The following is a 57,671-nucleotide window of genomic DNA, read 5'->3' as shown; positions in this document are numbered from 1 at the left end:
AATACAACGCACAGCAAGGAAGGGCCACGGCTACAGTCAGTAAGGACGCCAAAGGTGCCGTTACCGGAAAGTGCGACTGTGAGGGCAAGACCCAAACCGACACGCTAAAGCTCTACACCCGCACGGAGGTGCCGGTGCCTTACCCTGTGCGTGACCCCAAATACGAGAATAGCAGGGATGCCGCAGAAGTAGGGCCTGTCTGGTGGATGCTACGCAACATCATCACTCCGTTTTGCCTCTTAGCCCTGGGAATAGTGGGCCTGTTTCTGATAGTGATTCTCCTAAAGCACCTACTACAAAATCTCTTTAGTCCTGCCAGGAAAACAGCAAGTGAGCAATAAGAAATACGCATAGCCGGAGGAAGCGCCATAGCCGCTGTGATTTTCGATGTGTACGAGCTGAAAACAGGCAACGTGCGCGCCCAAACAGATTTCCATATCCTTAGATGGCAGTAATCATCGCCATAACCAGAAAGTTTATTCACCCTTAAAATTCATAGACCAATGCTTGACCCTATTTCATTAGGCGTAGGAGCCGCAGGAGTAATCGGCTTCAATATGCTCACAGACAAAAAGAAACCTGCTGCCAGACGCAGGAAGAAAGCCACTTCTAAAAAGAAGAGAGCTGCCCCAAAAAGAAGGAAGGCCGCTGCCCCAAAAAGGAAAGCAGCCCCTAAAAAGCGCAGCACTGCAAAAAAGAGGACTGCAAAAAAAAGAACTGCAAGTGCTAAGAAGCGCAAGTAGCAAAAACCGTAGCAGCTGCCTTACCAGGGAGCTGCTACTGCTTTAGTACAGCAGGCAGATGAGAAAGAAACCAACCGAACCGAGGAAAACGGCAGCTAAAAAGAGAACAGCCCTCTCCTTCTGGTACCATTACAACAAACCAGCCAGCCAGAAAGCCAGGAAGCCGAAAATATCGGTTCACTATGACAAGAAATGCCACATAGTTGATTCGATCGTGTGCAACGTGCCGACAGCAGGGCACCAGCGCAATACGCAGCCGCATTTCGTGGTGAAGGGCAAAGGGATAATGACTATCAAAAAAGGTATCGCTTACATCAACTAAACCGATATGGGACGCTGTGAGAACTGCAACAAGATCTTAATAAACGAAGTGGAAGAAGCCGTGGGGCTTTGCGCACGATGCGAGCGAAAACAACCTGTAGCACCTAAAGACCTGGTTGAGTTTGAGCATACTTCCGCTGCCAACACGAACCAGGAAAATGAAGCATAGGGAATTTGTAAAGGCGATTGTTCAGCGCCTAACCGAAGGCGTTAAGGATAATAAAACCTCTGTAGAGAAGCTTGCCGCTGGCTACGGGATAACAGACAAGACACTGGTAAAGGAATTCACCGAACTGGCCATTGTCCTTCGTGCCCGAGAGCTGGCACATGCCCCAGGGCGCAGCACAGAGGAACGGTTCGAAAGCATTGTGCAGCTCTACAACAACCAGGTAAACCTCTCCTTCCGGACAAACAAGAGTATGCTCATGCAGCAGTACTCCACGCCAGCGCCTATTGGCTATCTGGCAGGTGTCTACGTTGGGGCAGACAAGCCGGAAAACAGCCTCTTCGAGCCGAGCGCAGGTAATGGGCTTCTCACGATTGCGGCAAACCCGCAACGGTGCAGCGTCAATGAGCTTGACAAGGAGAGGCGCATGAACCTGGAGACGCAAGGGTACCGCGCTGTGACAGGAGAGGATGCCACACAGCCTTTCCGCTTCCTGCAGAAGCAGTTTGACTGCATCGTCACCAATCCCCCGTTCGGCAACACGGATGAAGTGGTGTTCGGTGGCTACAGGCTCAAATCTTTAGAGCAGGTAATGGCCGTTCGTGCCCTGGACTGCATGAAGGATTCCGGACGTGCCGCTATCATCATCGGTGGGCACTCTTCCTGGGATGCCAAAGGCCGTTTGCAGGCTGGGAAGAACCGCCTTTTCTTCAATTACCTCTACCGCCACTATTATGTGGACGATGTGATTAACATCGACAGCAAGCGCCTTTACACCCGCCAAGGCACAGGCTTTGCCGTTCGCCTTATTCTTATCCGAGGCAGGAAGCAGACACCCGAGGGTGTTTCTCCGCTCAAAACAGAGCTTGACACATTAGTGCGGACTTACGGTGAGCTGTACGAGCGTGTGATGCAGTATTTGCCTCAGCCAACTACAAACCACTCTAAAAGACTTCAAATGCTACGCCTTAAAGCCAAAGCCGCTAAAGTAAAACTACAACTCCTGGACTTGGATAGCCTGGGAATGCCCTATACCCCTACCTCCAACGCCTGCATCGTGCTGGATACGCATGTGCCCGATATGATGGCGCACGAAACGTTCTCTTCCCTTGCAAAGATAAAAGAGGCCGTGGGCGGCAGCATTGATGCCTTTGTGCAGCACCGTTTAGGCTATGCCAGCAACATCGAGATGTGCAAGGCACTGGCAGCAGAGCAGATTGATGCCGTGGCGATGGCTATCTACAATATTGAAGCGCGGGGCCAGGGAATGATCATTGGCGACCAGACCGGTATAGGCAAGGGCAGGCAGGCCGCTGCCATTATCCGCTATGCCGTAAAGCAGGGCAGAAAGCCGGTGTTTATCACTGAAAAGCCTAACCTGTTCTCTGACCTGTACCGCGACTTGGTGGCCATTGGCTCCGCTGACCTGGTGCCCTTCATTGTCAACAGCCGCGACAAGAAGACCAAAATCAAAGATGACCGTGGCAAGGTGGTGTATGAGGCATTGCCTGAAAAGCAGCTGAAAGACGCTATAAAAAGCAACAGCATACCCGCAGGTTTTGACTATGCCTGTGCAACATACTCACAGTTCAACTCACCCGAAAAGTCTCCTGCTAAGCCCTCCTGGTTACGTAAGGTTGCAGCCGGTAACATCATCATCATGGATGAATCGCACAACGCCTCCGGAGAATCGAACACAGGTAACTTCCTTCAGGATATCGTGGCCAGCGCTGCCGGTGTGCTCTTCCTTTCCGCAACCTACGCAAAGCGCTCCGACAACCTGCCGTTGTATGCGATGAAAACCGCCATGTCTGATGCCAACCTATCGAAAGAGGGACTGGTGGAGGCCATTCAAAAAGGTGGTGTGGCGCTGCAGGAGATTCTTTCTTCACAGCTCGTGCAGGAAGGCCAGATGATACGCAGGGAGCGCAGTTTTGAGGGTATCGAGGTAAACTACATCACACTGGATAAAACAGCCGGTGACCCATCCCTTGACAAGGAGCTGGAGCATAAAGCCGTGGCCGATAACCTGACCGAGATAATGCGCGAGATTATCGGGTTCCAGGAAAAGCATGTGGAGCCGAGCATTGAGGAGATGGATAAGGTTGCCGCTGCTGAATCAAAGGAGATTAAGAAACGCGGGGGCACCTCTGCCGCGGGCGTTGACAATTCCCCCTACTTCTCTAAAATCTTTCAGGTAATCAATCAGATGCTGTTCAGCATAAAGGCCGATACCGTGGCCGAACGTGCCATACAGCGCTTGGGGGAAGGTAAGAAGCCTGTTATCGCTTTTGCCTCCACAATGGGCAGCTTCATTGAGCAAATGGAGGATGAGAACGGCATGACGGTGGGCAACGGCTCTATGATAGACATAGACTTTGCCACGGTGCTGCAGCGAGGCCTTGACGGTGTGATGCGCTATACTGTAACCGACCACGATGGCAGCAAGGAGAAAAAGCAGCTTGAGGTGTATGACCTTTCTCCGGAGGCGCAGGAAAAGTACTTCCAGATTTCAGAGCGTATCAAACATGCCACTTCCGGTATTACAATCAGCCCGATTGACGCAGTGAAGCAGCGCATTGAGGCCGCTGGTTATTCCGTGGCAGAGGTGACAGGCCGCAAGTACGAGGTGCAGCTAAACCATAAGACCGGAAAAGGCTTGGTGATGTTACGCGAGAAAGTAGCCACGAACGATGCCTTTAGAGCTTTCAATGACAATGAGGTAGACGTGCTGATGATTAACCAGTCCGGTTCCACCGGTGCCTCAGCCCATGCGGTGCCTACGAAAGTGGTGCCGGTAGACAAGGTAAAGCAGCGTGTGATGCTGATACTGCAGGCAGAGCTTGACATTAACACAGAGGTGCAGAAAAGAGGCCGCATTAACCGCACAGGCCAGCTAAAGCACATACCTCCCATCTATGACTACGTTATCAGCGCCATTCCAGCGGAGAAGCGCTTGATGATGATGCTACAGAAGAAATTGAAGTCCCTGGATGCCAACACTTCCTCTAACCAGAAGCAAAGCGAGGCTGTGCTAAGTGTTCCGGACTTTTTGAACAAGTACGGTGATACCGTGGTGCAAAAGTACCTTCTGGAAAACCTTGACCTGAATGAGAAGTTGGGCGACCCGCTGGGCGTTGGCAAGGAAGAGGATGCCAAAAAGCAGGACACCCGCGGCAACGCCATTTCCTTAGCACACAAGGTTTCCGGACGTGTGGCAGTGCTTTCCACTGCCGAGCAGCAGCAGTTTTACGAGGATATAACCGAAGCCTACGATGATTATATCGAGGAACTCAAGCGCAAGGATGAGTATGATTTGGAGGTAGAGGCGATGGACTTGGAGGCAGAGACTATCAACAGCCAGATAGCCAAAATAGGCAAGGGTGGCAGTTCTGTGTTCTCCGAAAACACGATGCTGGAGACGATACGGGCCAAAGTGCTCAAAAAGCCGATGTCTAAAGCCGAGGTGCACAACCTGGTGCAAGAATCGTTGGGCGGCAAAACAGCGGCACAGCAATTGGAGGAACTGCTGGCTGAGTGCAAGGCCTTCATGCAGGATGCCGCAAACACTGAAGTCCTGGAGGCAAGGGCAAAATATGACGAGCTGGAAGCCAAGACTCACCTTGACAAGAAGATTGCCAAGCTTCCAGCAGCAGAGCAGCTGGAGACCATACAGGAGCGCAGAAGGCTTATACAGGAGACAAGGCAGGCAGCAGAGCAAAAGATAAAGACCGCTGCCAACAACCGCTTTGGCTATCTGAACGGCATCTTTAAGTTCTTCACCATTGGCAGGGGCATCTATTATCATATCGGGCGTGAGACACTGGCAAAGGGCATCTTCCTGGGCTATAAGATTGACCGCAAAAAGAAGAACCCTTTTGCACCGAGCAACGTCCGGTTGCGCTTTGCCGTGGCGCACAGCACAAAGTACCTAGAGATACCTGCAAGCCAGAACGAGCCGATAAGCGCCATAAGAGGATCCTCTTACAATATTTCCACATGGGAGCGGGATAACATGCTGAGCGCTTGGGATGATGCCACTCGTGAAAGCACCCAGGATACCAAGATTCGCTACGTCATTACGGGTAACTTATTGCAGGCCTTTGATATGTTCCAGGGCAAGCTGGTGAGCTACACCCTGAAAGGCGGTGGTGACAGGAAAGGCATTCTGATGCCGGAGCATTGGGTGCCGCAGGAATCCAACAAGAGCGTCACGGTGCCGATCAGCCAGGCCATAGGGCAAATCAAGTCTATGACCGTGGGAAGGAGCCTTGTGACAGCGAAAGGCGTTTCCATCTTGCGCCAGTCCAACCACTACAAGATAATGGTGGCCGGCACGAAGAAATCAGGAGGCTGGTTCTTCCTTGACCCATACGTTAGCGGCCTGATGAACTTCAACCTGTTTGAGAAGATGGCTGATAAGATGGTGGCCGAAATGGAGATAGAACGCATTGACGAGCTGGTGGAGTGGCTACAGAAAAAGCAGTCTGATAGCGTGAGCCTGACGGAATCAGACTTTAGCCGGTTGTTCAAGGCCAAAATAGAGGAACGCAAGCCGGTACAGGAATGGCCGAAACTGCATGTTCCGGAAATAAGGCAGGAGCCGAAAAAAGACAAGTTTAAACTTCTGAAACTGAAGGCCAGAGCCGTGAAAGCTAAGCTATTATTACTCAGCCTAGATACTGCTAAAAAAGCCGCTTAAACCACTTTAGACACCAATTTTATCAAATCACCCGATGAAAAAGATAACAACATCAAATTACCTGGAGGTAGTAAAGAACCTGGATTTTAGAACAATGCCGGAGGCTATCAGCGAATCACACCAGATTGTACTGGAGGCGATGGAAGACGAGTGGATGGCTTATAACGAAGTGCCCGAAATTCGAGATATGGTAGACACCTATTTTGAGAAGTTGATAACATTCCTTCCTGTAGAGAAATCGGCAGATAACAGGATTTTAGTAGTGAAGCCTAAATTCGAAAGCAGAGAGACAAGCCTAAGCAGGAAAAAAGGCAAGCAGGAGCGCTCCGCTTACTCTAAGCTGCACACTTACATCCGAAACGCTGCCAGCGAGAGCCAGCTAAATAAACTGCATAAGCAGGTGGATGAGGCTTATGGCGATGAGGACATTAGCCAGGTAGAGAAAGAGGAACTGCTTAAAATGATGGATAGCAAAAGCCGTGACCTTACGCCAGCTGTCACCTTCACGAAAAAGAAGCTTGTTCCTACCGAAAACGGTTATGAGTATGTAAACGAAGAACCGAAGCAGGAAAAGCCTATCATTTCTTCTTTGGAGGAAGGCTATAAGCTGATAGCCGATGCCTCACACCCTATTTCGCTTAACACACTGGAAAATGCCATTGAGCAGAGCCATAAAGCAGGAGCCTACGGCATCATACAGAAAAGAAAGCTGATGCAAGTCCTGCAGGAAAGAAAAGAAGAGTTGTTTCCGGAGAAGTACCCGAAGAAAAAGAGCTTAGATGAATGGCTGCAGGAAGCGCTCAATGCACAGTCACAAGATGAGCTGGATGCTTTGCAGGCAAAGTGGGCCGCTGACAAAGACCTGGGAAGCAGGGAAAAGGGGATGCTAGAGAGCTACGTGCCTGGTATCTCCAGCCGTTTAGCCGAAGCTGCCAAAAGAAAAGTAGCCTCTGCCAAGCCAAAGGATAGCTACGACTCACTCCAGAGTAAGCCTATCAAGCAGCTGACCTACGGTGACTTTAAAGTACTGATGGAAGGAGCACCAGGCAAAAAGGAACTCGTGAAATACTATGAACAGGCAAAAACAGCACACAAAGAGCGCAGGCTTGATGCCATGTACATGAAAGGGCTGGAGGACTTGTACAAAGAATTGCTGCCCAAAGTAGAGAAGAAGACAGCCAGGAAAGCCAAAGCGAAGGCAGAGCCGAAGCCCAAAAAGTTTAAATCCATCAAGCAGGTGGCCTATCACGACCACTTCACCGATGAGGAGAAAGTGATCAAGCGGTTTGTGGCGATGGACGGAAAGGTAAAAACCGAAAAGCAGGTAAAAGCCTTGCTGGACACGGTAAACAAGCTGGTGGTAGAGCGCAAAATCAGAAAGAACAGCCACAATGCTGCTGTTATCGGTATAGCACAGGACAGACTGAAAGCCATTCTGAAGAACATGGCAGCCGAGGAAGTAACTGAATTACAGTTGGACTTTGCTTCTGACACCCTAAACATGCTGAAGAAGTTTGCAAAGCAGAGCAAAGTATACAGCACCGTTTTGCTTCTAAAGCGCTTCATTCCGATGATGGGTACCTCTCCGGATAAAGCAAAGGCCAAAAAGCTCCTGCAGGACATTACCAGAGGCTTGAAAACAGGCGCCATTCAGAAGAGCGATACCTACTACAAGCAACTCTCTGATGCCGTGGATGACTTGATGGACTATCTGCACAATGGGTTCAAGTACATTCCGCTGGACACTCCGAGTCTATCGGGCCTGGGTAGCCTTCCGGAGTTTGCAGGCCTGGGATGCCCTGATACAGACGGTAACCCGTGCGGATGCGCCAAACCTGCCTTAGCTAGAGTAGCTGCAACTAAAAAAAAAGCCCAACTAAAAGCCGCTCCGGAAAGAAAAGTAAAGCTGCCAGGTAGTCTGGCCGGAATCTTTACGCAGATAGACCAGCCTGGTGTAGACACAAAGAAAAACACATTCCGTTTGCAAGGAGACATTGGCAAGTTCCTGGGCAACATCGAGCGGAAAGAATATGCCATTGCCCTTCGCGGTGATAAGGGTGCCGGTAAGACAAGCTTTCTGTATCAGCTGATGGATGCTTTTGCCGAGCAAGGCTTCAACGTGGCCTCTTTCACACTGGAGATAGACAAGCAGTCGGACTTGGTACAGCGGATGACGCAGAAGTTTATCAAGCCAAAGAACCGCAGCCGCATTCAGGCGGCCTCCATCGCTCCGGACGGAATCGCCACCATCCGCGAGGCTGCAAAGTTCTTCGACGTGGTGGCCATCGACAGCTTTAGCAAACTCAATGCAAACCAGATGGAGTTCGATAAGCTGCGCAAGGATTTCCCTAACACATTCTTCTTAGTGATCTTCCAAAGCACAACTGCAGGAACAGCTAGAGGCGGGGCAGCTGCCGAGTATGATGCTGGTGTGGTGATTCAAGTTGACGAGCCAGGTGTGGCACTCTGTGAAAAGAACCGATATGCAGATGCTGACAGTATGGGCCTTAAGTATTTGGTGCATGAACAACACTTACAGATAGAAAATGCATGATAGCAGCTTTTTAAGCTATTATTGCAATCTGATTAAAACACTGCGATATACTAAAACAAATAACATACTAGCTCTTAAAATGGGAAATAATACGCTTTTAGCTTTAGAAGCAGTGGGCCTGGGCTTAATTGTAATTATCGTGGTTCTATAGATACGCTACACCATTATAGCTTCTAAATCTTGTGCTCCTCTCAGGGGTGATTAATTCCATGCGGTTTCCTACTAATGTAAAACAGCTGATTCAATAAATTGGAGGTGGACTTATGGATAACTCTGTCGAGTTACCCACAAGTCCACCTCTGTGGTAATAGCATTAACTTGAGATAGGTTCAAGAGGTAAACTGTAGCGCATCTTTTGAACCTTCACAGTATACCAATCTACTCTTTCTGTAGAGAAGTTAATTATCTGAATTGATAACTTTGATAACACTAGCAACAGGGTTTGTATATTTACCAGTATCTCCACTATCAAATTCTATAGAAACTATGATTTCTCTTCCCACAGATACTATACTAGCAACGGTTCCCATTCCTTTCTTAAAATGTTTAACTCGATCACTAACCTTAACAACTTGTCCTACACTATCAACAGCATTGAACGTAATACTGATATCATTTGCAGCGTTTGTTACTACTTTGGGCGCCGCAAATGATACGTTTTTTGTTTCCAATGATGACAGTCTTGAACTGAGGGCATTAATTGATTTTAATATCAAGTCTGTTTCAGCGGAAATTTCTACTTTATCTGGAAGTTTAGCTTTGGTGATACCGAGCAGTTCAATGACAGAATTGATATCATCACCTTTGCTCTTAAAAGTCTCTTTAAGGTTTTCAGAAATATCTTCAACTGCCTTATTAACTTCATCAATTCTTAATGAGCTATTATATGGTATGTCCCTAAAGCCTTGTATATCGAATATCCTTTCTGTAACCTCATCCTTTATAAAACTTACTGGCATATCGAAAGCTTGCCTTACACCTAGCTCATAAAGAACATTTGGGTTTCTGGAGCTGAGATCACAAATAGCCATATCAGAGTTCAGGAGTCGCTGCAGAATATCTATTACTATCACATTTGTCTTCTTGATATCGTCCGCTCTAACAGGTGTAAAGCCTGCCTTTGTACAAGCTGGCTTAATAATGTACTCATACACTCTTTTGAAATGTCCTGGTTCATAACCTTCAGCATCAGAAATAGGCATAATGACAAAGCATGTTTTTCCTTTTGGTTGCTCTTCCTCAGCACCTTCGCTCTTAGTGTTGTTTTTCGACATTTAGCCTGTAATTATTAGTAGCAGAATAATCAATATCAGAAAAATTAATTAAAGCATTTGACAACTAAGTGTCATTTTTGCCGTTATTTGTATATATCTAAATAAAACACGATATTTGCAATATGTTTCATCCTTCCATTAGGAGGAAAGAGATCGGAAGACGCTAAGCCCAGATGCTTAGCGTCTTCTGCTTTTATGCAATTTCATTCAACCTTCTTTTATATTTATTCATCATCTTCCTGTAGCTATTTGGCTCTAAGCAGTAAGCAGTTAGAACATAATAAGCTTCTTTCTTGCGTAGTGGCTCCAACACTACAACATACCTTTCGTCGCGGTTTACTACATAAGTCCGCACCCCATCTTTATCAAGTGCGCTAAAGACTAAAACATCAGCTCTAGATGTTTCTTCTATATGCACCTTGACCCAGTGCAGCCGCTTAGACCTCTCAGCTTCATATTCTCTCCGCTTCGTTGCGTGATCTACAACAACAGTTGTAAAGTGTCTTAATAAACGCTGCAATTTATCCTCTTCTCCGGGAGTTGGCTCAACCTTACGGCTCCGGAAGAAAAGTCCTGGCTCCGATGCAAAGTCCCTACTAAAGACTCTGGCCAAAGACTCAGTTCGTGCTCTGTTATTCAGATGATCGATTTCGAGCAAAGCGTTATATACCTTCAATAAATTCGTCGCCATTCCTACACTACTTCAACTCAATAAAGAAAAGATTAAACTTACTTGCTGATTTTGTGGTGTTACAGTCTAGGGAGTGATTTGAATGTTTTTTTATACGTTCTATGATATCTACTTTGGCGGTGACTGCAGGCTCTTCGTTCAAGTTATAATTAAGAGCCCCTGTAAAGAAATCAGCTAACTGCATAAAAATACTCTCATGGGACCTTATGTTCTGCAAAGTCCGAATAGAGCTATAGGAATATTGGAGTACTTCGCGTAGCTTTTTTATTTTCCACTTACTCAACGTATCTTTTATGTCAAGGAAAATGTTATACGTTGAGCTCATATCAAGCATATGATATATAAGCTGGTAGTACATTTTGTAATAAAATGTATCGAAGTCTTGTTCAAAAGTTTGGTTACTTACCCTGTTCTTATCAATGATTATGGCTCTAAATCTCAAATCAGAACTAAAGAAATAGTCTGTTAACTCTTGATAAAAGACAGACTTAGAATGTGAAACTTTTGACCATTTGAGTTCTGAGTAGAAGTTGTGTTTCTTCTTTAAGTTATCTATCGCCTCCTTGTGTATCTGGATTTGATTGTATGGAACATTTATGTAACCTAAGAGCATGTACTGCTTATGGTCATTCTCTAGGTGGCAACTCTCGTCGCAGTAAAGATTATAAGTTCTATTAGACATTTCTTGAACCTTTCTTCGCTAAACTGGGTGGGACAACTTTCTAAAATTAGTTACAAAATAGCTACTCCCCAAACCTTGGAAACTGCCGGTACACCTCAACCTTCCTGATCTGGCCCAGCCTTACCATGTAGTTGTAGGTCTGGTCTAAAGAAGTATGGCCATTCTGCTCTTTTATGGCTATTAAGTCTTTTGTTGCCTGGTACAACTGGATGTTGCCTGTATGTTTGTAGCCGTACATGCTGTACTCCTGATCTGTAAGCCCTAGCTCTTCCAGTACCTTGCGGTGGCGCTCCCAAAAATACTCCTTCCCTACCGGCTTGAGCCCCGGCTCTTGGTACCTGGTGAACACGTAGTAGTCTGGCGGGTAACTGCGCAAACCATGCTCCTGTATCAGCTCTTCCAGTGCCGGCGGTATGCTGGCGTGTCTACCTTCATCTACTTTAGATCGGTCAGCTGCAATGTAAATGGTGTCTTCAAGTATGTCTTTTACCTGCATCAACCGCAGCTCACGTCCAGGCCTTGCAGCAGTATAGTAGATGAAGCTCACAAACAGAAATAACTGCTTATCTCCTTTCATAAGAATAAGCTTCTTTATCTCTCTCAGCTGATCAGTGGTATAGGGTACATGCTGTGTTGAGACCGTTTTCTTTTTGCGCTTAATCTTCTGAATAGGGTTATGCTTTTTTTTGATAGTGCCATCCTCTACCAAGGCATTGTAAATCCTGTTCAGATTAGTGTGGTAGTTGTTATAGGTTTTGTTACTTACCCCCACTTCTTCTACTCCATTGCGATCTACTTTGCGCTCCAACTTGAGGTAGTTAAAGAAAGCTTTAGCCGCATCTTGATTGAAGTCAATCAATCTAATCCCAGCTATAGCATTATATTCCAGCCATTCCGTAAGCACGTTGTTCAGGTTTCGATATCCCCTAATGGTATTTGGACTGAGAGAAGTTCTATTCTCTTCAATGTAGTTTGTAATTGCCTCTGTGAGCTTCAGGTTGTCTCTATCTACAGTTGGCTCAAAAGTTATCTCAGGAAGGGGCTTATCCTTCGCTATAACGTAACCCTCTTTCAAAAGCTCATTCACAGCTTCAATAACCTCTGATGCTCTAGCCTTACGTTCTCGGACAGTCTTAAATTGATTGATGTTGTAATCGCGAATTATGCGTACTTTCTTGTTCTTGATCTCACTCCATACCCAAAAACTAACACTCCACCTGGCGTCCAGATTAGGCTTGCCATTTTCGGTTTGGGGGATAATGAGTTTAGCTAAATTATATGGCGCTTTTGTAGCAGATTTTGCCATGTTTAGTGTCGCGAATAGTGTCGCAACGTAACGTGTAGACATAAAAAAAGCCCTCAAACGGGTGTTTATGGGCTTTTTCTTCGTACCAGGAGCGGGAATCGAACCCGCACGGCCTTGCGGCCACAAGATTTTAAGTCTTGCGTGTCTACCAATTCCACCATCCCGGCAACCTTCAGGAGCGGTTCCTGAAGTGTAGACTTTAAAAAGCAAAGACGTTGCTATATGACAACGTCTTTGCTTTTTATTTTTGCTGAGCGGGAGACGGGATTCGAACCCGCGGCCTCGACCTTGGCAAGGTCGCGCTCTACCAACTGAGCTACTCCCGCTTTTGTTATTCCTAAACCGCCGTAGTGATTTAGTGATGCAAAGATATAGACAAAATCTCACTTGTCAATAGCCACCGCATTTTTTTTCTACTCTTTTTGCCCTTTCAGCTGATTTTCAGGAAGAAAAATTTCTACTTATTCCAGCTCTTACTCCTTCCTTCACCTGATAACCTATTCTACCAAGGAGTAGCAGATGCACACAAGGCGAAGATTTATTTTTTTATCAGCATAAAGCCTGAGCAACGAATAGAGGCACCTGTTCTAAGAATTCACCACCTTATCCTGCAGGAGCCCTTTTAGCTCGTTTAGCTTTAGCAGCGCCTCCACCGGGGTAATGGTGTTAATGTCCAGCGCCTCCATCAGCTCCTTTGCCCGTACCAGGTTCGGGTCGTTGAGTTCGAACATGCTGAGCTGGAAGTTGTTTTTCGGAGCCGTCTTCATTTTCTGCTGCGGAGAATGCTCCGATACTTTCTCTTTTTCGAGGTGGTGCATAATTTCATCGGCGCGCAACACCACATTATTCGGCATCCCCGCCATCTGGGCCACATGTATCCCGAAGCTGTGTTCGCTGCCGCCTTCTACCAGCTTGCGCATAAACAGGATCTTACCTCCTGCCTCTTTCACTGACACATTGTAATTCTTTACGCGCGGCAGGTCCTCCGCCAACTGGTTCAGCTCGTGGTAGTGCGTGGCGAAAAGCGTTTTGGCTCTGCACTTTGGGTGGTTGTGCAGGTGCTCCACAATAGCCCAAGCAATGGAAATACCGTCGTATGTGCTGGTGCCACGGCCAATCTCATCCATCAGCACCAGGCTGCGGTCAGAGAGGTTATTCAGAATACTGGCCGTCTCTGTCATCTCCACCATAAAGGTAGACTCACCCTTCGACAGGTTATCCGAAGCGCCTACACGGGTGAAAATTTTATCGATGATGCCTAATGTTGCCGCCTCTGCTGGTACAAAGGAGCCGATTTGCGCCATCAGCACAATGAGAGCCGTCTGGCGCAGCAGGGCACTCTTGCCGGCCATATTCGGCCCTGTGATGATGATGATCTGCTGCTCTTCATTGTCCAGGTAGATGTCGTTGGGCACGTAGGCCTCCCCCAGCGGCAGCTGCTTCTCTATCACAGGGTGGCGGCCCTTCTTTATGTCCAGAACATGGCTGTCGCTCACATCCGGCTTCACGTAATTGCTGCTCAGGGCAATGCCGGCGAAGGAGCTGAGGCAGTCGATAACACCGATAACTTTTGCGTTTTGCTGTACCTGCGCCACATAATCCAGGGCGTGCAGCACCAGGTCGTTGAACAGGCCGAACTCAATGGTAAAAATACGCTCTTCAGCATTCAGTATCTTCTCTTCGTATGTCTTCAGCTCTTCTGTGATATAGCGCTCAGCGTTCACAAGTGTCTGCTTGCGTATCCAGGAGGCAGGCACTTTGTCTTTATGCGCATTGCTTACTTCAAGGTAATACCCGAACACCTTGTTATAGGCGATTTTAAGGGAGCTGATACCTGTATTCTTGATTTCGCGCTGCTGCAACTGCGCCAGGTAATCTTTACCTGAGAAAGCAATGGCCCGCAGCTCGTCCAGTTCTGCATTTACGCCATCGTTCATCATGTTGCCCTGGTTTGTGAGCATCGGCGGCTCTGGCTTCAGCACATTCCGGATCTCTTCCCGCAGTCCATCACAAGGGGCCAGCTGTGCCGCCAGCCGCTGCAGGGCAGGTATATCACTTAGCGCCAATGCTTTTTGAATAGGTAAGATTACTTCCAGCGCCTTTGCCAGCTGCACCAGCTCCCGTGGGTTCACGCGCCGCACCGCTACTTTGGAGATCAGTCGCTCCAGGTCGTTTATCTGCTTGAGGTGCTGCGTGAGTTCATGCAGCAGTTCGCTGCGCTTTGTCAGGGCCTCCACGGTGTCGAGGCGGCGGCGTATTTGGGCTACGTCTTTCAGCGGCAGTACCACCCACTTCTTCAGCAGGCGTGCGCCCATTGGCGTCATAGTTTGGTCCAGCACCTGTATCAGCGGCACGCCTTCCTGGTGCTGTGTAAAAAGCAACTCGAGGTTGCGCACTGTAAATCGGTCCAGCCATACATATTTATCCTCCTCCAGGCGCGAGATAGTGGCGATGTGGCTGATTTCGTTGTGCTGTGTTTCAGATAGATAGTGCAAAATGGCACCTGCCGCGATGATACCTTCCGCCATACCTTCAATTCCGAAGCCTTTGAGGGTAGCGGTTTTAAAATGACGTGTCAGCGACTCATAAGAGGTGTCATAGTTAAACACCCACGGCTCCAGCGCATAGTAGCGAAAGTCCGGGCCGTAGCGGTCTATGAAAATTTCTTTTTCGCGCTTGCAGAACAGCACTTCGGCCGGAGCCAGGCTCTGCAGCAGCTTGCCGATATAGTTCTTGTCGCCCTGCGCGGTGATAAATTCCCCTGTTGACACATCCAGGAAAGAGATGCCTGTTTCTGTTTTCCCGAAGTGTATTGCAGCTAGGTAATTATTGCTGCGCCTCTCCAGCACCTGGTCGTTAAAAGAAACACCCGGCGTTACGAGTTCCGTCACGCCCCGCTTCACAATACCTTTCACCGATTTCGGGTCTTCCAGCTGGTCGCAGATGGCCACGCGCTCCCCCGCCCGCACCAGTTTGGGCAGGTAAGTATCGAGGGAGTGGTGCGGAAAACCGGCCAGCGCTGTTTCAGAGGCAGAGCCATTGCCCCGCTTGGTCAGCACAATATCCAGAATCTTGCTGGCCTTGATGGCGTCTTCGCCAAAGGTTTCATAAAAGTCTCCTACCCTGAACAGCAGCAGCGCCCCCGGGTGCTTCGCCTTGATGGCGTTGTACTGCTTCATGAGCGGGGTTACTGTGCCTTTGCCTTCTCCTTTCATACTATGCTTTACTAATTATGAATGCTGAATTATGAATCAGAAGTGGAACTTACCCACCCCTGCCCCTCCAGAGAGGGTAATTTTGCTGTTTCGGGGCTGCAATCCGTTGCTGCGTTGCCACTGCTTCTGGTGGCGGATTGCAAATCCGGAAGAGCTACCTATTGTACCTGTTAATTGTCGATGTAGCCACTTGGCTTTTTACATACTAATCAACAACTAACCACCAGCAATCAGTTTGATTTCTGCCTTATCTGCCGGACCTTTGTGGCATCACAGCCCGCTGCTACTGACTCAAAAGTCCTTTGTCTTGCGTCCTGTGTCTTACATCCTGAAAAAATGCGTAAACTTTCGATGGACGAACTCAACCGGGACTCGGTTGAGGACTTCAAAAATAAGAAAAAAATACCGTTAGTCTTGGTGCTCGACAATGTGCGCAGCCTGAATAACGTAGGTTCTGTTTTTCGCACCGCTGATGCCTTTATGGCGCAGAAAATTTACCTCTGCGGCATAACAGGAACACCACCGCACCGCGATATCGAGAAAACCGCTTTGGGCGCCACCGAGTCTGTGGAATGGGAGCACGTGCCTGACACCTTAGAGCTGGTAAAAAAATTACAGGCTGATGGTTTTAAAATCTGTTCTGTAGAGCAGGCAGAGAACAGCACCATGTTAAATAACTTCCAGCCAGTGTGGGGGCAAAAGTATGCTTTTGTGCTGGGAAACGAGGTATTTGGGGTAGAGCAGGACGTGGTAAGCTTGTCAGATGTGGTACTGGAGATACCACAGTATGGCACCAAGCACTCCCTCAACATTTCGGTTGCAACAGGCGTGGTGGTATGGGATTTTCTAAGTAAAACACTGGCCCAGGAAGTGTAGCCAGAATCATCCATATGACAAATTCAGAAGCACGGGCGCGGTCCGTGCTTTTTTGTTTTTCAGGAGAACTGACAACAGCTGACATAGCCTGAAAGGATGAAGCCTACTGTCGTTGTGATACGAACGACGTACAAAAAATAGCCCGCTCTTTAAACCTTTACCCTGCTGAACTGTCAGACTTATGACAGGAGGCACTTTTCTTTATCATTCTGATAAAGAAAAGGGAGGATTAACATATGCCGCAGTAACATGTGCCGTGTCCTTATTCTTGTTAGTTACTTGAATCAGCTTACCATTACCGTCTCACGACGCACGACCTACTATAACTATGAAAACTTACTATTCCCGCTTATCCATTTTTCTTTTCTTCTTACTCTCCCCGCTGGCCCTGCTGGCACAGGACGGAACAGCGCTGGGTCGCGTAACCGGCACTGTGGTGCAAGGCCCCCAGAAAACGCCTTTAGGCTTTGCCAACGTCGTACTCCTCACTCCCCACGACTCTAGCCTCGTAACCGGTGCCACAACCGACATCAGCGGTAAGTTTGTGTTGGAGCGCGTTCCTTTTGGCAGCTACACCCTCAGAGTTTCCATTGTAGGATATCCCACAAAATTTGTATCCAATGTTGCTGTTAGCCAGGATAACCCTACAGTTGCACTAAACAATGTTGCCATGGGGGCTGCTAATACAAGGCTGAGTGAGGTAGAGATAACCGCAGAAAGGGAACTGGTAGAGTATGACCTGGACAAAAGAGTAGTAAATGTAAGCCAGGATATTTCAGCAGAGAGCGGAACAGTGGCAGATGTGCTGCAAAACGTGCCTTCCGTTACTGTGGACATAGATGGCAATGTGAGCCTGCGCGGGAGCTCGAACGTAACGATTCTGGTAGACGGAAAACGCACTTCGCTGGCAAACCTGAGCATGGACCAGATTCCAGCTAACCTGATTGAGAGCATTGAAATTGTTACGAATCCTTCTTCCAAGTATGACCCTGAGGGGACATCCGGTGTTATCAACCTCATCCTGAAAGAAGACAAAAACCTGGGCCTGAATGGTACTGCCACGGTAAACGTGGGAACCTTCGAAAACTATAATACTTCCATCAACCTGAACTATGGCCTTGGCAAGTTATCGCTCAACGGCGGCTATGACTTCCGGCACAGAACCAGGCCCGGCGTCAGCTCCACCTTCACAACCTACTACGGAGATAGCCTAGACTATACTTACCTGGACCAGGTGCGGGAACGGCAGAGCCTAGACATCAACCATAACTTCCGGCTTGGAGCAGACTACCAGCTTAGCCCAAAGCACGCTATCTCAGCCTCGGCTTTCTACAGAACAGATTACGAGGAAGACACCGGAGATTTGCTGTACCGTTTCCTGGGCGAAGACCGTGGCCTGATTGGCACCCGTACCCGCCAGACCGAGGAAGGCGAAGAGGGCTACAACATGGACCTGAACCTGGGATATCGCCAGACATTTGAAAGGGAGGGGCAGGAACTGACGGCAGACCTGGTGTATACGAACAATGCAGATGACGAGGAAAGTGAATGGGTGGACCAGAACATGGAAGTGCTTACAAGGCAGTACACCCTGACAAATGATAAGAACAGGCGCTTTACGGCACAGGCAGATTATGTGCACCCTTTCTCGGAGAACAGCAACCTGGAAGCAGGCTTCCGCAGCTCTTTGCAGCGCCTGGACGAGGACGCCAGTTTCTACGACTACAACTATGAAGTGGGCCAGTTCCTGTTTAACGACACCATCAGCAACCGTTTTGTATACGATGAGCACGTGCACTCTCTGTATGCCAACTACAGCAACAAGTTCAGAAGCATCAGCTACCAGTTTGGCTTAAGGGCTGAACAGACCCTGACCACCGCCGACCAGCGCACACAGGACATGGTGTATGAGAACGATTACTTCAGCCTGTTCCCGAGCCTGTTTGTAACCCACGACATCAACGACGACAACAAGGTGCAGTTCAGCTACAGCCGCCGCATTAACAGGCCCAGAAGCCGTTTCCTGAACCCGTTTGTAGACAGAAGCGACCGCTTTGATGTGGACTTCGGTAACCCGCAACTTAACCCGGAGTTCATTAATTCGCTGGAGCTGGGCTACCTGAAGTACTGGGGTAGCTCCTCTTTTAACGTGAGCACCTTTTATCGCCACACCACCGACCAGATACAGCGGCTCCGCAGGCCGGCCGTTGTAACAGAGGACGGCGAAACGTTTACCCGCCTCGAAACCACTTTTATTAACCTTGCCAGCGGCGCATCCTACGGCGTAGAGTTTGCCGGTACGCATACCGTTGGTAACTGGTGGCGCCTGAACGGCAGCCTGTCTGGCTTCAGAACCGACCTGAACGATAGCCAGGGCGACACCGAACTTAGCAACAGCCAGTTCAGCTGGAACACAAGAGTAAACTCTACCATGACAGTCTGGAAAGACCTGGACATACAGGCAAATGCCTTCTACCGCGCACCAATGGCAACCATACAGGGGCGCAGGGAGCAGCTTTTCAGTGCGGATTTAGGCTTACGGAAAGATGTACTGGATAAAAGAGGAACTGTAATGCTCCGGGTGTCAGATATTTTTAACACACGCCAGTGGAACTTTGTCTCTTTCGAAGAGGGTGTCTTCCGTTCGGAGAGCAACAACAGGCGCCAGAGCCGCATTATTTACGTAGGCTTCACCTACCGCATTAACAGCGACGCAAAGCGGGAACGTGGCAACGACGACAGAGAAGATGGCGGAGACGGCGATTTTGAATTTTAAGTCTCTCTGCTGAAGGACGTGTGTGGCTGCAGTTTAAAGGGCATTCTCTCTGCTTCCCTGTTTACTGCGTACTCCTGCCGCACTGGAAAGAGCTTCTTATACTGACTTCATAGCTTAACTACGCAAACAGCCGGCGCCTATGCTCCGGCTGTTTGCGTAGCTGCCAGTCCTTCTTTACCACCCCCTCATTGTAACGCGCCAGGAACTGCTGGGGCAAGTCCTAACTTTGATTGCGTCTTCTTCCGTATCTAAAGATAAAAGCAAACTACATGAACAACACCCAAACCGCTCGCCTACCCATCATCGACATGCACTGCGACCTGCTGGTATACCTGACTGATGTACCGGGCTCGGCACCAGATAAAGTGGAAGAGATTGGCTGCGCGCTCCCCTCCCTCTCAGAAGGAAACCTAAAACTGCAGGTGATGGCAATTTATTCTGCCGCAGAACCAGGCAGCACCCACTATGCCGGTCTGCAGCGCGATATGTTTAAGCAATTAGCAGAGGAAGATGGCAATTGCCTGACAGCTGTGACGGATGTAGAAAGTCTGCAGGAGGCAATGCAAAGCGAAAGCAGCGTGGGCATGGTAGCAGCCATCGAAAACGCTGCAGGCTTCTGCGAAGCGGTAGAGCCCCTGGAGGACGGATTCAAAAAGCTGGAGAGGATTATCACCGACTGCGGCCGCATCCTGTATATCAGCTTAACGCACCACACCGCAAACCGCTTCGGGGGCGGCAACATGACACAGAGCGGCATAACACGCGACGGCAAAATGCTACTGGACTACCTGCACGGCCGCCGCATTGCCGTAGATTTCTCCCACACCAGCGATGCCCTCGCCCACGACATCCTTACCCATATTGACAGCGAGCGTTTAGACATTCCGGTTATAGCCAGCCATTCTAACTTCAGGCCTGTGTGGGAACACAACCGGAACCTGCCCGATGAACTGACACAGGAGATTATTCACCGGAAAGGGCTGATTGGAATAAACTTTCTACGGTCTTTCCTGAACACGGAAGAGCCGGAGGCACTCCTGCACCACATCCAGTATGGATTGAGCAAAGGGGCACAGGACGCTATCTGCTTCGGGGCTGACTATTTTTACACAGCTGATAACCCCGATGTAAGCTGTGTTCCGTTCTACTACAAAGAACACGAGCAGGCGGGCACCAGCTACAACTACATCCTGAACCGTCTGAAAGAAGAGGTAGCGCAGGAGCAGCTTGAAAAGCTCGCTTTTCTGAACGCGAAACGTTTTATTGAGCGCATCTGGTCTTAGCCCAGGTGGATTATTCAGTGACTGCCTCTGCGGGAACAGGGAAAAAGCGGCAACATAAACAGGCTCTTATTCCAATATCCGTATTACCCTTCAGGAGAGGCAGGAGCAGTGCGGTCATCACCATCAGCAACAGGCTTGACGCAATATTTCCGGCGGCATAATAAATTTACCCTTAAAAAGCAGCGATTCACAAAATTCCTGACCAAATAAGTTTTTCACAGGTACAACATGGCTATGTTAGCAGCCCGCAAGGCAAATACAACTATAAATCAATGATTTATACCACAAAATCCCGAGCTGCAATTGTATCATTTATATGGTACTTCTACATGAACAGTCTGGTTTGGCAGCTTTATACCTGCCTTGCTTAAGAACTTGGCAGAAAATAATATATAGAATGTTTACCATACGACGTTAAACTTCGTATACAAGTTAACAGTAACTGTACTATACCCTAAAGGCACCTAACTACAACTCTAAAACGGAAGGCCCATGGATGCTCAGGAATACTCTCCGCAATACGTACAGATAAATGAGCTGTACATCGATACAGTGGTGATAGACGAAACAGAGTTTATTACGCTCTGGTGTTTCACTGTGCTCGATGATGAGTATAAGTTTGTGTACCTGGGCTGCGACTTCTGCCAGTTTAACCAAATCCTGATTGCTGCCGGGGAAAAGGGAAAGGAGATTGCCCTGCACATGGCCAACGTGCTCAACCAGCCGTACGATGCCCCTACCCTCATCCCTATAAAAGAACAGTTTGATGAATACCTCGAGCTGACAGGCCATGACATTGTGGTGTATGAGCCAGTAGCGGTAGAAGATGATTTTGAGGACTTTGATGAGGAGGACGAAGACCTGCCTATTGAGCAACTGTTCGGCGGCAAACCAAACAAAACACAGCAGAAATACCTCATCTACCAGCTCGATAAGCTGTACCCTTCTAAGGTGTTCGAGCCTGAGAGAATTGTTTCGGAAGAACTGGTAGATTGCTTTGAGGACGACTCACTGGAACTTGCACAACTGTACTATGACTACATGAATGCCGCAGAGAACGGATATTCAGAAAGTGAGGCACGCCAGGTAGCAGGACTGGACAAAGAACTTTTCTTCCGCATGGCCCGCAAAGCTGCCGACCTCTGGAAGTAATACCCCTGAAATAAAGCGTTAAATAAGCTTACCCTTTTCCTACAACTACACCCACACAATTTCTACCTGCTTCACGCTCTCAGCCTGAACTTTTTACTTATTCATCGACCTCCAACCTCTCCTGATCAACATTTCATTCTTCGTTCAAGCTGTCTGAAAACTTACGAATTCCAAGTTATCCAGAAATCTTTTGGCAGGTAAAACACATAAGTTTAAAAAGCAAACAGTGTGGTAGCTAACAATCAGGTAGCTGTTATACTATAAAGAAACCTTATACTTGCTCGGAGGAAAAGTGATTCCAGTTTCCTGAGAGGCTGCCGGGGGCAGGTTCAGCTACGCAGTGCCGAACGGGAAAACGCGCCCCCGCGGGAGTGGAGCGCACGTAGCAAACAATAGAAAAGGCCAACCATGAGCCATTGTCTAAGCCGCCACCACGCCAGCTTAGACAATAACAATCTCTTTTCTGGATCTTACTTCTTTACCAATAATGCCAAAATCAAAAGGAAGTAAAAGCAAAATGAACTTTGCCCTACCTTTCTTATCTTTATCTTTTCAGAACAAACCATATCAACTTCTTTATGAATAAACGATTGCTTTTCGTGCTGTCGGTTGCCTTGCTGGGCGGTACAACGATGGCGCAAAAACAACCCATGACCACCGATGATGGTCTGAATATCACTGCACTGGGCGGTGCCGTTATTTCTCCGGACGGAAAATCAGTTATCTATAGCAAGTCTGAGCTCAACTGGGAAAAGAACAAGCGGGAAAGGACGTATCACCATGTGTCCTCCAAGGGCGGCGAGAGCTACCAGTACTTGGGAGAAGACGGCGGAACAGACCTTACCTACTCCCCTAACGGCAACTACATTGTTCTGAAGCGAAAGGTGGAGGACCACGAGCAGTTGTTCCTGATGCCTACTGCCGGCGGCGAGGCCGTGCAGCTGACAAAGCACGAGAGCAACGTTGGCAAGTTTGTGTGGAGCAAGGATAGCAAAAAGATCTTCTTTGTGTCTTCCGTGCCCCGCAGCAAGGAGGAGCAGAAACTCTACAAGGCTGGTAACGACGTGCTGTTTGTAGATGAGGGCCCGAATGGCCAGACGGAGGGTGCCTGGGAGCACCTGTGGGTGTTTGACCTCGACACTAAGAAGGCAAACAAGCTGACAAAGAACGAACTGCTGATTGGCGACTTTGATGTGGCTCCTGATGGCAGGCGCCTTGTATATACAGGCCGTACTGAGAACCGCCGCAACCAGCGCAACCTCTCCGAAATTTACCTGCTGCAGCTTTCCGGCGACACGGCAACGGTGCAGCTCACGGATAACAAAGCACCGGAAGGAGATTTGAGTTGGGCACCTGATGGCAAGAGCTTCGCCTACATGGCCGCTGACGACAAGGAATGGGAGTTGCGCAATGACAAAATCTGGGTGATGGACCCGAACACGAAGCAGCATCGTATGGTATCTGCTAAATTCGAGGGAAACATCCACAACTATTTTTGGGCGCCAGATGCCAAATCTATTCTTTTTACGGGCCTGCAGCGCACCAACACAAACCTGTACCGCCTCAATCTAGCGAAAGGCGATGTTAAGAATCTGAGCAACCGCACTGGTACCTGGCATATATTAAGCACTACGCCAGACCGCAAGAAAGCCGTGCTAAGCTTCAGCGACTATAAAACGCCCCTTGATGTATATGTATCAGCAGTAGACAAATTTAACCCGACGAAGCTAACCAACCTGAACCCGCGTATCACCGACTCGCTGCAGCTGGCTACGGCCGAAGTAATACGGTGGAAGAGCAAAGATGGCATGGAGGTGGAGGGCATTATGTACCTGCCAACTAACTATCAGAAGGGAAAGCAGCACCCTTTCCTGCTGCATATACATGGCGGCCCGGCAGGTGTGTTTACAAACACCTTTAGTCCTGCGCACCATGTGTGGGCAAATTTGGGCTATGTGCAGCTGGCACCAAACGTACGCGGCAGCAGCGGCTATACCGATGATTTGCTCCGTGGCAACATGGGCGACATTGGCGGCGGTGACTACGAAGACCTGATGAGCGGTGTGGACAAACTCGTGGCTGACGGCCTGGTAGACAAAGAGAAGATGGCCGTGCGCGGCTGGAGCTATGGCGGTATCCTGGGTGGCACCACTATCACCAAAACCAATCGCTTCAAAGCGGCTTCCCTGGGTGCCATGGTATCTGACTGGGCATCGGAGTATGGCATTGGCTTTAACCATGACGTGCGCCTGTGGTACATCAAGGGTACACCTTGGGAGAATCCGGAAGGCTATCGCCAAAAGTCTGTGCTGACGCATGCAAAGAACATCCAGACACCAACGCTTATCCTGCACGGCTTAAGCGACGTGACAGATACTGAGGCACAGAGCATGATGCTGTTCACAGCGCTGAAGGACATGAACAAGACGGTGCGTTACATTCAGTTCCCGCGAGAGCCGCACGGTTTCCGTGAGCCACGTCACCAGCGCATCCGCGACATCGAGGAGATCAAGTGGATTCAGAAACACACGCTGGGCATAGACTGGAAGGCACCGGAGCGGAAAGAAGACGTAAAGAAGGCTGAAGAGAAAGCACAAGCTTCCACAAAGTAGTCTGTTTCTTATGTATAAGAAGTGGAGGTGCGGGCTTGCCGTTGGCACCAGTGAAATTGAATCAATCCGTACCAACTAAAACAGGGAGGTGAAGCCAGTTGGCTTCACCTCCCTGTTTTAGTTTTAACTTCTACTATAGTTATTCTACTGGCATCGCTGCAGAGTCGGGCTGTGCCAGTTTGTCCAGTTCCTCCCGCATGTGCGCCCGCATATCCATAAGCAGGTCACGCACCTTCTGGTCATCGGCTCTGCGAAGCGCTTCTTCATAGCGGTCTAGCTGTGTGCGGTGTGAGCTGGCAATAAAATCGCGGTAGCGGGTGTCGAACGCCTCCCCCTCCAGCAGCTGAAACTCCTGCACCAAACCCCTGTCGGCACTTCCGAGGCTGTCTGGTAGTTGAACGCCGTCGTTACCATCCATCAACCGTTGCATCCGCTTCAGGGCACCGCCGTGGAAATCTGCAGCACGCTGGCCAAAGGCCCTGATATTTTCGGTAGAGCCCTTTTCTATTGCAAGGCGGCTGATCTCTGCCTGCAGCATGTTGCTGCTGGCCGCATAGTCCCAGAAAGCGGGGTCATACATAATGCTGCGGTTAACAGTAATGGTTTTTGCTTCCGGGTTAGAAGAAGGCCCGTCGCAGGCCAACATCAGTAGAAACAATGCACCAAACAGGTTTGTGAGTAGCTTATCATAAAACATAAATTGTATCTCGTATTATAGGGTTTGTTACCTATACTACGCAGTATACAAGTTTGGTTTAGGTCTTTTAAAACTTCCTCTAAAAATACAGACCAACCTCACATGGCTGCTATACCAATTTCTCTTTTTCAGAAGGTATAGGCCTTCCGGACTACCGTTAAATTACTCTCTCTGCCTTGCTCTGCCACAACGTGGGCAAGCTTCGGTTGCTTCACCAGTTCTTCGGGTAAACCGATGCTCTGGTCGTAGAGGTACATGGTGATCGGAATGCCTGCCTTCAACTGTAGCTCCAACTCCACCGCCTTGCTGGTAGGCAAACCGTGCAGACGCGTAAAGTACACAGGGCCTTGTTCCGCATCAATTGGCTGTAGTTTCAGGTCTTCTCCTGCCAGCGAAGCCCCCACCAAGGCATCAGCTGTTTGTGGCTGCAGTACCAGTTCGAGGTGAGCTGCATCGCGCGGCGAAGAAAGGCGCAGGCGCAGCAACCGCTTATCTCCTGTTACAGAATCCTGCAGCACCTCTGCCACAGGGGCAGGCACTTTGACAGCCTCTGCGCTACTTTTCAGGTATTCGATACCGGCATGGGGATATATTTCTTTTAGCGGTCCGGTGGTGGTGCCCCCCTGGAAGAACTGCTGGTTCCAGTCATCGGTTACCTGGAAAGCCGAAGCCCAATAGGCCTTGCCGGCATCTGCATCCAGAAAATAGCTCACGTGGCTGTGCAGGGGCCGTCCGGCAACAGGTTTTTCATAATCGATGGCGCGGGCCACCTCTATGCCACCTGCCAGCAACAGGAACAGCGGCAAGAGCGGTATGCCGCGCCAGCTGAAGCTCCGCTCAATTATTCGGAGCAGCGGCAGCAGCAGCCCCAGCAATAACACAAAGAGTGCTACCATACCCATCGGCAGTTGCAACGAAAAAGCAGCGAACACCACCTGCACAATGGGCATCATGATAAAGATGGCAGGCACAGAGGCTATAAGCAGAATCAGCGCAAACCGGAAGCTCACTCTCTCCACCTTATGCAACCCTGCCAGGAAGATAGTCAGCACCCCGATTAGGATGAACAGCACCGGGAAGAGAATCAGGTACATGGCGTTTGGCATGAGCAGGTAAAGGGCTGTTGCCAGCACAAACTGGAACACCAGCATCCCCATCACCAGCGAAAAGAGGCGTAGCCATCGTAAAACAGACCAACTCAGCAACAGGAAGAGGCCAAGGGCAAGCAGCAGGTAAGCCATCAGGAACATATCTGCTCCATAAAGCCCATTGAAGGGGTGCGAGAGGGGCAGCAGTTGCAGCACAAGCTTGTTTATCGGGATGAACAGCCCTACCACTACAGCCACCAGCAGCAAGCTCGCCATAAAGCCGGCCGCTACCTGGCCCACTGTAACAGCTTTCTTTTGCACGCCAACCAGTATTGTAACCACCAGCAGCAGCGTGGCAAGTGCAATCCAGAGCAAATTCAGGTTGGCATTGTAACTGATCACCCAGCCATCAATAAAATTGAAAAATACGGAGTCAGGAGCCTTCGTAGCCGTGAGGGGAATATGGCCAAAGTGCTGCATGAGCGCCAGCAGATTGCTTCCGTGGTGCTGCAGGCTGCGCTGGCTCAGGTTTTCAGGAGAGTCTGTGGCTTTGTGGTAGTGTACAAATCCACCAATAAAAGCTGAGTTCAGCCCGGTGTAGCCCGCATCTTTGAAGATGGTGAAATCTGTATTGTTGGGCATTCGGCTGTAGATCTCATAAGCCAGGGAACTAGTATAGGGGTAAGGTGCCGCCTGGATGAACTGCTTCGCCACCCAACCATTCTCCGAACTCATTTCAAAGGTCAGGCTGGGGCCATCATTGCCTCGTGCCTCCAGGTTTAGCACCAGTGCCACCTCCTGGGCCCAAGGATGTTTCATAAAGGCCTTTGCGCCGTATAAGCCATACTCCTCCCCGTCCGTCAGGAGCACAATCACATCATGGTCCAACGACTCTGCCTGCTTCAGGGCCCGGATTGTTTCCATTATAGCCGCCACGCCCGCGCCATCATCGCCGGCGCCTCGTGCGTTTGGTTGGGAGTCATAGTGAGCTACTAATAGAATCGCGTTATCGCTTGCACCGCTGCCTTCTAGCCTACCAATAAGATTATATACATGCCCTACGTAAGACGCCGGGCCGGCTTCGTTCACTGCCGTTGCTTCCTGCACCTGCGGGTTCAGCCCCAGTTGCTGCATTTCCTTTAGCAGGTAAGTCCTGACGGCGGCATGTGCCGCTGTGCCCATGGCATGCGGTTCCTGCGCTATCTGGTGCACGTAAGCCATTGCCCGCTCCGCCGAAAACTCCTCTGCAGGAGCACTAGCCGGCTTTGGTTTGGGCGGCATCAGCAGGTAAATACTTAACAGCGCAAAGCCTGTGAGCGACAGCAGCAGGAAGATAGCAATGGCATGGTTGCGGTACCGCATGAGGTGTTCGTTTAGAGAAGATATAACAGCTACCTAATATAGAAATTAATTCTCAAATGTGTGGCAGCAGCATTTGTATCCCTATAAAGCAAAGCGGCACCGCCTGTTTATAGACGGTGCCGCTTTGGGTTACTTTCAGAACATCCTGTTAAACAATTTCATGCTTCTCAGGGTCATGCACTTCGCTCTGCCGGAGTTGCACAGGCTCTGTCTTCTTGCGTAGTTTCATGTTCAGCATTTCCACCATCAGCGAGAAGAACATGGCGAAATAGATGTAGCCCTTCGGTATGTGCTGGTGCAGCGATTCCACTATCAGCATAAAGCCGATCAAAATCAGGAACGAGAGCGCCAGCATTTTCACTGTTGGGTGCTTGTTCACGAAATCACTCACGTACTTGGCAAAAACCAGCATAATACCCATCGCCACAACAACGGCAATGATCATAATGATTACTTCCTGCGCCAAACCTACGGCCGTCAGAATGGAGTCGAAGGAGAAAACAATATCGATCAGTATAATCTGAATCAGCACCTGCGACATAGAGGAGTATACCTTGCTGCCGCCCTTTGCCTCCTCTTCCTCACCTTCCAGCTTGTTGTGGATTTCGGTGGTACTTTTAGCCAGCAGGAACAATCCTCCCGCAAAAAGAATGATATCGCGCCAGGAAACCGGGAAGTCTGCCTCGGTGAAAGGAAGGTTGATCGAGAACAAAGGCGCACTGGCACCCACTATCCAGGAGATGAACAACAACAGAATAACCCGGAACACCAGGGCCAAGGACAAGCCTATCGTACGGCCTTTGCCTTGTTGCTCCGGTGGCAGCCTCCCCACAATAATTGAAATAAAAACAATGTTATCAATACCAAGCACCACCTCCATAAAGGTCAGTGTGAGCAAGCTTATCCAGGTGTCCGGATTAGCGAAGATTTCCATATAGGTGATTATTAATTGTTAATACTTAATTGTTGATTTTTACTCTCCTAAACTACAGTTGATATGTGCGGCCACTATAAAAGGAATTAGCCCTAATCTCTTATTATCAATACAGCCATTCAACATTCAACAATGAAGTTAAGACTTCATGTTGATGAACTGCAAGGGCATGCCTATTTCTTCGCTGTTACCGCGCATCACGGCTATTACGTCCTGCAGGTCGTCTATCTTCTTGCCTGTTACGCGGATTTGCTCATCCATGATGGCGGCCGACACTTTTAATTTGCTGTCTTTTATCAGCTTCATTATTTTTTTGGACGTCTCCTTGTCGATGCCTGCCTTCACTTTGATATCCTTCTTCACCATTGCCCCCGACTGGTACGCCTCTTTTGAAAAATCAAGTGCGGTAGCGTCTAGCCCCTGTTTCACCATTTTGCTTAGCAGTACATCTTCTGTGTGTTGCACACGCATGTCGTTTTCCATCGCGATGTGTACTTCATTTGCCTTTTTATCGTACTCGATGCTGCCCTTGGTATCGCGGAAATCGTAGCGGTTCATAATTTCCTTACGGGCGGTGTTAATGGCGTTGTCCATTGTCTGTGGATCTACCTTGCTCACGATATCGAAAGATGCCATAGTTTTTAATTGTTTCCTTGTTCCTAAAATTAGATTTAGACGCTATAAAGCCAACAAAGTTATTTTATTTTTGAGGATCAGAAGAAAGAAGTTTATTGTTCATTGCTGATTGTTTCTTGTTGAATGGTTATTTTATCGGAAGTCGGACCGTAGCTATAAGGGTGAGGCTTCTTTCAAAATTAAATCATCCGACCTCACATGACAATAGCAATCAACATCAATCCATTAACAATCAAGATATGGAAGTGATAGAACCCGCCACACCAGAAGAGTTCCAGAAGTACTACCGCCTGCGCTATGAAACACTGCGCCAGCCCTGGGGGCAGCCGGAGGGCAGTGAACGCGCAGATGATGACGACACCGCCATACATGCCATGCTAATAGACGACGACAAGGAAGCAGTGGGTGTTTGCCGCCTGCACATGAACACACCACTGGAAGCGCAACTGCGCTTTATGGGCATCAGGAAAGACAAGCAGGGGCAGCAGCTTGGCAACCTGTTAATGGAGTACCTGGAAGCCCGCGCAAAAGCGCTGGGAGCCATGACTATTACGCTTCAGGCCCGTGAGAATGCCGTTAACTTTTATCGCCGGAACGGGTATGAGGTAGTGGAAGAAACGTACGTCCTGTTTGGCACCATACAGCACTACCGCATGACCAAGCAGCTCTAACACAGCAAAACACGATGAAGAAACAAACGAAAATCTGGCTTAGCGCTGGTGCGCTGGTGGCTGCAACTGCCGCGGTCAGCAAGTACAGCAGCAAAAACGCGCCGCTCGAAACAGTACCTGACGTAGACCTAGACCGCTACCAGGGCCGCTGGTACGAAATAGCACGGTTTCCGAAGCGCTTCGAGAAAGGCTGCCACTGCGTGTTTGCCGAGTACACGAAACACCCGAAAGGCCATGTAGAGGTATACAACTACTGCCGCGAGGGCGGCCCGACAGGCAAGGAAGACACTGCCAAAGGAAAGGCTTTTCCGGTGGAAGGCAGCAACAACAGCAAGCTGAAAGTACAGTTCTTCTGGCCCTTTCGGGGCGACTACTGGATTCTGGAACTGGACCCGGATTACCAGCACGCACTGGTCGGTTCCCCTGACCGTGAAAGCCTCTGGGTTCTCTCCCGCACTCCCCAACTAGATGAGCCTGCCTATAACCGCCTGGTGCAGGCGGCACGGCAGAAAGGCTTCCCTGTAGAGAAACTGATGCTGACAGATCAGAGCTGTTATGGATAAGGTGTTTTGATGACGCGGCCACTCAGGAATAATAAAGCGGGCTATTCCGCAGCAGGTTTGTAGTCCAGGGGCAGCATGTCTCCGAGCTTTTCCCAGCCCCAGTAGCCTTCGAAAAACACGTTCAGCGGCTCTATAATGTTGCCGTTGCTTTCCAGGTGCACTTCATCGCTCTCCAGGTATATCACGGATGTCTGGTAAGACGGCTTTCGCTCACTGAACATGCTCTGTTGCCACACATATTCCTCTTCCTCCTTTTCGCCGATATATACTACCTGGAAGAAACCTTCAAATGCCAGCTTGGCGCCTCCTGCATGCTGCTGCAGGTAGTCGCTGTAAGGCACCGGGTTTATGTCCAGCGATTCAATCATTTTCGGCAGCCTCGCCCTTGACAGGATGTCTGAGATAGAGTCATCGCCTCCTGTCTGCATTGCTCCGCCACTGGCTCGGAGGGCTGCGCGAGCGGCGGCAATCTGCTCTTCGGTAGGGCGGTCCGGGTTGGGAGTACGGTACAGGCGGCGCAGGTTAAAGCCTTCTTCCTCGAGGCGCTTCTGCTGCACTGCCCGCACAAAGTGCAGCACAGATCCATTGTACGCCCGAAGCCTGTTACGTTCCCACCGTTTCCGCTTCCCTTTGCTTCCCTGCATCAGTTCATACCGCGGGTAGCCTAGGTATATGGTATAGCCTTCGCGCCCATAAAACCTGAAATCTGTTAGCAGGTACTCCATTTTATACCCCAGCGCCTCGTTGCGGATTTGCAGTGGCTCGTCTGCCTGTACCTCCAGCAGGCCAGCCTCACTGTCGAACGTGATCGTCAGTATTTCCGGGTTCAGCAGTTTGCTCTGCCTTCCGAATTCACTTAGCCCTAAGAACTTCTCTTTGAACACTGCTAAGTTATCGTACCACTGTTTGTCGTGCATGCCTTTTACCACCACCTCCTGCAGCGCATTCTCTTTGGGCCGTAGTTTAAACACGATGGATTTAGGGAGTGCTGCCGTGTTCACCGGGTAAATAATTGGCTCATAGCCCAGGTAAGACACTATCAGCTCATAATGGCCGTCCGGCAGCTTCAGAGAAAACGCACCTGCCTCGTTGGTGGAGGTGCCAATAGTAGTGGTATTCACATAAACCGATACAAACTCAAGCGGCTTTTCCGTCAGCTCGTCCACTACACGCCCCTGCACCACATGTTGCTGGCCCAGTGCAGACAGGGAGAAGATCAGGAGCAGGACAAGGAGAGACAGTGACTTGTACATAGGTCCCAATATAAGGCAGCCTATTGCTAATTTTCTTTCTGCGTCAGCCACTTTAACTCAATTTTAATAAAGTGGATTACTGGCCGCCACGAATTAATCTCTGTGCTTTAAACCAGCCGGAGCACTGTTTGCGAAAAGATGTACCCGGATGTTCAACGCCAAGAACGATATCAGCCGTAAGAAAACGAGATTATGAGAATTCAAGAAGAAACGGGGAAGAGATGAGTTATAAGTACAGCATTTATTATCCAGCCGCCTACAATGAACAGGAGGAGAAAGAGTGGCCGCTGATCCTCTTTCTGCATGGCGCGGGCGAACGGGGTGATGACCTGGAGAAAGTAAAGCTGCAGGGCCTGCCGAAGTACCTGACAGGCAAAAAAGACTTTCCGTTTGTGGTAGCTTACCCGCAGTGTCCCCGCCTGTCTTACTGGCAGGTGCCCCTGTTAAATGAGTGGCTGAAAGAGGTACTGAAGAAGGTGAAGGCAGACAAAAACCGCATTTACCTGACGGGCATCAGCATGGGCGGTTATGGCACCTGGCACTGGGCGGCAGCACGACCGGAGATGTTTGCCGCCATACTGCCTGTTTGTGGAGGCGGTGTGACCAGGAGCGCACGCCAGCTTGCCAACATGCCTATCTGGGCTTTCCATGGAGCCAAAGACGACATTGTGCCGGTAGAGGAAACGCTTGATATGGTACATGCTCTGGAAGCAGTGGGAGGCCATGTAAAGGTTACCATTTACCCGCATCTAAAGCACGACTCCTGGACCGAAACTTATAACAACCCGGAGATTTACGACTGGCTCCTGCAGCACAAAAAAGAGGATGAGCAGCAATAGGTAGTACTCCCTATGCGCCGCGCTTCTGCTGCATTCGCTTCACAACGTTGCGGAGAATCGTGCGCGGCATCAGGCGCGTAGAAAGTACGGTGAGTTTGTTATGGATGCCGGGTATCACCACCACCTTGCCGGCCATCATACCCTTGTATCCTGCCTTGGCCACGCTTCGGGCGTCGGCAACAAACTGCTTTGTAAAGAGGCCGGAGCCATGCAGATTCGCCGCTTCTTTGAAGTTTGTTTCAGTGGGCCCGGGGCAAAGTACCGTCACCGTTACGTTTTCATCTTCCAGTTCAGAAGCCAGCGCTTCCGAAAAGGACTGCACATACGCCTTGCTGGCATAGTATACCGCCATGTACGGACCAGCCGGGGGAAACGCAGCTGTAGAAGACACATTCATGATTTTGCCGTGTTGCCCCTTTGGCAGCTGCTCCAGGAAGAGCTTGCAGAGATGCGTCAGCGACACCATGTTCAGCTGCATCATATCAAGTTCCCGCTGCAGATCAGACTCCCTGAAAGCGCCGTAGTAGCCGAAGCCGGCGTTGTTTACCAGTACATCTACCATGGTGTCCTCCAGTTTCAACTGCGCCATCACTTTTGCCGGGGCATCGTGCTTACTCAGGTCTGCCGCAATCACTTTGGTGTTTACCTTGTATTTGCTTGTAAACTCACGCGCCATACTTTGCAGTTTACCCCCGGAGCGGGCTACCAGCGCCAGGTTGTGACCGTGTTGCGCGAACAGTTCTGCCAGTTCATAGCCAATGCCTGCGGAGGCTCCCGTAATTAAAGCTGTGTAGGTGGAGTGTGTTCGAGGTGCTGCCATTCGTATTGTTTTGAATGTTGATAGGTGATGTTATTTGTTGTCTTCGCGCATTTCCTGCCGGCGCATCGGCATCTGGTCAATCAGGCCAAAGACTTTTTCCAGTTCAACAGCGGCCTTGTTGCGCTGCTTCTGTGTGCCGTCTTTCCCGACTAAAATGACAGAGAAATCTTCCTGCGGCACCTCAAAGCGGCTACGCAAAGCTTTTCCATACTGCCCCTTCTGCCGGGTACCGTTCACGTATACTGCATCCTCCCCAATTAGCTCTATCACCACCATGTCACGGTCAGCAAGACCTGCCTCACCGGCATGTATTATTTCTTTCTGACGGAGGTAAGCCGGATTCTCTGCAGAAGGTGTGAAGATCAGCAGTGGGCGCTTCTTCCATTTAAATTGCTCCAGGATATTTCCGGAAGGTTTATTTTGTGCATCTGCCCGCAGGCCGAAGAGCATGAAGCCAGCCAGGAACAGAGAAAACAATATCTTTTTCATCTTCTAACATACGAGTGCCACCTGCGGGTTGGTTTACACCGTACGGCCAAGCTATTACTACCTGCCAGGCCGTTCTCTTATTCCGCCTTTAGGTAGCTGTGTACATTATTAGCCCAAAACGTTGTTCCGTTGCCAAAAATCCATTAACTCGCTCTGTATAAAAAACTTAAATCAGATAACAATGTCAGACGAAGAATTAGAGCAGCTGCGTTACCCCATCGGCAAATTCAATGTTTCTGCGCCTCTCTCAGCAGATCAGATAGAGCAAGCCATTCTATCTATTGCCAGGCTGCCTGCCAGGTTACAGGAAGCGGTGGCCGACATGACACCGGAACAGTTAGACACACCCTACCGGGAAGGCGGCTGGACAGTACGGCAGGTTATTCATCACCTCCCCGACAGCCACATGAATGGCTACATACGTCAGAAACTGGCCTTAACGGAAAAGGCTCCCTCCATCCGGACATATAATGAAGGAGAATGGGCCGAACTGCCGGATAGCTTACAGGGGGCGCCGGAAATTTCTATAGCGCTTTTAGCTGCCCTTCATCAACGCTGGGTGCTGCTGTTGAAAGGCCTGCAGCCGGAGCAACTGGAGCGGAAGTTTGTTCATCCTGAAAACGGCGAGCAAAGTATCAGGAAACACATCGGCCTCTATGCATGGCACGGGGAGCACCACCTGGCGCATATCACAGCGTTAATGAACCGCATGGGATGGAGAAGTCCGATCAGCAAGGAAGAATTAATAACTGATAATCAATAGTTTAAATTCAGCACCCACAAAATTCACGTTAGAAATACACAATTTTCAAAACAACCTTATGTAAATAACGTTATTATCAAACAAGAGAGCTATAATTGCTGATAAAACATTTTTAAATTATTTTTATTGAAAAATTTGCAATTTAAAAAAGGGTGTTCTATATTTGAATCATCAACAACAATGTAGGGTGTTGAAACTGGCAGACAAGCCCTCCGATCTCGGGGGTGGAGAATCTGGGATAAAGCAGCTTTTTGATCTATCTACTGGTACAAAGACATTTGCCTAACTACTCCGTGGAGGTTCGATTCCTCCCCCTACAGCTAAAAAGCCTCCCAGGACTAACATCCGGGGAGGCTTTCTCTTTTTAGAGAGCATCATTTTAAATTCCTGTCATAAAACGCCGGGCACAAAAAAATCCTGCGCCACATAGTTCATAACCATGCGGCGCAGGATTTAAAAATTTAATATGGATGTGTTACTGCTTGGCTGTGATGGTAACAGGCACTTCCATGTTTTCCCAACGGAGCACAAGGCCGTTGTCCGTTACAGCGTAAGCCAGGCGTTCATTCATTGTATCGGCTTTGCGAGGCGTTGTCGTTACGCGCAGGGCATCCTGCTTTTCGTCGTACTGCGTGCCCCACTGCTTGGCTGTTTTATTGAAAATGACAGTCCATTCGTTTTCCCCTGGAATAGTATAGAAGCTATAAGTACCGGCTGGCAGGGCTTTCCCTTCCACCATTACGTCTTTGTCAAATGTCACCGTAGTGGCTTCGTTTGCTCCTGCACGCCATACTTCTCCATAAGGAACCAGGTCACCCCAGATCTGGCGGCCTTTCACAGCGGGGCTGCTGTAGTTTACCGTAACATTTGCATCTCCTACTTTGCCGGTTGCCGTAGCAGGCGGACTTGCTTTCTGCCCATTACCGTTCTGTGCCCATGTGATGGTGGACACCAGCATACATACAAACAATAAAGCCAATGAATTTAAAATGCGTGTGTTTTTCATAATTTAATTGGTTTGGTTTCTTTAAAAAGGATAAACGTTAGAAAGGGAGGTTATAGTATATATAGCCTGTCAATTGCCATAGCGTCCGGATCAACAAGTAGTATACGTACTGCAGGATTTTTGGCTATAACTAACTTAATACGCTCATATACAGAACTATGCACCTATACAACAGCAGGAGGCCCGGCAGTCGCCACGGTTGTGTTGGTATTAATTACTCTCTCGCTTCGGCTCAATCAGTTGCTTCTGCGCATTATAGAGGCCAACCAGTATACTGTTTCCTTTTTCGTCTACTCTCAGGCCGCCAAACTCTGCCTGTTCAAACTGCTCCCCCTGCCCTTCCTCAAAAAAGTAGGACTCAGCACCAATGTTCAATGACCAATCGCCTTCAAAGTACTTTATCAGTTGCTCCTCTTTCGCCAGAGGAACCGGCTTCTCCTGGTATCGGACAAGGTGCGCAACTCCGTCCTTACCCACACGCACCACAGCATAGCCCCTGCTCTGCAGGCTGTCCAGGTCCGGCACCTGACTGATAGCGTAACTTAAGCGCATGTAGTCGCCCTGCATCAGTGATCGGGGATCAACGGGGGCTAGTTCTAGTAAAATGAGCTGCCCCTTCGCCAGCGTCTCCTCCTTCTGTAGGACAGACCGGTTAAAGAAGCCTAGCACCAGCACCAGGTTCAGCAGTATTATAACGGCGCGCCTATTCCACATAGCTTTTCAGGTTTTTATGGAGTAGCAAATATCCCACGATAAATAAAATACCGCTCAGCACCAGGATGCCTGACTTCACGAGCAGCGTAAACTGCAGATCGTAGTAGTATAGAATAACAAAGTAAATAAGACCCAGCAGGCCAACCGTAAAACTCACCCTATGCCCGATGTAGAAACTGGACACCATCACAAGTAGGGCTCCGGCTATAGAAGGCGTCAGCATAGTGGGCGCCAGCACGAGGCAGCAGCAGATGTAAACGATTGCCTGTGTCTTGCGGTTTGTAACAGGAGCCTGTTGCAGCACCTTGGCCAGAACAACCAGCAGGGCCACCACCAGGAACAGGCTCGATACCCATAGGTGCGTGATGTCGATGGACAGTAGTGGCTGATGCACCAGCAGGGCCAAGCCCGAGAGCAAAGAGAACACCAGCCCCATCCGTAGCGGCCGGTAGACCTGGTTAAGCAAAGCACTCCTACGCATAAACTTCGCTTCCTTTAAACTCATATAGGTGAGCAACGCAGTCACAACACCAATAAAGACGTGCATCAGGTTATCTGCCTCATAAATCAGGGTGATGCCGGCCAGGCTGCCAAAAAAAACCAGTACCGCCAGAAAACGCAAGAGCATGTTATCTGCCACCAGAAACACACCTGCCGCAAGAGCAGCAAGTGCCACACACAGGGCAATATCGCTGGAAATTAGTTCGGAGAAACCAGTACAAAAAAGCAGATACCCCATCATGTTGAAGGCAACGCAGGAGGTCTCCATCATTGTATTGGCATTATAGCGGAGTATTGCAACCGAACCAATAAGAAACACAAGCCCCACGATAAGCATCCCAAGATCTGAATCGTACAGGCCGATGAGCAGCAGGAAACCGATAAAGAAAATGCTGGCCATGATGCCCCCGAAAATGGTCAGGAGCCTGATGGGCAGGCTTGCAGACGAAGATACGCTCTTGGAAATATCTTCCCTGATTTTGCCTTCATCAAAGACAAAGGCCTCCCCCTCTTCCTGCCGGATCTGCTCCAGCAGGACATCTACAGGATGCGCTCTATTGTCCATGCCATTTGTGGTTTGTGTGAATAATGTGCCGGACCAGCAGCGTTGTGCTGCCGATAACGAAGAGGCAGGCAAGCAGCACCATTAATTCAGGGGCGAACTCCACCAGCCTGGCAATAAAGGATGCCGCCACGACAATGCCGCTGAACGGAATCACGGACAGGTAAAACAGGTCGTGGGTGCGGCGGCCGTGCCACATGCCTGCTGTATAACCTGCCACCACTAATAAAAAGCAAAGCCCCCAATCCTGCTGAAAGGAATCGAAGATGTTCGCAATCATGCTTATGGTTATTGCAGTAACGGCTGCTAAGCAAACTACTCTCGGAAACCAACGGCTTAGGGCACTTATCTTCCCTTTCAGGGTAAGGGCTTCCCATACCACCACAGCAGATGCATTCACTATAAAAAGCAAATCGAGCAGCACGGCGAAAGGCCAGTGAACAGCCACCTGTTGGGCATAAAGCATGAGAGTGGTGTTGGCCAAAGCCAGGAAAATGAGCCACAGCGGCGGGAACCGCGACACCACCACCCATAAGGCTATGCAAGCTGTCCACCCCATAAAAAAGTCATAGGCATTCGCGCCCGTCTGGTAAATCTGGCCAAATACGGCAAACAGCACACCCACCAGCAGGGCGCTGCCTGTAAGCAGCATATTCTTGATGCCTGTGCTGAGTTTGGAGAACAGTATGGCACACGCCAGGAGTAGAATCAGAACCTCCAGCAAGCCCAGCTTTACAAACTTATGCATGTCTGCCCAGTTATAGGCGAAGAAGAAGACAATGCCCGCTACCACAAAACCCGCGCCTGTGCCCAGCAGCAGCAACCGTACAAAACTGGCCCAATCGCGGGTGCTGGCGTAAATGTTGGTGCTCCTCAATTTTGCCTCCATACTGCCCTCGCGCCAGTTGCTGTGCCTGGCAACGCTGTAAAGCAAATCGCGTGTGATGTTGGGTTTCATTGGCTTGATGGTGGTTTAGCAGCGCTTGTTTCCGCTCCTGCAGGACCTGCAGAAAGCATGCATAAAATACAAAAGCACCAGCCCGAAAACAATACCCTGAAGGCAAATATTATGCGCTGTAAATACAGCAAGAGTGGCCTTTAAGCACAGGTGTATCTACAGCTGCAGCCTGGATTCTGCTAGGGCTTTACGCCACCGGGTTGTAGTTCAGAATCTCCACCATCTTCTGATGAAACAGCTTTGCCACCTGCTCAAAGCCTTCTTTGCGGAGGTGAATTTCATTATGCCACTGCGCCTCGTTTGGGAAACGCCCGCGCAGGTCGATGTGGTGGAAGTTTGGGTAGGTGTTGCTTAAGCTGATGAGCAACTCGTTGAAAATATCGACCAGCTGCCGGATGATGCGGTTTTGTTCAGTTCGGGTAGTGATGGCTTTCCTGGCGAAGGCCGGTAGCACCCAGGGGCCTGCGAAACGGATGCCAGCCAGTTCATATTGCAAACCACTGGGTATAGCGTAGTCGTAGCCGTGCATGATAACATGGATTCCAGAGTCTACCTGCCACACCTGCTCCAGAAAAGCTGTGATGGCGCTTTTGATGTGCCCGTTCACGCTGTCCCTGAAAAAGTTCTCCCTGAAAAGCGGCAGGCCCGACCTCTTGTGGTTCAGGTACTGCGCCAGCTCCGACCCCACCACATCGTTACCGCCGGCACTGAACAGCACAAACTTCGGCTTCAGGTTTTTAACAGAGCGCAGTGTCTCTTTCAGGCTGATGGGGCCATAGTTATTCGCCCGCTGCACCTGCGTCGCAATCCCGAAGTCGGTGCCGTAGACCATGTTCTCCAGCGTGTCGCCGGGTTTGCTGTGCCTTTTAATGGCGTAGCCCATCTGGCGGAGATGATCAACGATGTCTTTTACAACAGGATAAGAAAACCAGGAGTCGCCCTCCGCCACAATTTTACAATCTTTGTTAGTGCCAGCACTTAGGAGCGTGCGCATTGACTTTTCCTCCAGATCGATTTTTATTTCTTGGATGGTGGCCATATAAAGAGAAGGTTTGAGTTCAGCTTTTTTATTCTTTACGCACAAACGGCTCCCGTTATAGCTAAAGCCCCTCCTCTATCTGATGGCTATTTATTCAATACAGGCTTGCCGGCAGCTTCCATCTTACCAAAATATACCCTTGTGTTTATAAGAGAGCACTAAATAATGATTAAACAAGATGGTTAATTTAAAATTATGCAATTTTGTTACAACCCGACAAACAAAAAGGCGTATTACCTGCCATAATCTCACATTTAAATTATTTTTATTGAAAAATTTGCAATTCAAAAAAGGGCGTTCTATATTTGAATCATCAATAACAATGTAGGGTGTTGAAACTGGCAGACAAGCCCTCCGATCTCGGGGGTGGAGAATCTGGGATAAAGCAGCTTTTTGATCTATCTACTGGTACAAAGACATTTGCCTAACTACTCCGTGGAGGTTCGATTCCTCCCCCTACAGCTAAAAAGCCTCCCAAGACTAACATCCGGGGAGGCTTTCTCTTTTTAACCACCTATAGCAATACTTTACTACACCCACAGCAACATCACCACATCCAAAACGAGAGAATAACCCGCTGGGGAAATGTGTGATGAGGTGCGGCAGCAATTGCCAGATGTTCCCTTTGCGGCCATCGCTTCTTTCAATTTCCTGATAGGTTCAGACCCTGCCCTAAGCTTTATGATTCATTCTGCCTCGCCTGAAGCCATTGTTAAGGAAGAGAAAAAGGCGATAGAGAAATCATTTTTTACTCCAGAAGATGATGAATATCATTTTAACTGGCTGGTCTGCTGGCTTACTTGCAGGATATGAAACAAATACAGGAAATGAAGATATACCCGATTGCTTTTGCTGCCCTGCTGGCCCTGGCCGCCTGTGGTTCCGACTCTGCCGATGGCAATTATAACCAGGTTGCCAGTGAGGAATTGATTGATGAGCAGATAGACGCCGGCACCAAAACAGCTATAGACAGTGTAGCCAGAGCGACCAATGAAGGGAAGATTTTGTATCCGCTGCCCGATACTTTGCTAACGCTGCTGGAACAAAAACAGCCTCAGGCCAAGGTGGCCACAATGACAGACGCGGCAATGTCTAATGAGCGACTGATGGTGGAGAACCCGCTCTTCCTGCGCGGCAACCTCAACGGGAACAGTTCCATGGACTATGCCGTGCAGGTGCTACAGAACGACTCCGTTCAGATTCTGGCCTACCTGGATTATAAAGACCAGGCCCGCGAAGCAAAAGTAGCCAGCTACCCGGCCACAAAACTTGATGCGGAGTGGTACAGCACCTATCAGATACGGCTAGCCCCAAAGGATTCGCTGGTAATGGACAACCGCAGCCAGAAGCGCATCCCGCTACCGACCGACGGTGTGTCGGTAGTAGCAGAAGGCCGTACCACTCTGTATGTTCTGAAGGATGGCCGTTTTATTCCGTTTGATGCGAGAGAGTAAAGTTAAGTGCACAGTCAAACATAGGTAAAAAAAGATGGTAAAGACTGAAAGCTAGTATTTCATTTCAGTCACGTCGCGTAGTTTTGTATTGAAAATTTAGTTTCCTCCTAATCTAGCAATTCTCTATTTTGCATCTCACAAGTTTTGCAGCAGCTTCGTTTCGTAAGGCAAGGAAGAGCCTTCTTCTACAACATGAGCCGAAACTACAAGATTAGCGATCAAAACCAGTTTCACTTTCTCTCTTTCTCCACTGTCAACTGGAAAGACGTTTTTACCAGGCCTGCATACAAAGACGTGGTGGTTGACAGTTTGAACTATTGCATCAAAAACAAAAGATTGGAGGCGTACGCCTGGTGCATTATGTCCAATCATGTCCATTTGATTGTAAGCTCTCACGCTGAGAAGCAGGCAGACATCATCCGGGACCTGAAAAAGCACACTTCTAAAACAATTCTGAAAGCCATCGCTGAGAACCCTCAGGAAAGCCGCCGTGAATGGATGCTTTGGATGTTTAGAAGGGCAGGCAAACGCAATAGCAACAACACCACCTATCAGTTCTGGCAACAGCATAACCAGCCGATAGAACTGAACTCAAACTTTCAGATGGAGCAGAAACTGCACTATATCCACAACAACCCGGTTGAGGCCGGTTTTGTACGGGAGCCGCAGGATTACCCTTACAGTAGCGCCATAGACTACGCAGGCGGCAAAGGCATGGTAAATATCACGCTCTTAAACTAACCATACCGCCAGTTTGAGCGAAGCGTTAACTGGTGGTTATACATGGCAGCAAGTTTGCAACTTGCGGGAGTAGGAATACGGGTAATGCAAGTTGCAAACTTGCCTCATAGACAGCCACAAGTTACGCTCGCGCTAAACTTGCGGCATGTACAGGCACAGTCGCACTTGCGGTGTGCGAACCGTTATATCGAAGGCAAAAAGTTTTTCTTTATTAGATTCAGCCTATATTGCGCTGTGATGACTTATGCTGAAACACTCCCCCTCCCCGTCCTAAAGCTTTGCAGATGGTTTAATGCAGGCTGCTTCCTAATTTGTGTGCTGGTATGTATCGATATTTTCATTCTACCCCGCTTGGTGTACAAAGAAAAGATAGTCTCGAGGCAGGAAATGTATACTACAACCCGAAACAGGTTTTCCGGCCAGTCTCATAAACGACAATTAGATAGTGTTATATTAACAACCAAAAACTTCCGCTTTCTATACCACAAAGCTCAGGGATTTGATCCCACAAAAGCTGATTCCGTTCGCTTTGTTTCTACTCTTTTATTTAGAATGGTAGAGAGAGGTTATATGAAACGCCATGGAGAAGAGCAGGAATTGAAGCACGGCGCAAGCATGTTTGGAACTAGTATGTTTATACCCATTTCAATTGCTTTCATAGCCATTTTTGGAATAGCAATGCGACACAATAAAGAGCAATTGTTGAATGCCGCAATGATGAACATCATATTAATCATCATACAACTTTGGCTGTTGGGGTACTTCTATTCAATTGCCAACTAGGTAGTAGTATAATAGTTGTGATTCCCCAGCGGCGGCAGAAGAACTACGCTGACAACTCCTAATTGCTTTGCATATAGCGCAACCTTCTCCCCCTCCTCGCAGTTCTGATAAAACATTAAGTTATAGTATCTTTGTAGGGAAGAACGAACAGGAGACGAATACCTTTGAAAGTAAAAGATTTTTTAGAGCTGTACCGCCTCGACAGCGTGGTGCAAACCATCGCCGAACGGCTGAAGGCAAATCAACCATACCGCCTCCAGGTAAAAGGGCTGGCGGGAAGCCAGGATGCCGTACTGGCCTCAGCGGTGTATACTTTGAATTATGGGCACCAGCTCTTCGTGATGCACGACAAGGAGGAGGCCGCCTATTTCTATACCGACCTGAAGAACCTGCTCGGTGAAGAAAAGGAAATCCTGCTCTTCCCGACTTCCTATAAGCGCCCCTACAGCTTCGACGACACCGAGAATGCCAACATCCTAATGCGGGCAGAGGTGCTCAACCGCCTCAACCAGAAAACAGGCAAAGGCGAGTTGATCGTGACGTACCCGGAGGCGCTGACGGAAAAGGTAATCAATAAAAAGTCGCTGGTAGAGAATACGCTGGGCGCCAAGGTGGGCGAAAAGCTGGACACGAATTTCCTCAGCGAGATGCTGGCTGAGTATGGCTTTGAGCGCACCGAGTTTGTGTACGAAGCGGGCCAGTATGCCGTACGCGGCGGTATTGTGGATGTATACTCTTACGCCAACGACCTGCCTTACCGCATCGAGCTCTTTGGAGACGAGATTGAAAGCATCCGCACCTTTGATCCCGACACACAGCTGTCGGTAGAGACGAAGAAGGCGATCTCCATTATACCCAACGTACAGACCAAACTGCTGCAGGAAACACGCGAGGCTTTCCTTGATTTTATACCGCCTAACACCACGCTCTGGTTTAAGGACGTGCGCCTGACGCTGGACGTGATTGACGAATACTTTGACAAGGCAGCCCACAACTTCGAGAAGATGATGGCGGGTAGCGGCGGCACGCAAATCGTATCGGACCCGGAGCAGCTGTTCCAGACGCAGAAGTTATTCAAGCAGCTGCTGGAGAACTTTAACGTGGTGGAGATAGGCAAGCGCTTTCACTTCCGCAGTGCCGAAACCATACAGTTACAGACCAAGCCGCAGCCCTCTTTCAACAAAGACTTTCAGCGGCTGGTAAAAGACCTGCACGAGCAGCAGGGTGCCGGTTTTGTGAACCTGATTGCCACCGATTCGCCGCGCCAGATCAACCGCCTCACCATGATTTTTGATGAACTGGACCATGACGTGCGTTTCCAGCACCTGCCTATCTCGCTGCGTGAAGGCTTCATCGACGAAACCTTAAAAATTACCTGCTATACCGACCACCAGTTGTTCGACAGGTTCTACCAGCACAAGGCCAAAGAAGGACATTCCAAGTCCAAGGCCATGACACTGAAAGAGCTCCGCTCGCTGCAGCCCGGCGATTACGTAACCCACATCGATTATGGCATCGGCCGCTTTGCCGGACTGGAGAAAGTAGAAGTGGGTGGCCGTTTGCAGGAGGCGATTCGGCTTGTTTACCGCGACGATGATTTACTGTATGTAAGCATCCACGCGCTGCACAAAATCAGCAAGTACAGCGGCAAAGAAGGTGGCCCGCCAAGTATGAGCAAGCTGGGCTCGCCGGAGTGGGAGAACAAGAAGAAGAAAGTCAAGAGCAAGGTTAAAGACATTGCCCACGAGCTCATCAGCCTCTACGCCAAGCGCAAGGCCGCACCGGGTTATTCATACTCCCGGGATGGTTTCCTGCAGGCAGAGTTGGAGTCCTCGTTCATCTATGAGGACACGCCGGACCAGGCGAAGTCCACGGAAGATGTGAAAGCAGACATGGAGCAGCCGCACCCCATGGACCGCCTTGTATGCGGGGATGTGGGCTTCGGCAAGACGGAGATTGCTATACGGGCTGCCTTCAAAGCAGCCTGCGATGGCAAGCAGGTGGCCGTGCTGGTACCTACTACCATTCTGGCCATGCAGCACTACCGCACCTTCCGCGACAGGTTGGAGCAGTTCCCGGTTACCGTGGATTATGTAAACCGCTTTAAGACTGCCAAAGACACGAAAGAAACCCTGAAGCGTCTGTCGGAAGGTAAGATTGATATCCTGATTGGTACACACCGCATCGTGAGCAAGGACGTCAAGTTCAAAGACCTCGGCCTGATGATCATTGACGAGGAACAGAAGTTTGGTGTGAAGACAAAGGAGAAGCTGCGGGAGATGAAGATAAACGTGGACACGCTCACGCTCACCGCCACGCCTATCCCGCGCACGCTGCACTTCTCGCTGATGGGTGCCCGCGACCTTTCAGTTATCGCCACGCCGCCACCTAACCGCCAGCCGGTGAAAACGGAGCTGCATGTGTACGATGAGGCCCTGATTCGCGATGCCATTATGCATGAGATGAAGCGCGGCGGGCAGGTGTTTTTTGTGCATAACCGCATCAAGGACATTGAGGAAATTGCAGGGATGATTCTGCGCCACGTACCGGATTGCAAGGTAACCTATGCCCACGGGCAGATGGAGCCGGAGAAGCTGGAAAAACGCATGATGAAGTTCGTGAATGGCGAGTATGATGTGCTGGTCAGCACCAACATCATCGAGTCAGGCCTGGACATCGAGAATGCCAACACCATCATCATCAACCGCGCACACATGTTTGGTTTGTCGGATCTGCACCAGATGCGTGGACGCGTAGGGCGCTCCAATAAGAAAGCCTACTGTTACCTTCTCACACCACCAGTAGCCGGGCTGCCTTCGGATGCCCGCAAACGCCTAAGCACCCTGGAGGAATTCTCTGACCTGGGCGAAGGCTTCAAAATTGCGATGCGCGACCTGGATATCCGGGGCGCAGGTAATTTGCTGGGTGGAGAGCAGACCGGCTTCATCACCGACCTTGGTTTTGAGATGTACCACCAGGTGCTCGACGATGCCATCAAGGAACTGAAGGAAACAGAATTCCGCGAGTTGTTCCTAGGCGATAACCTGGAGCAGTTTATTGAACCGGTGCTGGAGTGTAACATCGAAACAGATATGGAGGTGCTTATACCTGACTCCTATGTGAGCAATATCTCGGAGCGCCTGAGCCTCTACAGCAAACTCGACAGCGTGAAGAGTATGGAGGAACTGGAGAAACTGCGCGACAGCATCGTAGACCGTTTCGGCCCATTGCCGGAGGCGGTGCAGCAGCTTGTGGAGATTGTGAAGCTGCGCTGGCAGGCCCAGCAACTCGGCTTTGAGAAGCTCACCATCAAAAGGGAGGTAATGAAAGGCTACCTGCCTGCTGAGAACAACGACCAGTATTTTCAGTCAGACATTTTTGGCAATATTCTAAAGTATGTGCAGCAACACTCACGTCGTTCCCGTTTGAAAGAAGCCAAGCACAAGCTCATCGTTATCGTGGAAGATATACAGAGTATAGCCGATGCAAAAGAAGTGTTTGAAGGCCTGGGCATAAGGGAAGCTGTTTCTGCACAGGCATCCTAGGGTAGTGCATTATACCATTGCACCGGTCCGCTTATACGGTGGCTCCGTTATAGTTGTAAGCAGGCTGATAGAAGCCACTGGATTCTGTCTATCCCACAGGAAATAGAAAGCGTAACAAGAAGTTCAGAACCTATAGCATGATGAAATCAGTAAACACAATTCTATTGATCGATGACGACGACACGACTAATTACCTGAATCACCGCCTGCTCGCGCGCATGGGAACAGCACCGGATATACGGGTGGTAACAAACGGGGACGAGGCGATGGAGTACTTAAACAAAGCCTTCTCCGGAGAAGAAGAATACCCGGTTCCGGACCTGATTTTTGTTGACATCAAAATGTCGGGCATGGATGGCTTTGAGTTTCTGGAGGAGTACAAGAAAGTGCCGGCTGAGCAGAAAGTAAACATTGTAATGCTGATGTTAACCTCATCCGCCAGCTTCTACGATCTCGAGAAGCTGAAGCAGTTTCCGGATGTACGCAAGCATTACTCCAAGCCATTGGCTGAGGCGGATGTCCGCGAAATAATGGAAACGTATTTCTAAACAAGCCCTTACAAGCATCATGATAGCAGCACCCCTTCCGGAAGGGGTGCTGCTGTTTTTTTACAGCTGAGTTCCCGTTTCTTAACTATAGCTATTGCAACACCGTAAATATAAACGCACCCATTGTGGGATAAGCATTTACAGAAAAACCTAAATAAGACAAAACTATGGCAAACAAACCGATGAACTTAAACGGCAGCGAAGGTGACAACCACGAAATTGGCCGTGAGCTATATAACAAAGACAAAGAGCAAAACCAGAGTAACAACCAGCGCTATGGCAGCAGGAGGGGCGAAAACACCCGCGAGTGGGGCGAAGGCAACTACTTCCACACGGGCCCTAACCCACGTGGCGCACAGGACCGCGACAACGACCGCAACCACAGTAACGACGACTACCGCAGAGGAGGCAGCAGCAACAGCTCTTATAACCAGGGCCAGAATGCACACCTGAACGACCACTATGGCAGCCGTTCTGGTAGCGCTTACCGTAACGAGCGCTCCATTATAGACCACGGAGACCGCGGCAGCAACCAATACCAGCACGACGAGCGCCACAGCATGCGCAGGCCACATTCACCTGGTGGCTCCTTACAAGGAAACCACGACGATGTGAACAGGCAGCAGAACGATCCGTGGCGTGAGGGGCCTGGTAGCGGAAGCCGCTACAAGGACGACGATTATCGCTACGGCAGCGGCTCGCATAACTGGTACACAGAAGACCGTTATACCCCGAACGATAACAGTAACCGCCGCAACAACCCGCGTCATGACGACCGCGGCTTTATGGACCGTGTAAAAGACACCTGGAACGACATCTGGCATTCAGATGACGAGGATTACCAGCAGCGCGGCAACCGCTACCAGACAAATGCTGACCAGCTTGATTCACGCAGGCGCTATGGCTCCGAGCAGTACCGCAACCGCAACTTCGACAGTGGATATGAAGGAGGTCCCCGTTGGGCTGATGAATCAGACTCAGGACAGGATAACCGCTATAGCGACCGCGATAACACAAACCGCCGTCGGCGGTAAAACATGTAGTTACCAGGTCAGGGAGATTTGGTAGTAAATTAGTTTTAGATAGCAGAAAACAAAGCCGGCTCTTGCAGTTGGCTTTGTTTTTTTGTATATTAGGGATTGTATTTAATTTAAACATCCTTCGAATCGCTTCGTACATCAATAATAAGAGCAAACTTTAATTCTATTTTTGATGGTGAAAGAAGCAATTCCTTTGAGTTCTTGCAAAAGGATTTTCAAAGAACAGCCGGGACTACAGATAGAAAGATAGCAGGAGATTGACTCTGAAAAGCCTGTTTTTAAACCGGAGAGAAAGTTTAAACAAGCCCATAAGTAAAAAGAATTTATCACATAATTAAAGACATATATCATGCATCACGACGAAAACGACCCACGGCACTCGCACCACAACAGGGACATGCGCCATCGCAGGGAGCAGCAGCCTAACCACGAGCGTGAGCGGTATTTTAATGATTTTAAGAGCCGCTGGGGAGAGCCATCTCCACCCCTAAACCTGCATCAGAACGACTGGCAACATCAGGATATAGGCCGTTTTGAAAAAGAGGGGCAGTTCCATCAGCAGCGGGAAGAGTGGCTACCGAATCAGCGCAGGCAACAGCCACAGCGTAACGAGAACCAGCAGCGCGATACCTCATGGCGCCAGCGCGATGTGAACTTCGACAGAAACAATCAACGGGCCGAAAACCGCTGGCAGCAGGATGATAGCATCCCGCACCCGGATGACAGCCGCCGCCGTCGCAGAAGCCTCCCTGATCAGGATGGGTTCAGGCACGATAACAAGGAAAGAGACACCAGAGACAACAGAGACCGCAGGTAACAAACCTGCAGCTATTCTACATATTGCAACAAAAGCCGGACTTATCCGGCTTTCGCTGTTTTAAGGACTCTCAATTTAAAACCGTTTCCGAAGGCCAACACCAAAAGAGACGAGTTCCGGAATACCCGGCACCAGGTTTACTGACAGGTCAATCTTTTCCTTCAGTTTATAATTGTATTCCAATTCGCCAGCGTACCAGTAAAACTTGTACTGCCAGCTGCCTTTGCGCTTAAAGTAGCCGTCGTCTACATAATCCTTAATGTTGTTCCAGTCTCGCCGGTACACCAGAGTTGGCCCGACACCGCCGTTCAGGGAGTGGCGATTTTTGCGAAAAATTAAGCCGCGCCAGCCAATGTGGGTAAAGCCTGCCAACTCAGCCGCACAGTCTGCATAGAGCCCCTGCTCTACCCGCACGCTTATCACATCGCGCACCACAAACCGGTCATAACCCACTATCGCACCGTAATTGAAGGTGACATAGCCTTTATCATCGAGTCTGTTAGGGAACATCTCCGGGTACGGGCTCTCCTTCAGGTGCACCGACAAACCGAAGAGCTTCACTGTGAAAGCATTTTTATAAACAGGCCGCTCCTGCGCCTGCACACGCATAGTAAATGGAAACAGTAAGAGAAGACACAGTAAAAGTTGCAGTAATCGAGGCATATAATTAAAAAGGGCTATCAGCCTACTTTACTAATTTTTGACGCTTGGGTTGCTTCAGGGCTCAGGCAGGGGCACACTAATAAGATTGTTCGTACCTTTGTTACTCTTATGTCAGTACTTGAAGATTTACTAACACAGGTCCGGGCCTGTCGCATCTGCGAAGAGCACCTGGCACTGGGGCCACGCCCTGTATTGCGTGCCAGCACTACAGCTAAACTGCTGGTGGTGGGGCAGGCACCGGGCACCAAAGTGCATGCCAGCGGCACCCCCTGGGACGACCAGAGCGGGAAGCGCCTGCGCCAGTGGATGGGGCTGGATGCTGCCACGTTTTACGATGCATCGCAGATTGCCATTATCCCGATGGGCTTCTGCTACCCGGGCAAAGGCAAAAGCGGTGACCTGCCGCCCCGCCCTGAGTGTGCCCAGCACTGGCACCAGCAACTGCTGGATCTGCTGCCCAATATCCAACTCACGCTGCTCATAGGCAAATACGCACAGGACCACTTCTTGAAGCAGGCTTCCAGACCTACGCTAACTGAAACAGTAGCAAACTGGTACGAATATCTGCCGCGCTACATGCTCTTGCCGCACCCCTCGCCCCGTAACCAGTTCTGGCTTCGGCGCCATCCCTGGTTCGAGGCAGATGCCGTACCGGCACTTCAGCAGCTTGTGAGCGGCCTGATCGTAAAAACCTAAAGCCCCTGTTTTCGTTGCAACATATCTACTCCCAGAACAAGCAAATCACCATCCTATGATCAACTATCCCTCCAGCAAACTACCTGATATAGGCACGAGCATTTTCACGGTCATGTCGGCACTGGCGAACGAGCAGCAGGCAATTAACCTGTCGCAGGGCTTCCCGGATTTTAACTGTCCTGAGCCTCTCATAGACCTTGTAGGCAGGTATATGCGCGAAGGCTTTAACCAGTATGCTCCTATGGCGGGTGTCCCGAAGCTGCGTGAAAACATCAGCATCAAAACAGAGAAAATGTACGGGTGCCGCCCTGATCCTGACACCGAGGTAACCGTGACATCCGGTGCCACAGAGGCGCTGAATGCAGCCATTACGGCGGTGGTAAAACCCGGTGATGAAGTAGTGATACTGGAGCCTTGTTATGATGCATATGCTCCGGTTATCCGGCTCTGTGGCGGAGTTCCCGTTTACGTATCGCTGGCGCTACCTGACTTTAGTGTGGATTGGGACCAGGTGAAACGGCGCATCTCCTCCCGCACACGCAGCATCATCATCAATACACCCCATAACCCCACAGGCGCTGTAATGACGAAGCAGGACATGGACAAGCTGGCGAACCTAATAGAAGGCACCGATATTCTGGTGATAAGCGACGAGGTGTACGAGCACATGGTGTTCGACGGGCAGCAGCATTACAGTGTGCTGCAGCACCCGCAACTGCGCAAGCGCAGCTTCGTTATCTCCTCTTTCGGGAAGACTTACCATACTACCGGCTGGAAAGTAGGCTATGCGGTGGCTCCTCCGGTGCTTACCACTGAACTGCGCAAGATGCACCAGTTCATTACCTTCAGCACCCCGACGCCGCTGCAGATGGCCTTAGCAACTTTCATGGAAGAGGAAACGCACTACCGCAACCTGCCTGATTTTTACCAGGCCAAGCGCGACTTCTTTAATGAGCAGCTAAAAGGCTCCCGTTTCGAACTGACACCTTCTGCAGGCACATACTTTCAGTTGGCAAAGTATGATAAAATTTCAGAGGAGTATGACCTGGATTTTGCAAAGCGAATTACAAGAGAAGCAGGCGTAGCCGCCATACCGGTTTCTGCCTTCTACCACGATAAAACTGACCATAAACACCTGCGCTTCTGCTTCGCCAAAAGCGAGGACACCCTGCAAGCCGCCGCTGCAAAACTGGTGCAGCTGTGACGTTAAACAATAAAAATTTTCACATACAGGACATAGCAGCAGGTTGGGCTAAACTTTCCTCGAACAACGAATAACACTTAACCAACAACAATAAAATGGACCTACGCATAACCATTGTTCAGACAGCGCTGCACTGGCAGGATGCGGAGAAGAACCGCAGGATGTTTTCGGTGAAATTAACGGATGCTGCTCCTCAGACCGACCTGATTGTGCTACCTGAAATGTTCACAACCGGTTTTAGTATGGAGGCGGAGGCGCTGGCAGAAGAGGCTGCAGGCCCTACTTTAATCTGGATGCAGCAGGAGGCGAAAAAGCACCAGGCGGTAATAACCGGCAGCGTGATGGTGAAGGAGAACGGATACTACTTTAACCGCCTGTACTGGGTGCGGCCTGATGGCTCCTACACAAAATACAATAAGAAGCATCTCTTCCGGATGGCCAAGGAGCACCACACCTATACTGCAGGCGGAGAGAAAATAGTAGTAAAATTAAATGGCTGGAACATCTGCCCGCTGGTGTGCTACGACCTGCGCTTCCCAGTGTGGAGCCGCAACGTCAGCAATAGCTATGACCTGCTGCTGTACGTAGCCAACTGGCCCCAGATCCGCAGCCTTGCCTGGCGCTCGCTGCTTCAGGCACGCGCCATCGAAAATGTGGCTTACGTGGCCGGTGTAAACCGTGTGGGTACCGACGGGAACAGCCACCCCTATTCCGGCGACTCTGCCATTATTCACCCTAAAGGGCATCACCTGCTTCAGACAAACCAGATAGAGGGCATTCATACCCTCTCGTTGAGCAAACAGGAACTAACAGATTTCAGGGAAGCCTTTCCGGCACATCTGGATGCGGATGCGTTTAGATTGGGTTGAGACTAGGGGTAGATGCATTATAAAGTAGCTATCAACAGATCATGTTCATGTTTTCCGGGTCAAACCACCCCTACCCCTCCTTATCCAAGGAGGGGAGTTTTTTTTCCTGCTACAATAAAAACCGCTTTACCTCTTTCAAAGCATCCTGCTCCGCTACCTGCCTGAAATTTACCTGTGGGCGGGCCTGGAACATGCGCAGGAGGCGAGGGTGCTCTCCCAGCAGTAATATCAATCGGCCTTCCTTCTCCTGGAAGAGCTCTTCCAGCAGTGGCATTGCCTTACCTAATCCCGGAGCAGTTTCGTCGGATTTGATGCATGCTACAGCCTTATCACTTTCGCGGAGCAGGCGCAGGGCGTAGTGCTGCAGCAACTCATCTGACTGTACATCGATGTCTAGCACGGCTACCTCCGGAAGTTCTTGCTTTACCTGTTCAGGCAGTGGTTTTCTGTAGGTGGTTTCAGCTGTAATCTCAATGTAAAGGAAAGCCTGCATTACCTTACTACAAATTTTGAGGATGTGCGCTTGCCGCTCTGGGAGGTAGCCCGGATGATATAGAGTCCTGCTTTCAGGTTCTGCAGTGGCAGCATATGGCTGCGGCTATAGTTGCCAACTGTACTGCGGTACAGGAGCTTTCCTATAGAATCGTATACCTGTACGGTTACAGGCTCAGAGGCCTTTACCCGTACTATCTCTCTTGTGCTTCTGTCAGCAGGGTTAGGAAACACTTCGACTTTTAAACCTGCTTCAGGCACCGTAGGCTCTGCTGAATTTCCTGCAGATTGCTCCAGCAGGTAAAGGCCGCCGCCTTGTGTGCCGAGGGTGAGGTATAGTTTATTCTCTCCGCCTAAAGGTGCTACTGCTATACTTGAGCCTTTCCCGAGGCGCAACTTCTGAAGACCGTCCAGCAGTTCATTCTCCACTAACTCTGTTTCTGGATATAGCTTATTCCCCTGCAACGCGGAAGGAAGGTTCCGGTACACGCGAAGCTCGCCACTAGCATCTGTCGTGAGCAAATCAGGTATCCCATTGCCGTCCACATCGGCTACGGCGGGGTACAGGTAACGGCGCGTGAAGTCAGTAACAATACCACCGAAAGCAGCTTTCTCCAAGGCATAAACCGTCGAAGCTGCATTACCGGTATTACGGTAAAAGCTCAGGCTGCCATCGCTCATACCCAGCAGCATGTCCGGGTCACCATCATCATCTATATCTGCAAAAGCCGGAGAAGCATCAGCCTGCACATCCTGCACCGTCTTTAAATCTGCAAAGCTATAGACGGCAGCCTGCCCCCTGAGAGCTTTATTGGCGATATAAGTGATACGGGTAGCGTTTGCCTGAATATCCTTAAACGTCAGCACAAGGTCTGCTGCTCCATCGCCGTTCATATCAACAAAAGCAGGTTTGATGCTGCTAAGCTGCTGGCTCTGTAAACCGAGGTAATCTTTTGTCACTAATTCGAAAGCGGGCGAATTAGCCGTGCCGGTGTTCAGGTAAAAATGAAGTGCAGCGCTGTAGCGGCCATCACGAAAAGCGGTCGCATTTCCTACCAACATATCCATGTCACCATCTGCATCCATATCTGCAAAAGCAGGAAAGGCTCCTTCTCCCACATCTATCATCTGGCCCTGCAGAAAATCATCCTGAACAAACGCAAAGTCAGGCTGGTTCGCAGCACCTTGGTTTCGGTAAAGCCAGGTGGCGGTTTCAAAATTGATATCTACTAAGTCATCTGTCGCTTGCGAAGCCACCAGCATATCCGGCACCCCGTCGAAGGTAACATCTTCGTAAAAAGCAGCCGGGAAAATGGGGAAAGAAGCTGGCTTTGCAGCCGGAAAGGCAGGTGTAAAACCCGTCATTAAAGCTGTCGCGGATGTGCCCTCGTTCTCCATCAACACCAAGTTATCGCACGTTACACTGCCCATCACTAATTCCTTATCTCCGTCGGCATCCATGTCCAGGAGCAGCAATGAAGTGCCATCGTGGCCTGAGTGTAGCGGTGCAGCCACGCGGCAGTGGGCACCAAAGAGGTAGCTGTTGCAGCCATCGCATTCTGTAATGCCACCCCACCAGTTTGTTTGCTGCTCATACTTCATGGTGCCGCAAGCCAATCCCTGCTCTGCCTGCATGTTCTGGTAAAGCTCCAAGGTATACCCTCTGGAGAACTCCGCAATCAGCACATCTAAGTCTCCATCATTGTCTATGTCTGCAATGCCTGGGATATCCGTGCTCTTCATCTGAATGTTTACTTTGCCGTCCCTGTAAAAAAGGGCTTCCTCTGATAAGGTGAACTTCAGCTGCCCTGCGGTTGCCGTTTCCTGCTTAAAAACCCGCATACCCAATGGACTGCTCGTAAAAATATCTTTTAGGCCATCGCAGTTGTAGTCGCGCAGCAGCACCCAGTACTCCAGATCTGCAGGGAAGAACACATCATACGCTGGCGCATACTGGTACTGCCACTTCCCATTCTGCTGCACGGCCAGCCACGTATACACTTTCTTCAGTTGTCTGTCGAAGATGAACAGGTCTTCCTGTCCGTCTTTGTTGAGATCAATGGTAGAAAACTGGGGAGTATTGAGACCTCCGCTCCAGGGAGCAGCGAGTTGTCCTGCCGGCGTGGTGACAGGCACATCATGCCGGAACCGGAAAGCTACAGGCTCCTGTTGCTGGGCCACAGCAGTGGCGACAGCGCAAAGGGTGAAAAGGAACAGGGTAAGGAACTTCTTCATGTTGGGAGCAGGACTGCCTATAATTCAGGTGCTATTTTTTTATTGTGACCCGTAAAGACCGGTGCTGTCGCTTTTAATGTTTTGAATGTATATTGCCACAATTAAAGGCTGTTGGGAGTTAACGAAAAAAGCGCCTTTTCAGCATCATTCTAAGTTAAAATTACGCATTTCATGCAGAACAGCATTGAGTTTCTATATAAAAAGTACCTGGAGTGCCGCCACGTCAGCACAGACTCGCGTGCAGAGCAAGAACAGAGCTTATTCTTTGCCCTGAATGGCCCCAACTTTAAAGGCGCTAAGTTTGCCCTCCCAGCCATGGAGAAAGGTGCGAAGTATGCGGTGGTAGACGACCCGGCCATAGCGGCAGATAACGTTTTTGTGGTGGAAGACACCCTGCAGGCACTGCAGGATCTGGCAAGGCACCATCGCCGGCAGCTAAGCATTCCGGTAATTGGCATCACGGGCTCTAACGGTAAAACCACTTCCAAAGAGCTGGTGTATGCTGTGCTGAGCCAGAAGTTTAACACCCTCTATACACAAGGTAACCTGAACAACCACATTGGGGTGCCACTCACGCTGCTGCGCATTAAGCCGGAACATGAGATGGCTATCATCGAGATGGGCGCCAATCACATCGGGGAAATTGAACTGCTCTGCAGCATTGCACTGCCAACACACGGACTTATCACCAATATCGGCAAGGCACACCTCGAGGGCTTCGGAAGTCTGGAGGGCGTGGCACGCGGCAAAAGCGAACTGTATGTGCACCTGCTAAACTCGGGCGGCACTGCTTTTGTGAATACCGGAAATGAAATCCTGATGCGCATGAGCCGCCGCATCGAGAATAAAATTACCTATCCCGCCCCTGGCGATTACTACCACAGTGAGTTGCTGGAGGCGTCGCCTTACGTAGTGTACCGGGATGAGGAAGACAACAAGGTACAGACGCAGCTGGTAGGCAGCTACAACTATGAGAACATGGCGGCTGCGGCCTGTATCGGCAAGTTCTTTGGTGTGTCCCTGCAACAGGCAAACGAAGCTATCGCTGCTTACAGCCCGGTAAACAACCGCTCGCAGGTACTGCAAAAGGGCAGCAATACCATCATCCTGGATGCTTATAATGCCAACCCTACTTCTATGGCTGCGGCAGTGCGCAACTTTGGGGGCATGAAGGCTCCTCGCAAGGTGGTGATTCTGGGCGATATGTTTGAGATGGGTGCTGAGAGTGCTGCCGAACATCGTGCACTGGGTGAAGCCGTAGCAGAACAACCTTTCGATACGGTGCTGCTCTGCGGCAAAGACATGAAGTATGCGGCAGAAGTAAAAGCTGATTTCGTTCACTTTGAAACAAAGCCGGAGCTACAGCAATGGCTACAGGAGCACCCTGTTTCCGAAAGCTACGTGCTGGTGAAAGGCTCCCGCGGCATGGGCCTGGAAACGCTGCTGGAAGTGCTGTAGATTGGTAGATTTGAAAATTTGGAGATGAGGAGATTTGGAGATGGCATTGCCCAGCCATTGCCGGCTATTCGATTTCACTAGACAAAGCTCTTCTCCTTTGTCTAATATCCTGAGTCTTAAGTCTTGCGTCTTAAAAATTAAAACGGCGAATCAAAATCTTTCAGTAGTGGCAGCACCTCGTCTTTCGGCGACACCAGTGGATTATCCATTCCCCAGTCTATACCCAGAGCAGGATCGCTCCAGAGAATACCACCTTCAGAAGGCTGATTATAAAAATTGGTGCACTTATACAGGAAAGTAGTGTTATCCTCAAGCGCTACAAACCCATGGGCAAAGCCTTCGGGTACATAAAACACATTGTGCCTTTCAGCATCCAGCATACAGGTAACATGCTGCCCGAATGTTGGTGAATCCTTGCGTATATCAACAGCCACATCCAGCGCCCTGCCTGAGGTTACACGGACCAGTTTGCCCTGCGCGTAAGGTGGCCTCTGGAAATGCAGTCCGCGCAGCACACCTTTTGTCGATACTGACTGGTTATCCTGCACAAAATTGGGCTGCTTATCAAACTGCTCAAACCACTTCAAACTGAAGGTTTCTAAAAAATACCCCCGGTCATCTCTGAACACGCGCGGCTGGAACTCTATCAGGCCCTCGATGTGGTAAAGTTTGTGATCCATATTTTATGTTCTTTCTATTTCTGTTATTGCAATTGTAAAGGACAAACTTATGACCGATACAGCTATAAATCTAATTTTGAATAACTGAATACGAGAAACGGTGGTTCTTGCTTCTTCAATTATTCAGAACTTCTTTTCCCGTTACTTCCGCTATAGCGTGCAGGTACTGTTGAATAACAAATCTATCATCAAAGCGGGAAACAGCTAACTGGCGGCTGGCATTGCCCATCCTTTTCAGGTCTTCGTCCTCTAACTGCAGCATCTGCAGCATTTTCTCAGAGAGGTCCTGTGCGCTACGCACGCGGCAAAGGAAGCCATTCACACCCTCCTCCACTACTTCCCTGCAACCGGGTACGTTCGTGGCGATAAGAGGTTTGCCCATGGCCGCAGCTTCCAGTAAGGTGCGAGGCGTTCCTTCGCGGTATGAGGGCAACACCACACAATCAGCCTTTTTTACAATGGCAGCTACATCGTCGGTGGTACCCACGTATTCGATGACTCCTGTTGCCAGCCACTCCTCCAACTGCTGCTGCTTCACCGCTGACCTGCTCCGTTCATCAAACTGCCCCAGCAACTGGCACTTCACCTCAGGGTATTTCTCCTGCACCAGCTTGCTCGCCTGCACAAACTCAGCCACTCCTTTGTCGAACAGCACGCGCGCTACCATCAGGAAAACAAATGGCTTGTGGCGCTTAAACTCCTTTGCCGGCACAAACTCCTGCAGGTTAATTCCGGAGCCCGGCAGCACCTCTGTTATACCGGCACGCACAAGGCTATTGCGCAGGAACAGCTTTCTATCGTCCTCGTTCTGGAAAAACACTTTGGCAGGATACCGGAATGCGAATTTATATAACCTGAGGGCAACGCTGGAGACATAGTCTTTGGTGATAAAAACAGTACCCAAGCCCGACACATTGTTGATAGCGGGTATACCTGCCCAGCGTGCCGCGATGGCTCCGTAAATATTCGGCTTGATGGTATAGTGCAGCACCACGTCCGGCTTTACCTGCTGGTAGGTTTGGAACAGGCGCCAGGTGAGTTTCAGGTCTGTGAGCGGGTTCGTACCTTTCTCCATCTGCACCGGCACAAAACGACAGCCTGCCGCCATCAGGCGTTCCGAGTAATCATCCTTCGGCGCAATAGCTACCACCTCGTGCCCTTCCGCCAGAAGCGCCTTAATCAGGCTCCTGCGGAAATT

47 protein-coding genes and 2 tRNA genes (2 of these 49 running past the window's edge) are annotated in these 57,671 nt (G+C 49.7%); 25 read left to right on the top strand and 24 right to left on the bottom strand.

The window, feature by feature from the left end; genetic code table 11:
* The 5 genes from ACFS7Z_RS13765 to ACFS7Z_RS13745 all read left to right on the top strand — a co-directional run.
* Positions 1 to 341 carry the final stretch of a hypothetical protein gene (locus ACFS7Z_RS13765; protein ID WP_377485509.1) on the top strand. It extends 391 nt beyond the left edge of the window, so only the last 341 of its 732 coding nucleotides appear in the window; the start codon falls outside the window, past its left edge; the stop codon is at positions 339 to 341.
* Positions 342 to 801: 460 nt separating this feature from the next.
* The gene (locus ACFS7Z_RS13760; RefSeq protein ID WP_377485507.1) at positions 802 to 1,065 is read left to right on the top strand and encodes a hypothetical protein; all 264 of its coding nucleotides are present in this window, start codon (positions 802 to 804) and stop codon (positions 1,063 to 1,065) included.
* A gap of 6 nt (positions 1,066 to 1,071) precedes the next feature.
* On the top strand, positions 1,072 to 1,233 hold the full coding sequence (locus ACFS7Z_RS13755) for a hypothetical protein (protein ID WP_377485505.1): 162 nt from the start codon (positions 1,072 to 1,074) through the stop codon (positions 1,231 to 1,233).
* A complete protein-coding gene (locus tag ACFS7Z_RS13750) occupies positions 1,223 to 5,932 on the top strand; it encodes a strawberry notch-like NTP hydrolase domain-containing protein (protein WP_377485503.1) in 4,710 nt (1,569 codons plus the stop codon). Before ACFS7Z_RS13755 ends, ACFS7Z_RS13750 begins: the two co-directional genes overlap by 11 nt.
* Positions 5,933 to 5,966: 34 nt before the next feature.
* On the top strand, positions 5,967 to 8,486 hold the full coding sequence (locus ACFS7Z_RS13745) for a hypothetical protein (protein WP_377485501.1): 2,520 nt from the start codon (positions 5,967 to 5,969) through the stop codon (positions 8,484 to 8,486).
* Between the two features lie 398 nt (positions 8,487 to 8,884).
* Here the strand turns inward: ACFS7Z_RS13745 and ACFS7Z_RS13740 are convergent, their stop codons facing one another.
* The 7 genes from ACFS7Z_RS13740 to mutS all read right to left on the bottom strand — a co-directional run bounded on the left by ACFS7Z_RS13740 (position 8,885) and on the right by mutS (position 15,654).
* Entirely contained in the window at positions 8,885 to 9,760 is an 876-nt protein-coding gene (locus ACFS7Z_RS13740; protein WP_377485498.1) for a hypothetical protein, read from the bottom strand.
* 193 nt (positions 9,761 to 9,953) lie between these two features.
* Positions 9,954 to 10,451, bottom strand: a complete 498-nt coding sequence (locus tag ACFS7Z_RS13735; RefSeq protein ID WP_377485496.1) for a hypothetical protein — start codon at positions 10,449 to 10,451, stop codon at positions 9,954 to 9,956.
* 7 nt (positions 10,452 to 10,458) lie between these two features.
* Entirely contained in the window at positions 10,459 to 11,133 is a 675-nt protein-coding gene (locus ACFS7Z_RS13730; protein WP_377485494.1) for a DUF3800 domain-containing protein, read from the bottom strand.
* 61 nt (positions 11,134 to 11,194) lie between these two features.
* A complete protein-coding gene (locus tag ACFS7Z_RS13725) occupies positions 11,195 to 12,481 on the bottom strand; it encodes a tyrosine-type recombinase/integrase (RefSeq protein ID WP_377485492.1) in 1,287 nt (428 codons plus the stop codon).
* A gap of 41 nt (positions 12,482 to 12,522) precedes the next feature.
* A tRNA-Leu gene (locus ACFS7Z_RS13720) sits at positions 12,523 to 12,606 on the bottom strand.
* Positions 12,607 to 12,692: 86 nt separating this feature from the next.
* Positions 12,693 to 12,765: transfer RNA gene (locus ACFS7Z_RS13715), tRNA-Gly, on the bottom strand.
* 261 nt (positions 12,766 to 13,026) lie between these two features.
* Positions 13,027 to 15,654 carry a DNA mismatch repair protein MutS gene (gene mutS, locus ACFS7Z_RS13710; protein WP_377485489.1) on the bottom strand — a complete coding sequence of 876 codons (2,628 nt, stop codon included), beginning with the start codon at positions 15,652 to 15,654 and terminating at the stop codon, positions 13,027 to 13,029.
* Between the two features lie 336 nt (positions 15,655 to 15,990).
* Here mutS and ACFS7Z_RS13705 point away from each other — a divergent pair, with 336 nt between their 5' ends.
* The 5 genes from ACFS7Z_RS13705 to ACFS7Z_RS13685 all read left to right on the top strand — a co-directional run bounded on the left by ACFS7Z_RS13705 (position 15,991) and on the right by ACFS7Z_RS13685 (position 24,353).
* The gene (locus ACFS7Z_RS13705; protein ID WP_377485487.1) at positions 15,991 to 16,530 is read left to right on the top strand and encodes an RNA methyltransferase; all 540 of its coding nucleotides are present in this window, start codon (positions 15,991 to 15,993) and stop codon (positions 16,528 to 16,530) included.
* A 328-nt stretch (positions 16,531 to 16,858) separates the two neighbouring features.
* The gene (locus ACFS7Z_RS13700) at positions 16,859 to 19,306 is read left to right on the top strand and encodes a TonB-dependent receptor domain-containing protein (RefSeq protein ID WP_377485485.1); all 2,448 of its coding nucleotides are present in this window, start codon (positions 16,859 to 16,861) and stop codon (positions 19,304 to 19,306) included.
* Positions 19,307 to 19,575: 269 nt separating this feature from the next.
* The gene (locus tag ACFS7Z_RS13695) at positions 19,576 to 20,589 is read left to right on the top strand and encodes a dipeptidase (protein WP_377485483.1); all 1,014 of its coding nucleotides are present in this window, start codon (positions 19,576 to 19,578) and stop codon (positions 20,587 to 20,589) included.
* A gap of 492 nt (positions 20,590 to 21,081) precedes the next feature.
* On the top strand, positions 21,082 to 21,741 hold the full coding sequence (locus ACFS7Z_RS13690; protein ID WP_377485480.1) for a hypothetical protein: 660 nt from the start codon (positions 21,082 to 21,084) through the stop codon (positions 21,739 to 21,741).
* 578 nt (positions 21,742 to 22,319) lie between these two features.
* On the top strand, positions 22,320 to 24,353 hold the full coding sequence (locus ACFS7Z_RS13685) for a S9 family peptidase (RefSeq protein ID WP_377485478.1): 2,034 nt from the start codon (positions 22,320 to 22,322) through the stop codon (positions 24,351 to 24,353).
* A 139-nt stretch (positions 24,354 to 24,492) separates the two neighbouring features.
* Here ACFS7Z_RS13685 and ACFS7Z_RS13680 read toward each other — a convergent pair whose 3' ends face one another.
* The 4 genes from ACFS7Z_RS13680 to ACFS7Z_RS13665 form a co-directional block, all read right to left on the bottom strand.
* Positions 24,493 to 25,050, bottom strand: a complete 558-nt coding sequence (locus ACFS7Z_RS13680; RefSeq protein WP_377485476.1) for a DUF4142 domain-containing protein — start codon at positions 25,048 to 25,050, stop codon at positions 24,493 to 24,495.
* 128 nt (positions 25,051 to 25,178) lie between these two features.
* The gene (locus tag ACFS7Z_RS13675) at positions 25,179 to 27,500 is read right to left on the bottom strand and encodes a M20/M25/M40 family metallo-hydrolase (protein ID WP_377485473.1); all 2,322 of its coding nucleotides are present in this window, start codon (positions 27,498 to 27,500) and stop codon (positions 25,179 to 25,181) included.
* Between the two features lie 148 nt (positions 27,501 to 27,648).
* Complete coding sequence (locus ACFS7Z_RS13670) at positions 27,649 to 28,434, bottom strand: TerC family protein (protein ID WP_377485471.1); 786 nt, start codon at positions 28,432 to 28,434, stop codon at positions 27,649 to 27,651.
* A 138-nt stretch (positions 28,435 to 28,572) separates the two neighbouring features.
* The gene (locus ACFS7Z_RS13665; RefSeq protein ID WP_377485468.1) at positions 28,573 to 29,070 is read right to left on the bottom strand and encodes a YajQ family cyclic di-GMP-binding protein; all 498 of its coding nucleotides are present in this window, start codon (positions 29,068 to 29,070) and stop codon (positions 28,573 to 28,575) included.
* A 239-nt stretch (positions 29,071 to 29,309) separates the two neighbouring features.
* On the opposite strand from ACFS7Z_RS13665, the gene ACFS7Z_RS13660 reads away from it, so the two are divergent.
* The gene (locus tag ACFS7Z_RS13660) at positions 29,310 to 29,741 is read left to right on the top strand and encodes a GNAT family N-acetyltransferase (protein WP_377485465.1); all 432 of its coding nucleotides are present in this window, start codon (positions 29,310 to 29,312) and stop codon (positions 29,739 to 29,741) included.
* A 14-nt stretch (positions 29,742 to 29,755) separates the two neighbouring features.
* A complete protein-coding gene (locus tag ACFS7Z_RS13655) occupies positions 29,756 to 30,304 on the top strand; it encodes a lipocalin family protein (RefSeq protein ID WP_377485462.1) in 549 nt (182 codons plus the stop codon).
* A 41-nt stretch (positions 30,305 to 30,345) separates the two neighbouring features.
* Here ACFS7Z_RS13655 and ACFS7Z_RS13650 read toward each other — a convergent pair whose 3' ends face one another.
* Entirely contained in the window at positions 30,346 to 31,557 is a 1,212-nt protein-coding gene (locus ACFS7Z_RS13650; protein ID WP_377485459.1) for a carboxypeptidase-like regulatory domain-containing protein, read from the bottom strand.
* A gap of 221 nt (positions 31,558 to 31,778) precedes the next feature.
* Here ACFS7Z_RS13650 and ACFS7Z_RS13645 point away from each other — a divergent pair, with 221 nt between their 5' ends.
* Positions 31,779 to 32,396 carry a carboxylesterase family protein gene (locus tag ACFS7Z_RS13645; protein ID WP_377485455.1) on the top strand — a complete coding sequence of 206 codons (618 nt, stop codon included), beginning with the start codon at positions 31,779 to 31,781 and terminating at the stop codon, positions 32,394 to 32,396.
* Between the two features lie 10 nt (positions 32,397 to 32,406).
* Here ACFS7Z_RS13645 and ACFS7Z_RS13640 read toward each other — a convergent pair whose 3' ends face one another.
* Together ACFS7Z_RS13640 and ACFS7Z_RS13635 are read right to left on the bottom strand one after the other, a co-directional pair.
* A complete protein-coding gene (locus tag ACFS7Z_RS13640; protein WP_377485452.1) occupies positions 32,407 to 33,216 on the bottom strand; it encodes an SDR family NAD(P)-dependent oxidoreductase in 810 nt (269 codons plus the stop codon).
* A gap of 30 nt (positions 33,217 to 33,246) precedes the next feature.
* Positions 33,247 to 33,705 (bottom strand): DUF4174 domain-containing protein, encoded by a 459-nt coding sequence (locus ACFS7Z_RS13635; RefSeq protein WP_377485449.1) that lies wholly within the window; start codon positions 33,703 to 33,705, stop codon positions 33,247 to 33,249.
* A 181-nt stretch (positions 33,706 to 33,886) separates the two neighbouring features.
* Between ACFS7Z_RS13635 and ACFS7Z_RS13630 the strand changes: the two genes are divergently transcribed.
* Complete coding sequence (locus ACFS7Z_RS13630; protein WP_377485447.1) at positions 33,887 to 34,468, top strand: YfiT family bacillithiol transferase; 582 nt, start codon at positions 33,887 to 33,889, stop codon at positions 34,466 to 34,468.
* Between the two features lie 475 nt (positions 34,469 to 34,943).
* Here ACFS7Z_RS13630 and ACFS7Z_RS13625 read toward each other — a convergent pair whose 3' ends face one another.
* From ACFS7Z_RS13625 to ACFS7Z_RS13605, 5 genes are all read right to left on the bottom strand, one after another.
* A complete protein-coding gene (locus ACFS7Z_RS13625; RefSeq protein ID WP_377485444.1) occupies positions 34,944 to 35,474 on the bottom strand; it encodes a DUF2911 domain-containing protein in 531 nt (176 codons plus the stop codon).
* Positions 35,475 to 35,684: 210 nt separating this feature from the next.
* Positions 35,685 to 36,188 (bottom strand): GDYXXLXY domain-containing protein, encoded by a 504-nt coding sequence (locus ACFS7Z_RS13620; protein WP_377485441.1) that lies wholly within the window; start codon positions 36,186 to 36,188, stop codon positions 35,685 to 35,687.
* Complete coding sequence (locus ACFS7Z_RS13615; RefSeq protein ID WP_377485438.1) at positions 36,178 to 37,254, bottom strand: DUF4401 domain-containing protein; 1,077 nt, start codon at positions 37,252 to 37,254, stop codon at positions 36,178 to 36,180. The genes ACFS7Z_RS13620 and ACFS7Z_RS13615 overlap by 11 nt, the downstream gene beginning before the upstream one ends.
* On the bottom strand, positions 37,244 to 38,209 hold the full coding sequence (locus tag ACFS7Z_RS13610; protein WP_377485435.1) for a DUF2157 domain-containing protein: 966 nt from the start codon (positions 38,207 to 38,209) through the stop codon (positions 37,244 to 37,246). The genes ACFS7Z_RS13615 and ACFS7Z_RS13610 overlap by 11 nt, the downstream gene beginning before the upstream one ends.
* A gap of 187 nt (positions 38,210 to 38,396) precedes the next feature.
* Positions 38,397 to 39,248, bottom strand: a complete 852-nt coding sequence (locus tag ACFS7Z_RS13605; protein WP_377485432.1) for a hypothetical protein — start codon at positions 39,246 to 39,248, stop codon at positions 38,397 to 38,399.
* Positions 39,249 to 40,057: 809 nt separating this feature from the next.
* On the opposite strand from ACFS7Z_RS13605, the gene ACFS7Z_RS13600 reads away from it, so the two are divergent.
* From ACFS7Z_RS13600 to ACFS7Z_RS13570, 7 genes are all read left to right on the top strand, one after another.
* On the top strand, positions 40,058 to 40,702 hold the full coding sequence (locus ACFS7Z_RS13600) for a hypothetical protein (RefSeq protein WP_377485429.1): 645 nt from the start codon (positions 40,058 to 40,060) through the stop codon (positions 40,700 to 40,702).
* Between the two features lie 192 nt (positions 40,703 to 40,894).
* Positions 40,895 to 41,443, top strand: coding sequence for an REP-associated tyrosine transposase (locus ACFS7Z_RS13595; RefSeq protein ID WP_377485426.1), 549 nt, complete (start codon positions 40,895 to 40,897; stop codon positions 41,441 to 41,443).
* 42 nt (positions 41,444 to 41,485) lie between these two features.
* Positions 41,486 to 42,226, top strand: a complete 741-nt coding sequence (locus ACFS7Z_RS13590; protein WP_377485423.1) for a hypothetical protein — start codon at positions 41,486 to 41,488, stop codon at positions 42,224 to 42,226.
* A gap of 164 nt (positions 42,227 to 42,390) precedes the next feature.
* On the top strand, positions 42,391 to 45,771 hold the full coding sequence (gene mfd / locus ACFS7Z_RS13585; RefSeq protein ID WP_377485420.1) for a transcription-repair coupling factor: 3,381 nt from the start codon (positions 42,391 to 42,393) through the stop codon (positions 45,769 to 45,771).
* 137 nt (positions 45,772 to 45,908) lie between these two features.
* Complete coding sequence (locus ACFS7Z_RS13580) at positions 45,909 to 46,319, top strand: response regulator (RefSeq protein WP_377485418.1); 411 nt, start codon at positions 45,909 to 45,911, stop codon at positions 46,317 to 46,319.
* 167 nt (positions 46,320 to 46,486) lie between these two features.
* Positions 46,487 to 47,353, top strand: coding sequence for a hypothetical protein (locus ACFS7Z_RS13575; RefSeq protein WP_377485415.1), 867 nt, complete (start codon positions 46,487 to 46,489; stop codon positions 47,351 to 47,353).
* 355 nt (positions 47,354 to 47,708) lie between these two features.
* Positions 47,709 to 48,176 (top strand): hypothetical protein, encoded by a 468-nt coding sequence (locus ACFS7Z_RS13570; RefSeq protein ID WP_377485411.1) that lies wholly within the window; start codon positions 47,709 to 47,711, stop codon positions 48,174 to 48,176.
* A gap of 75 nt (positions 48,177 to 48,251) precedes the next feature.
* Here the strand turns inward: ACFS7Z_RS13570 and ACFS7Z_RS13565 are convergent, their stop codons facing one another.
* Positions 48,252 to 48,785 (bottom strand): hypothetical protein, encoded by a 534-nt coding sequence (locus ACFS7Z_RS13565; protein ID WP_377485408.1) that lies wholly within the window; start codon positions 48,783 to 48,785, stop codon positions 48,252 to 48,254.
* A 162-nt stretch (positions 48,786 to 48,947) separates the two neighbouring features.
* Between ACFS7Z_RS13565 and ACFS7Z_RS13560 the strand changes: the two genes are divergently transcribed.
* The 3 genes from ACFS7Z_RS13560 to ACFS7Z_RS13550 all read left to right on the top strand — a co-directional run bounded on the left by ACFS7Z_RS13560 (position 48,948) and on the right by ACFS7Z_RS13550 (position 51,608).
* The gene (locus tag ACFS7Z_RS13560; protein WP_377485405.1) at positions 48,948 to 49,535 is read left to right on the top strand and encodes a uracil-DNA glycosylase family protein; all 588 of its coding nucleotides are present in this window, start codon (positions 48,948 to 48,950) and stop codon (positions 49,533 to 49,535) included.
* A gap of 55 nt (positions 49,536 to 49,590) precedes the next feature.
* Positions 49,591 to 50,739, top strand: a complete 1,149-nt coding sequence (locus ACFS7Z_RS13555; RefSeq protein ID WP_377485402.1) for a methionine aminotransferase — start codon at positions 49,591 to 49,593, stop codon at positions 50,737 to 50,739.
* A 95-nt stretch (positions 50,740 to 50,834) separates the two neighbouring features.
* Positions 50,835 to 51,608, top strand: coding sequence for an amidohydrolase (locus ACFS7Z_RS13550; protein ID WP_377485398.1), 774 nt, complete (start codon positions 50,835 to 50,837; stop codon positions 51,606 to 51,608).
* Positions 51,609 to 51,717: 109 nt separating this feature from the next.
* Here ACFS7Z_RS13550 and ACFS7Z_RS13545 read toward each other — a convergent pair whose 3' ends face one another.
* Together ACFS7Z_RS13545 and ACFS7Z_RS13540 are read right to left on the bottom strand one after the other, a co-directional pair.
* Positions 51,718 to 52,101 (bottom strand): hypothetical protein, encoded by a 384-nt coding sequence (locus ACFS7Z_RS13545; RefSeq protein WP_377485395.1) that lies wholly within the window; start codon positions 52,099 to 52,101, stop codon positions 51,718 to 51,720.
* Positions 52,101 to 54,335 carry a T9SS type A sorting domain-containing protein gene (locus ACFS7Z_RS13540; RefSeq protein ID WP_377485392.1) on the bottom strand — a complete coding sequence of 745 codons (2,235 nt, stop codon included), beginning with the start codon at positions 54,333 to 54,335 and terminating at the stop codon, positions 52,101 to 52,103. Before ACFS7Z_RS13540 ends, ACFS7Z_RS13545 begins: the two co-directional genes overlap by 1 nt.
* 171 nt (positions 54,336 to 54,506) lie before the next feature.
* Between ACFS7Z_RS13540 and ACFS7Z_RS13535 the strand changes: the two genes are divergently transcribed.
* A complete protein-coding gene (locus tag ACFS7Z_RS13535; protein ID WP_377485389.1) occupies positions 54,507 to 55,793 on the top strand; it encodes a UDP-N-acetylmuramoyl-tripeptide--D-alanyl-D-alanine ligase in 1,287 nt (428 codons plus the stop codon).
* A gap of 137 nt (positions 55,794 to 55,930) precedes the next feature.
* Here ACFS7Z_RS13535 and rfbC read toward each other — a convergent pair whose 3' ends face one another.
* Together rfbC and ACFS7Z_RS13525 are read right to left on the bottom strand one after the other, a co-directional pair.
* Entirely contained in the window at positions 55,931 to 56,473 is a 543-nt protein-coding gene (rfbC, locus tag ACFS7Z_RS13530) for a dTDP-4-dehydrorhamnose 3,5-epimerase (protein WP_377485386.1), read from the bottom strand.
* 115 nt (positions 56,474 to 56,588) lie between these two features.
* A protein-coding gene (locus ACFS7Z_RS13525; protein ID WP_377485383.1) for a glycosyltransferase family 4 protein crosses the window boundary here: on the bottom strand, positions 56,589 to 57,671 show its 3' portion. 42 nt of this gene lie beyond the right edge of the window; 1,083 of the gene's 1,125 nt are visible here — the last part of the coding sequence; its start codon lies beyond the right edge, outside the window; its stop codon occupies positions 56,589 to 56,591.

Origin of the sequence: Pontibacter toksunensis, from assembly GCF_042686245.1 — a bacterium.
Taxonomy (GTDB): Bacteria; Bacteroidota; Bacteroidia; order Cytophagales; family Hymenobacteraceae; genus Pontibacter; species Pontibacter toksunensis.
This window is presented reverse-complemented; position numbering and strand designations above follow the sequence as displayed.

Coding starts and splice junctions, on each gene's coding strand:
- ACFS7Z_RS13625 (WP_377485444.1), bottom strand. CDS start 35,474: ATGAAAAACACACGCATTTTAAATTCATTGGCTTTATTGTTTGTATGT.
- ACFS7Z_RS13535 (WP_377485389.1), top strand. CDS start 54,507: ATGCAGAACAGCATTGAGTTTCTATATAAAAAGTACCTGGAGTGCCGC.
- ACFS7Z_RS13565 (WP_377485408.1), bottom strand. CDS start 48,785: ATGCGTGTGCAGGCGCAGGAGCGGCCTGTTTATAAAAATGCTTTCACA.
- ACFS7Z_RS13550 (WP_377485398.1), top strand. CDS start 50,835: ATGGACCTACGCATAACCATTGTTCAGACAGCGCTGCACTGGCAGGAT.
- ACFS7Z_RS13600 (WP_377485429.1), top strand. CDS start 40,058: ATGAAACAAATACAGGAAATGAAGATATACCCGATTGCTTTTGCTGCC.
- ACFS7Z_RS13650 (WP_377485459.1), bottom strand. CDS start 31,557: ATGTACAAGTCACTGTCTCTCCTTGTCCTGCTCCTGATCTTCTCCCTG.
- ACFS7Z_RS13570 (WP_377485411.1), top strand. CDS start 47,709: ATGCATCACGACGAAAACGACCCACGGCACTCGCACCACAACAGGGAC.
- ACFS7Z_RS13560 (WP_377485405.1), top strand. CDS start 48,948: ATGTCAGTACTTGAAGATTTACTAACACAGGTCCGGGCCTGTCGCATC.
- ACFS7Z_RS13640 (WP_377485452.1), bottom strand. CDS start 33,216: ATGGCAGCACCTCGAACACACTCCACCTACACAGCTTTAATTACGGGA.
- ACFS7Z_RS13725 (WP_377485492.1), bottom strand. CDS start 12,481: ATGTCTACACGTTACGTTGCGACACTATTCGCGACACTAAACATGGCA.
- ACFS7Z_RS13575 (WP_377485415.1), top strand. CDS start 46,487: ATGGCAAACAAACCGATGAACTTAAACGGCAGCGAAGGTGACAACCAC.
- ACFS7Z_RS13740 (WP_377485498.1), bottom strand. CDS start 9,760: ATGTCGAAAAACAACACTAAGAGCGAAGGTGCTGAGGAAGAGCAACCA.
- ACFS7Z_RS13605 (WP_377485432.1), bottom strand. CDS start 39,248: ATGGCCACCATCCAAGAAATAAAAATCGATCTGGAGGAAAAGTCAATG.
- ACFS7Z_RS13610 (WP_377485435.1), bottom strand. CDS start 38,209: ATGAAACCCAACATCACACGCGATTTGCTTTACAGCGTTGCCAGGCAC.
- ACFS7Z_RS13680 (WP_377485476.1), bottom strand. CDS start 25,050: ATGTTTTATGATAAGCTACTCACAAACCTGTTTGGTGCATTGTTTCTA.
- ACFS7Z_RS13665 (WP_377485468.1), bottom strand. CDS start 29,070: ATGGCATCTTTCGATATCGTGAGCAAGGTAGATCCACAGACAATGGAC.
- ACFS7Z_RS13595 (WP_377485426.1), top strand. CDS start 40,895: ATGAGCCGAAACTACAAGATTAGCGATCAAAACCAGTTTCACTTTCTC.
- ACFS7Z_RS13700 (WP_377485485.1), top strand. CDS start 16,859: ATGAAAACTTACTATTCCCGCTTATCCATTTTTCTTTTCTTCTTACTC.
- ACFS7Z_RS13705 (WP_377485487.1), top strand. CDS start 15,991: ATGCGTAAACTTTCGATGGACGAACTCAACCGGGACTCGGTTGAGGAC.
- ACFS7Z_RS13730 (WP_377485494.1), bottom strand. CDS start 11,133: ATGTCTAATAGAACTTATAATCTTTACTGCGACGAGAGTTGCCACCTA.
- ACFS7Z_RS13760 (WP_377485507.1), top strand. CDS start 802: ATGAGAAAGAAACCAACCGAACCGAGGAAAACGGCAGCTAAAAAGAGA.
- ACFS7Z_RS13545 (WP_377485395.1), bottom strand. CDS start 52,101: ATGCAGGCTTTCCTTTACATTGAGATTACAGCTGAAACCACCTACAGA.
- ACFS7Z_RS13750 (WP_377485503.1), top strand. CDS start 1,223: ATGAAGCATAGGGAATTTGTAAAGGCGATTGTTCAGCGCCTAACCGAA.
- ACFS7Z_RS13695 (WP_377485483.1), top strand. CDS start 19,576: ATGAACAACACCCAAACCGCTCGCCTACCCATCATCGACATGCACTGC.
- ACFS7Z_RS13660 (WP_377485465.1), top strand. CDS start 29,310: ATGGAAGTGATAGAACCCGCCACACCAGAAGAGTTCCAGAAGTACTAC.
- ACFS7Z_RS13670 (WP_377485471.1), bottom strand. CDS start 28,434: ATGGAAATCTTCGCTAATCCGGACACCTGGATAAGCTTGCTCACACTG.
- ACFS7Z_RS13755 (WP_377485505.1), top strand. CDS start 1,072: ATGGGACGCTGTGAGAACTGCAACAAGATCTTAATAAACGAAGTGGAA.
- ACFS7Z_RS13540 (WP_377485392.1), bottom strand. CDS start 54,335: ATGAAGAAGTTCCTTACCCTGTTCCTTTTCACCCTTTGCGCTGTCGCC.
- ACFS7Z_RS13620 (WP_377485441.1), bottom strand. CDS start 36,188: ATGTGGAATAGGCGCGCCGTTATAATACTGCTGAACCTGGTGCTGGTG.
- ACFS7Z_RS13675 (WP_377485473.1), bottom strand. CDS start 27,500: ATGCGGTACCGCAACCATGCCATTGCTATCTTCCTGCTGCTGTCGCTC.
- ACFS7Z_RS13615 (WP_377485438.1), bottom strand. CDS start 37,254: ATGGACAATAGAGCGCATCCTGTAGATGTCCTGCTGGAGCAGATCCGG.
- ACFS7Z_RS13630 (WP_377485447.1), top strand. CDS start 33,887: ATGTCAGACGAAGAATTAGAGCAGCTGCGTTACCCCATCGGCAAATTC.
- ACFS7Z_RS13555 (WP_377485402.1), top strand. CDS start 49,591: ATGATCAACTATCCCTCCAGCAAACTACCTGATATAGGCACGAGCATT.
- ACFS7Z_RS13580 (WP_377485418.1), top strand. CDS start 45,909: ATGATGAAATCAGTAAACACAATTCTATTGATCGATGACGACGACACG.
- ACFS7Z_RS13635 (WP_377485449.1), bottom strand. CDS start 33,705: ATGAAAAAGATATTGTTTTCTCTGTTCCTGGCTGGCTTCATGCTCTTC.
- ACFS7Z_RS13735 (WP_377485496.1), bottom strand. CDS start 10,451: ATGGCGACGAATTTATTGAAGGTATATAACGCTTTGCTCGAAATCGAT.
- mutS (WP_377485489.1), bottom strand. CDS start 15,654: ATGAAAGGAGAAGGCAAAGGCACAGTAACCCCGCTCATGAAGCAGTAC.
- ACFS7Z_RS13655 (WP_377485462.1), top strand. CDS start 29,756: ATGAAGAAACAAACGAAAATCTGGCTTAGCGCTGGTGCGCTGGTGGCT.
- rfbC (WP_377485386.1), bottom strand. CDS start 56,473: ATGGATCACAAACTTTACCACATCGAGGGCCTGATAGAGTTCCAGCCG.
- ACFS7Z_RS13590 (WP_377485423.1), top strand. CDS start 41,486: ATGGCAGCAAGTTTGCAACTTGCGGGAGTAGGAATACGGGTAATGCAA.
- ACFS7Z_RS13685 (WP_377485478.1), top strand. CDS start 22,320: ATGAATAAACGATTGCTTTTCGTGCTGTCGGTTGCCTTGCTGGGCGGT.
- ACFS7Z_RS13690 (WP_377485480.1), top strand. CDS start 21,082: ATGGATGCTCAGGAATACTCTCCGCAATACGTACAGATAAATGAGCTG.
- ACFS7Z_RS13645 (WP_377485455.1), top strand. CDS start 31,779: ATGAGTTATAAGTACAGCATTTATTATCCAGCCGCCTACAATGAACAG.
- ACFS7Z_RS13745 (WP_377485501.1), top strand. CDS start 5,967: ATGAAAAAGATAACAACATCAAATTACCTGGAGGTAGTAAAGAACCTG.